Genomic DNA, 55,977 nt, shown 5'->3' with positions numbered 1-55,977 from the left:
GAGGGCCCTCGCGATCGAGGCGTCCCCATATTCGGGCAAGAATGATAGCTCTGTTCATTTGGGACGACTGGGCGATCTTGTCGGTGATGTATCCAACTCCGTGCGGCCGTGCGACGGGAGTGGATCGCTACGTCGATGGCGCGGCCAGCCAAGCGCCCGGACGCCTCCAGCCGCCGGTCGAATGGCCACCTGCGGGTTTGCCATCGGCAAGCTTTTTCGGCGTGATTGGGTCGGTTCGAGCCTGTCCGCTTTTCCGATCAACTTTCTCCGATGCGGACAGGCCGCTTACGGCCACTTTCGGTCATTCGGGGTAGATCAGACCTCCTGCAAGCGGACCTTCCAAAGGTCCGCAACGGGTCATGAGCAGAGCCTAGATGTTTGGTCCCGCCGTGTGGTGATACGTCCTGATCGCCATCCGCGCCATAACAGACGTACGGCCGACCTACGGCTATCGGCGAGTGACGGCGATCCTGAACCGGAGGCGGCGTGCCACCGGCGAGCCTGCCCTGAACCACAAGCGGGTGTTCGGCCTGATGAAGCGAGACAGCCTGCTCCTCCAGCGCCACACGAGTGGGCGACCCGTGCACGCCCACAAGGGCCGTGTGATCGCCACGGCCTCAAACCAGCGCTGGTCCTCGGATGGGCTGGAGATCGGCTGCTGGAAGCAATGGGGTGAGCTTGGCGTTCGTTAAAATGCCCAAGCGTGACTATGCCCGCGTGCAACCCCGCCCCGACGCCAATACCGTTCTGGATCGGCTTGGCGCTCGGATCACCGACTACAACGAAAACCATCCCCACCGTGGGCTCGGCATGCGCTCGCCGCTTGAGTTCATTCGTGCTCAGACCCCGTTTCATAACGGGCTAAACAGTTTATCGGTTGGGTGAGCGGCGAGCATGGCGGGCGTTGGGAGAGTGTCTGACGCTCACCCAGGAACCTTGATGTGGACGCCCGCCGCCCGCGCGGAGCTCGCGCGCGAGAGCTTGCCCTATGCAACCTGCCTGAGCGATGCCGAGTGGACGGTGCTCGCGCCGCTGCTCCCTGCACCGTCCAACACCGGCCGCCCCTGGCGCTGGCCCGTGCGCGCGATCCTCGACGGCATCCTATACGTGCTGCGCACTGGCTGCGCGTGGCGGCACCTGCCGCTGGACTTCCCGCCTTGGAGCACGGTGCATCGCTGGTTCTTGCGCCTGTCGCAGGCAGGCGTGTTCGAGCGCCTCGCTCACGCCCTCACGATGGCCGATCGGGAGCGGGTCGGACGCGAGGCCAGCCCGACCGGCTGTGTCGTGGATGCGCAAGCCGCGCGCTCGGGTGGCGTGGGGATGGCAGGCGAGCGCGGCTATGATCCAGCCCGGCGGGCCGTCGGGCGCAAACGCCACGCGCTGACCGACACAGACGGCCGCCTGCTCGTGGCTGGGATCTCCACCGCCGACCTTCACGACAGCCACGGCGGCATCGCTCTGTTGCGAGCCTCGCGCGGGCTATTCCCCTTCTTGGCCCACTGCTTCGCTGACCGCGCCTACAGAGGTGAGCGCGTCGGCACGGCCACGACCATCGTGGTCGAGATCGTCGCGGCGGAAGCCGGGCAGAAGGGCTTTGCCGTTCAGCCCAGGCGATGGGTGATCGAGCGGACATTCAGTTGGATCAGCCGCTGCCGCAGGCTCGCGCGCGACCACGAAGCGACCCCGTCCTCCGCTCTCGCCTTCCTCGTGCTCGCCGCGGCCATGATCCTCGTCAGGCGGCTCGCCAGAGCCTTATGAAACGGGGTCTTACGCGTGAGAACCGCATTCTGAAGGCCAAGCGACAGGCTTCCGAGGGGCATCCGGTCCGTCGCACGAGTGCCGAGAAGCGGGCCGCGGTGGAGGCGGTGTTGCGCCAGCCGGGATCTGAGACGTTCTCGTTGCGGCAGATCGCCGAGGCGGCCGGGGTGAGCCACGAGACCGCCCGTAAAGTTCGGACTGCCGTGGGGGCTGTCAAAAATTGACGAAGACGCGGTTCGAGAAAATTGATCCGCTGGATACCCTGGCGGCGGATAAGCCCTCCCTGTCGCTCGACATGCACGAGGAAACCAATCCGGTGATTCGGGAAAAGATCATCCGGCACTGCGTGCCCGAGTACCCGTTCCTGGGCGAGTTGCTGCGAATCTGACGACTCCGATTCAGGAGCGCGTCGGAAGGTGATGGCCGCAACGGGTGGGAAACAGTCCTCGCTGGCGCGGCCGAAAGAAGACCTCGCTTCGCCGTGACCAACGGCAGAGCATGGATCGTCGACCGCGCCCTTCGTTCTTACTGCTGCGCCTCGTGGGCCTTGCGAGCCATCTCGTTGAGGGTCGTCACGGCTTCGTCGAAGCGGCGTTCCACCTCGGCTCGACGCTGGAAGCGGACCCGCTGCACCAGGATCTCACGCGGGGTAGGCTGCTCTTGGAAAAGCGACATCACCTCGTCGATGAAGTCGGCCAGTGGCAGGTATCCCTGGCGTGTCGCCTGTCCCGGGGTGAGGTCGGTCTGCACTGCCGGCGGCACCAGCTCGATGACCTCGACCTTGCCCTTAAGCACCTCGCGCAGCGCGACCGTGTAGCTGTGCAGGGCGGCCTTGGTCGCCGAGTAGGTCGGGGCCGACACGAGAGGCACGAAGGCTAGACCGGAGGTGACGTTCACCAAGGCAGCATCGGGCTGCCGGCCGAGATGGTTGATCAGGCCGTCGGTCAGCCGGATGGGGCCGAGCAGGTTGGTGATGACCGTCGCCTCCGCGTCCGAGAGGTCGCGAGGCTGGTCCAGCGCCTCGGAACGCATGATTCCGGCGTTGTTGATGACCACGTTGAGGGCCGGGTGCTCGGCCGTCACGCGTCGTGCGAAGTCGGCCACGCCCTCGGCGCTGTCGGCATCGAACACGATGGCATGCATGTTCGGACGTCCGGCAATCGTCTGCTGCAGCGCCTCCGTCCGCCTGCCGGCGACGATGACGGCGTTGCCGAGGTCGTGGAAGCGTTGGGCGAGGGCTTGGCCGATGCCGGAGCCGCCGCCGGTGATGAGGATGGTGTTCCCTGACGTCTTCATGTGAGCGACCTGCGTTGTTGTCGCCCATGAAGTTATGGCTCATGCTCTCCGAACCGAAGTAGGCACCGAAAAGATTTATACGCACCAAACGGAGAGTGTCGGATGCGTAGGGCAGAGGCCGATCCACGGATCGAAGCGCGTCGGAAGGAACAGGTCCCGACCGAGACCGACCCGGCCATCGAGGCGTTGGTCCAAGACATTATCGGCAAGGTGGCCGACAAGTGGACCATGCTGATCCTCGAAGCCCTTCACGAGCGTGGCACGCTGCGTTTCACCCAACTCGGCAAGGCGGTCGGCCGCATTAGCCAGAAGATGCTGACCCAGACAGTTCGCCAGATGGAACAGGACGGCTTGGTGCGTCGGACGGTGCACCCGGTGATCCCGCCCCACGTGGACTACGCGCTCACGCCGCTCGGTGAGAGCCTGGGTGCCGCATTCTGCGGTGTGTGGATCTGGGCGGAGACGCACCATGCCGAGATCAAGCGGGCACGCGAGGCTTTCGCGTCGCGAGTGTGACGACGACCCGTCCAGGCGTAACTCGGTCTTACTAAGAGGCTGACCGCAGCTCCCCGGGTCTAGTTAGGGCGCCTGCAAGCGAACCTTCCGAAGGTCTGTGAAGGAGCAAAACCGGACGATGGCCCGCGGTCGAACCTGGTAATCAGGATTCGCGGCGCTTACAAAACCCTCCCGACTCGATGCGGTACGGCAGTTGGGACGGTCTCCGAGCGATATGATTACGACGCAAAAAAGCCCGGCTCAGAAGCCGGGCATGCAAGTTTCGCGAAGCACGAGAGGCTGAAAACACCGGGGTCCGAGACCCCGGCGCTCATTGCGTAAAGCGGATCAGAAGTCGCGCTGGACGCGGAAGCGGACCTGCGACACCGAGTCCTGCGTCGCGGTGCGGACCGCGAAGGTGCCGGCGTTGATTCCGGCGACGTTGGCATAGGCAGTCGGGCTCTTGTCGAGGTCGATCGCCCGGCCGTTCTTCAGGCCGATCTGTGTATAGAAGCCCTCGACGCCGATATCGAGATCCTTCACCGGCGACCAAATCAAGCTCGCACCGGCCACGAACTGGTAGGTGTCGCGCAGCGCCTGGCTAAGCTGATAGAATCGGGTACCCGGTGTGCCGACGGCGTTGGAGCCGAAGGGGTTGCTGCCGGCAATTCCGCTCACGAGATTGTAGATCGCGCCCTGTGCCAGACGGGCGCCCTGCGAGAAGCTCTGCTCGCCGTAGGAGCCGAAGAAGGCCGAGCGCCATTCCGGCGACCAGTAGTGCAGGTACGACGCGACTGCGGTGAAGCTGGTCGAGGTCTGCAGCTGACCAGTGAACGGGTTGACCGTTGCATCCGAGAAGTACTGGGCGAACTTCTGACCCTGGATGGTGGTCGTGCTCTGCGTATAGGAACCGGTGTACGAGGAGTATCCGGTGTAGAGCTGCGCGCCTTCGCCATAGGCGCCCTGCAGGTAGAAGGCATCGCCCGGCGCGATGAACGGCGTGTTGACCTTCAGGCCGCCCTGAACAGCCCAGCCCTGGACGTTGCTGGTGTGTGCCGGGGCGACAATCGGACCCGTGCCGGTGCTGGCAGCCGTCGAAACGTTACCGACGTTCAGCTCATGGGTGGCGGCGGAGAGCTGGGCCGAACCCCAAGCCTGGTCGAGGCGCAGGGCGCCGACGAAGTCGGGCAGACGCGAGCGCTCAATGCTGTCGATGTTGGCGTAACGGCCGGGACCGACGAAGATCGGGGTCGGCTGGTTGGTCACGCCGAAGTTCTGCACGCTGCCGGTGCTGACGGTGGCGGCGATATTGAACGGCGAGAAGATCGGCGTGCGACGGAAGACCGGGTCTTCGATCGAGATCGTGGCGGACAGGCCATTGCCCACAGTCGCCGTGTAGGCGAGCAGGTTGGTGGAGGCGTTGTCCGAACCCGCAGTGGCGCCGGCGATCTCGAAGTCGTGAGCGTAGAAGTCAAAGAACGACGAAGCGCGACCGGCGGTCAGACCCGCGAACTGGATGAACGCTTTGTCGACGTTCGAGAACTGCTGATCGCGGCCGAAGCTGTCGGTGCCGATGCCCGGGTAGGCCTGGCCGATACGCTGCTGGGTGCCGGAGGTGCCGACGCCGGAATAGCCGGTGCGGGCGCCGGCATCGAGGCGCACGAAGGCGCGCAGGGTGCCGTAGGCGGTCTGGGTGCGGGCATCGAGGTTGATACGCATCCGGCCCTGATAGCCGGACGTGTCGCCGGCAGCGCCGGCTTGGCGCGTATAGCTGGTCTGGTAACCACCTTCGAACCGGGCGCGGCCCGAGATGCGCAGGCAGGTGTCAGTGCCGGGGATGTAAAAGAATCCTGCGCCGTAGGCGGAGCAGACGCGAACGTACTCGATCGGCACTGCCTTCTTGACTGGCAGGTCGGCTGCGTGTGCGGCTCCGATCGCGGCGAACGCGGCGGCGGAACCGAGCAGAGAGCTCTTCAAGAGCTTCATAGACATCTCCAAAGCTTCGAGACCCATTGGTACGACTTCGTCCGGTTGATCCGGATCACGTCGCATAGTGCTTTCGGCCTGCATCTGACGGCAGGCTCCTGCGGGCTCTCGCTTGGCGATGCCCCCGTGCAGGTTCACCATGTGGCATCACGTTTCTGCGGGCAACGACGATTCGCCTCTCCGGCCGTGGTTCCTGTGTGATGTTGCTAGCTCGCAACATTCCAGGAAGGCTTTAGCCGGCAACAGCTTGTTCAACGAGCACGCATGCTATCGTAGCGACCAGATATGCTGCAGCTGCGAGCAGTGGTGGCGGCCGGATGATGATAGGCGGCACCGACGTGCAGGTCCTCCTTGGTGTCTGCCGAACGCGTCACCCTCATCGCGCTCAGAACCGAGCTCGGATCCCGACAGGCAGAAAATGAAATTCGCGGATAGGCGACTATGACTGAGGAATATGAAAATCATTCAATTATTGAGAAAAAACAAGTTGTTATCAGACAATACGGCCTATTGGATCCATTGGACTGGGATTCAGATTGCGATGATGAAATTGATCGATCGACCAAACTATGGAATAGTTTAGTCGATATTCATGAAGAGTTTACTCAAAAATATTACGACCTTATCTTAAAGGACGAGAGGCTTAAAACAGCGAAAGCTAACTATGAAAAACTTCAGGAAGAGCGAGCGTCGGTTGTTGCCGTATCAGCGGCCAAGAAGCAGCTTGCGGTAACGCAGAAAGAAGTCTCGAAAAGGATGGCCTCCGAGCTTCGCGATTTAGAGCTGGCTCGCCGAGAGGCGGTGAAAGTTGCCAGACAGAACAGCGGCCTATGGTGGGGGAACTACAACCCGCTCGTTCGAGCCTTCGAGAACGCTCGCAGTGCAGCAGTTCGTGGCGGACACACCATGCGCCGCCGTGCACCCGGCGGGAACAGTCGCATCACCAACACACTGCAAGGGGGCGCCGATGTCGAGCACCTGTTCGATGGCAGCCTGAGTCAGGTGATGATCCGCCCGCCATCGGGACGGGCGTGGTCGGCAGAAAGCCGAGGCGAACGACGGCGGCTCCAACGGACGCGCCTCACGGCGACCGTGTTCGTACAATCCGGCGAGCGCCGCATCGTCACGTGGCCGATGGTGATGCATAGGCCGATCCCCGACGATTGCCGGGTGAAGGAGGTGATCATCACGCGGCGTCGCGTCGGCGAGCGGTGGAAATGGGCAACGAGCTTTATCTGTACGCGCACCGCAGAGCCGGCCGCACCGGTTCCAGTTGGTGCCAAGGCGATCGCCGTGGATATCGGCTGGCGGCGCGTGCCAGAGGGACTTCGCGTTGCGACCGTAGCGTCGGCGGACGGCCTGCCTCGTTTCATCGTTCTCCAGCGGGATCTCATCGATTCGTTCGCCTTCGCCGATGAACTCAGGGAGCGCGTTCGAACAAGCGCGCGGGTCGGACTCGAACTACTGCAAGCAACCGACGCAACCCTGTTTGATCAGCCCTACCAGGATTTGCTGATCGCACTTCAGCAACGACAGGAAGGCCGATTCGCTGCGTTGAAAGAATTCAGCAGGGGGTCATTTTTTACGGCGCAATCCCGGGACGTGCTTGGCGCAGAGATCACTGCGTGGCGAATGGGATATACGAAGCTTGCGACCTGGCTTAGCAATCACCAGAGGAAGGTGGTGGCGCGTCGGATTCATCAGTATCAGAATGCCGCCATCGAGATCCTCGAAGGGGCCTCGACCATCATCATCAACGACGTCAAGTTCGGTGAGATCGCTCGTCGCAGCCCGCCCAGTGATGATGGCGGCTTCTTCCCAAAGCGCGTCAATTATTATCGGGTGGTGGCGGCACCTTCGGAATTTGTCCGCTGCCTTAAATTACAAGCGGCCAAACGCGGCATCCCGTTTGCCAAGACGGAAGCTCAGTCCCCGGTCGGCTGCCCCGAATGTGGATCGACCTCTCGTCGAAGCCGTGCTGATGCCATGCCACAAATCTGCGAAGCCTGCGGCACAAGTTTCGATCAAGACGTCGCAACATGCCGATCTTTGCTGATGCAAGACGGACGTCAATCTTTATCGAAGATGCGCTGAGTGATCCGCTCAGTACATGTTCGATTATGGAATATAGAAGTTTTTGCTACGAAGCGGCAAAACACGCGTGGCTCATGTGTGCCGAAGTGTGGCGAAGCCGTCAAGGCATTGGTGATTCCAGCTCTGCGCTTTCGACGTAGATGGCCTCAACGTCCTGCCTTAGCTGTTGTCCGGAAGCAGTGGCGGCGTAGAAGCTCCAAGGGGGTGCAGTGGCCGATCAGGCGGGGGCCTGAGACGTGGGAAGCGGGCTTTCCGCCATGGTCTTGGCGGTGTTGATGGCGTCGATCAGCAGGGCGGCAAGCTCCTGATACGTCAGTTCGTGGAACACCGTGTTCTTACGACATTTGATGCTCGTGTTGGTGAGCCAGATCGGGGCGAGGGGGAATGGCCCCGGTTCCCGCTTTGATGCAGCCGTGGTGATGTCCTCGTGAAAATGCCGGATACGGTTTGCCAGTTTTGCGAGCCGGGCGTGATCCGAATCATCCTGCGGCGTGAACATCGGCGGGTGCTGTGGGAATAGGTCGCTGAGTGCCGAAAGGCGGGATTGCGCAGCGCTAAGCTGAATTAGGCAATTCTCGAATCGTGCGACGGCAATTGCATGGGTGCTGGTCATGGTTCGGCTCGGAAGCCCCGAGACGTAACCAGCGTCGCAAGGCATGCCTCCCGATATTCGATGATCGCAGGCCCGACATGTCGGATGAAGCTTGCGATCAGAATCATGCTCGCCTTCACGCGCGTATCGTCCGGTGCATTGATTGAGCGGTTGAGGATGAACGACAGGATGTAGTCGTCCATGACCGGCACGTCGGGTGCCGAGAATGCCGTCAGTTCGGACAGGTGCGGCGCAAAGAACGTGTCGAGCGCATAATCGGACCACCGACCCATATCGCCACCAATCGAGATGCTACGGCTTTCCGTCGCCATGGCGAATATACTCCCCCCCGCGAAGCGCTGCGCGTCTCTGCCATCGATTGACGGCAGCACCGTGATTCGACAGGGTCACAGGACCGGGTCACAAACCGGCGGTCGACGGTGATACGGGCTCAATGAAATCAATAGGTTAGGGCGGTTACGGGCGATTCCGTCCCTGGGCACCATCATACCGCTAAGCGGTCGATGATGCGGGTCTGATTTTTCAACGATGACGCAAGGCACTGCAGGCGCGACGGATGGTCGGGCCTGTCCGCGTCGGTTTCGATCTGGCCGCTGATAACGGCACTCGCCGGAAGGCCGCCTGTCGGGGATGATGCGAGCCCACGCCATCCAATGGCGCAGCCGCGAGCCTCGGCGATCGTTCGTCGAAAATCCCGCTCACCGGTGCAGGCAAATTTTTTGGTATACCAACCGAGTGGCATCCCAGGACAAGCTTCGCTACCCTGCCGGCGACGCGGCCTGAGCCGGCCTGTGGAAAGCCCGAACCCGTACGCCATACGGGTACGCCGCAGGATAAGACGAAGACGTACCTTGGGAGTGGAAGCATGCCGCGCAACGTCCTGATCCTGGGAGCCTCGTACGGCTCCCTGCTGGCGACGAAGCTCCTGATGGCCGGGCACAACGTGACCCTGGTCTGCCGCCGGAAGACCGCCGACCTGATCAACCAGGAGGGGACCGAAGTCCGCATCAAGCTGCGGGACGAGCCGAACCACCGCTCGATCCTGTCGCGCGACCTGCCCGGCACCCTGGATGCCGCCCCGCCGGAGGATATCGACCCGTCGCGCTACGATCTGGTCGGCCTCGCCATGCAGGAGCCGCAGTACAACAACCACACGATCCGGGTGCTGATGATCAAGATCGCGGCGGCCAAGCTGCCGTGCCTGTCGATCATGAACATGCCGCCGCTCTCGTATCTCAAGCGGATCCCGGCTTTGGCCGCGATGGACCTCGAGGACGCCTACACCAATGCCGGCGTCTGGGATCGGTTCGAGCCGGGTCTCGTCTCCCTCTGCTCCCCCGACCCGCAGGCCTTCCGTCCGCCGGACGAGGGCGCCAACGTGCTCCACGTCGGCCTGCCGACCAACTTCAAGGCGGCGACCTTCGCGGACGAGGCGCATAACCGCCTGCTGCGCGAGCTGGAGGCGGATATCGACGCCGTGCGCCTCGATGGGCACGACGTGCCGGTGAAGCTCAAGGTGTTCGACTCGCTGTTCGTCCCGCTGGCGAAATGGTCGATGCTGCTCACCGGCAATTACCGCTGCATCACACCGCAGGAGCCGCAATCGATCCGCGACGCCGTGCATGGCGATCTCGCCAAGTCCCGCGCCATCTACGAGCATGTGGATGGCATCGCCCGGCGCCTGGGCGCCGATCCGCAGGATCAGGTGCCCTTCGAGAAATACGCCAAAGCCGCCGAGAGCCTGCTCAAGCCGTCCTCGGCGGCGCGGGCGGTGGCGAACGGCACGCCGTTCATCGAGCGCGTCGACCTGCTGGTGAAGCTGATCTCCCACCAACTCGGTTCGCCTGATGCCGAGATCGACCGCACGGTGGCGATCGTCGACCGCAAGCTCGACGAGCGGGTCATCGAGGGCTGATCGGTCGCCGCGCGGAGTGCCGATCGTGTCCCGCGCCGTCCACCCGGGAATAGTTTGCCGGATACGGTTGTGGCCGGCCCCCGGCACGGGTAGATGCGCCCGCTCGGATGCGGGAGCCAGGGCACATGGATGGGCGATGACGTGGCCGCTCTCCTCCTGGCCCTGGCCACCGAGAATGCGGAGCTGCGCGCGCAACTGGCGGCCGCCCAGGACATGCTGATGGAAACGGCGATCGATGCCGGCCATTTGCACGCCCGGATCGAGGCGGTCCAGGCCGAGCGCGATTCCTGGCGGGCGGAAGCCGAACGGCTGGGCCGGCCCAGCGCCGGTGCCGGTTCACGCTGACGGCAGCAGCATTTTCCGGGATCGTAGCGGCCTGTTTGACCGATGCGTTATCAGGGGCTGCCGTCCGGCGGCGGCCTCGACGGTCAGGCGCTCGATCCCGCCTCGGCAATCCCGAACGGCGCTCAGGTCAGTTACAGGCACGCAAAAGTTGCGATAACATGTATTTTTACTTCTTGAAGTTGTGCAGCCATGCGCTAAACCGGCTCTGATTCCGGTTCGGAACCAGACCCCCGCGATGCCAAAACCCAAGCTTCTCGAATACCGGACTTGCGCGGCGGCGTTCCAGGGAGCGCTGGACGCGCTGGACGTGATCGGTACTTGGTCGTGGGATGCCGCCTCGGACCGCATCCAGGCCGATCTGTTCGTGGCGCTGCTCTTCAACGTTGATCCGGAGGAGGCCGAGGCGGGCCTGCCGCTCGACGCCTTCATCGCCGGCATCCATCCGGAGGATCGGGACCGGGTGCAGGCGCATGTCCGCAGGGGCGGCCGCGACGGCGGGCTCTATGTCATCGAATATCGGGTCTGCTCGGCCGATGGCGTCACCCGCTGGGTTCTGGGCCGGGGCCGCTTCCAGCACGATTACCGAGGGCGGCCGATCAGCGGGCGCGGGATCATCGTGGACATCACCGACGTGCGGATGGGCGAGACCTCAGCCGGCGCCGTCGAGCTGGCTGAGCTTCAAGAGGCCGAGCCGCCGCTGGAGCGCGCGGCTGATCACGCCATGGCGGCCCATCGGGCGATCTGCGAGCTGGACGATCCGGTCCACAAGGCGCGGGTCGACGCACTGCTGCTCGATGTCGGACGCAAGCTCGCCGAGCAGGAACGGCGCAGGCGCCGCTCGCAGATGAACTGAGGCCGGTCCAGGCGGGCGTCAGGCCGGGTCCCGGTCAGTCAGGTGTAAATAGGTCGGGTCGAATTCGGCCGCCGCCTTGAGGCCTTCCCAGTCGTTGACCATCAGGCGCCGGCTGCGCAGCGTGATCAACCCGGCTTCCTTCAGGTCGCGGATCGTCCGGTTGACGTGGACCGGCGTGATCCCGAGGGCATCCGCCAGTTCGGGCTGCGTCATTGGCAGGTCGCAGGACCGATCGGGGGCGAGACCGACGGCGCCCAGCCGCGTGATCAGTTCGCAGAACAGGTGGGCCATGCGGGCATAGGCATCCCGCCGGCCGGTGTTGAGCATCCACTCGCGAACCAGGGCGGCGTCGATCAGCGTCGCGCGCCAGAGGGCATCGCCCAGTCGCGGGTAGGCCCGCAGGAGCGCCCGCACCGCATCATGGTGGACGAAGCCGACCCGGCAGGGGCCGACGGTGCCGATGCTGATGTCGAGGACCTTGAGGTGCAGGCTCTGGATGTCGGGTATGTCGCCGGCGACGTGGTACGCCATGACCTGACGCCTGCCGCCGAGCGTCGATTTGTAGGTACAGGCGATCCCGTCGAACACGGCGAAGCAGCGCGCGGGACGATCTCCCTCGCGCACGATGTCCTGATAGGCCTCGAACTGGGTGATCTGCAGCGGCAAGGCCAGTAGCGCCGCCCGTTCGCCATCCGAGAGGGTGAAGAGGGCTATGCTTTCGATCTTGCGGATGAACGGATGCTTGTCGGTCTGAGAAAGAGATTCCGTCATCGCGCCTCCGGCGGCCAGCGGGCACGCCCGGTCATCCTGCCATCGGCGCTCAAGGCCCGCGCCGATCCCGCGACCTCATAGCAGCCACACTTCACCTCTGCCATGGCGGAATGACTTTTATATACCGATCGAAAATATATATTCACACACAATTTGACGCGATCGAATTAAAGCTCGCTGCGATTATGTTGTCGATGTGAGTGAATGTATAGTGGTGCAACATCCGTCAAGTCTCGATAAAGTATTTTTTGGGGAGAGCCGGCCCGAGCGCACGAAAGCCGCGGATTTTCATCCGGCCCGGCGGTTTGCGCCGCCTGCCGGACCGGCCAGAGGCCCGTCGGCACAGGGCCAAGGCGCCGGCGGGGGCTGGAAATCTTCGGCCCGTCCGCGCACACACGCGGCACGGCGCGGTCGCCGTGCAGCCTGACGGAACGATCCGATGAACACGGCAGATCTCGCCCCGCACGCCCATCAGGTCTTGCGTGAGGCGACCCTGCCCGAATTGCCGAACCATTACCGCGGCAAGGTCCGGGACAATTACGACCTGCCGGATGGCCGGCGCATCCTGATCACCTCCGACCGGATCAGCGCCTTCGACCGGGCGCTCGCCGCGATCCCGTTCAAAGGTCAGGTGCTCACGCAGACCGCGCGCTACTGGTTCGAGCGCACCGCCGATCTCTGCCCGAACCACGTCCTGGCCTATCCGGACCCGAACGTGGTGGTCGGCCGCCGCCTCGAGATTCTGCCCGTGGAGGTGGTGGTGCGCGGCTACCTCGCGGGTACCACCTCGACCTCGGTGCTGACGCGCTACCGGGCCGGCGAGCGGGAAATGTACGGGCATCGCTTTCCGGACGGGATGCGGCCGAACGAGCGCCTGACGCAGGCGATCATCACACCGACCACCAAGGCGTTCGACGGCGGCCACGATGAGCCTCTGACGGAAACCGAGATCCTGGAGCGCAACCTGCTCAGTCCGGAACAGTGGCGGACCGTTTCAGAGGCGGCTTTGGCGCTGTTCGCCCGCGGCCAGGACCTGGCGGCCGAGCGTGGGCTGATCCTGGCGGACACGAAATACGAGTTCGGCACGGATGCGGAAGGCCGTATCGTGCTCGCCGACGAGATCCACACCCCGGACAGCAGCCGCTACTGGTTCGCGCAGAGCTACCCCGAGCGTTTCGAAGCGGGCTCGGCTCCGGAGAGCTTCGACAAGGATTTCGTCCGCAACTGGGTCGTGGCCCGCTGCGATCCCTACAAGGACGCGATCCCCGAGATTCCGGCGGACGTCGTGCTGGAGACCGCCGCGGTCTACATCCGCGCCTACGAGACGATCACCGGCGCGCACTTCACGCTGCCCGATCCGGGCGAGGCGCCGCTCGATCGCGTCCGGCGCAACATCGCCGCCTACCTGGCGGCCGAGCCGATCCGCTGAGGGCGGGACGGCGCTCGGGCGCCGTCCCCTCCCATCCCGTCAGGCGGCCGCCTTGATCGGGGCCGGGGCGGGCGCATCCATGGCCCGCAGGTAGACGTCGAGCAGCGTCTCGTGCTCGTCGCGCTCGTCCTTGTCCTGCTTGCGGATCTTCAGGATCTCCTTGAGGATCTTGACGTCCAGGCCCTCACCCTTGGCCTCGGCGAAGACCTCCTTCTTCGCCTCCATCAGATCCTTGATCTCCTCCTCCAGCCGTTCCACGCGCTCGATGATCGAGCGGATGCGGTCGCCCGCGACGCCCACGGTGTCGGTCATGTCGGTCATGCAAAGCCTCGTCGTATGACGGGCCGTACCTTCGTGGCAGAGGGTAAGCAGGGGGTTAAGGCCGGGATGCGCCGGCGCCGATCCGCGTCTCGATCCACCCGACGATCGCGTCGGCCACCTGATCGCTGTTCGATTCGAGCATCATCATGTGGCCGTTGCCGTGGATGCCGTGCTCGGCCAGCGCCAGCCGGTCGGGCTTGGCGCCCGCCTGGGTGAGGAAGGCCGCCGTGCAATCGTCCATGGTCGCCCGGAACGAGGCTTCCGCGGTCACGATCACGGCCGGCACCTTGGCGAGGTTCGGCAGGGCACGGGCGGGCTCCGCCTGTAGCCAGCAGCGGATCCGGTCCGGAGCAGCCGCGCGCTCGGCCTGGACCACGGTCAGGTCGGTCGGGCTGCTGACCCGCGGCTCGAAATGCAGCGGCACCCGGGTGATCCCGTAGGGACGAGCCCGGGCGTCGCCGACCCGCTCGTACCAGTCGGCGCCGCCCTTGAAGCGGATGTCGAAGAAGGTCGGCCCGTTCGGCTCGACGGCGACATGCGCCTTCACAAGATCCGGCCGCTGGTCCGAGACCGCCCAGCCGAACACGCCGGCCTGCGAGTGGGTCAGCACGATCGCCGGTCCAATCTTTTCGAGAAGTGCGATCAGCGCCGGATCGACCAGCTCCTCGCTCTTCAGGGCGCTCGCGATGTAGGGCACCTGCGAGCGGTAGAATTGGTCGAAGGCGGCATTGCCGCGGACGCCCGGCCCGCCGGGCCACTGGGTATGGAGCTTCGCCTGCGGGTAGAGTTCGGACCGCTCCTGCCCGGTGAACACCGTCTCCAGATCCTCGGCGGGCAGGCGCGCGTAGGGTCCGTATGTCTCCGCGTCGCCGCCCGAACGGCCCCGCCCGACCTGATCGACCACGTAGACCGCAAACCCCTCGGCGGCGAAGCGGTCGGCCCAGCCGGGCCGCCCGTCAGGCGTGCCCAGGAAATTGGTTCCGGTCTGCGCCGTGCCGTGAACCATCACGACCGGATAGGGTTGTGTGACCCGCGCTGGGGCGCGGTATTCCACGAACATCTGCCCGAGGGCGGTGGTCCGGCCGTTCGCCGTCTCGTAGTGGCCGCCGACGAAGAAGTAGCCGGCAAGCTGCGTCGGCTTGAACGGCCCGACCTCTTCGGCTCGGGCGAAGCCCGCCCCGAGGCAGAACAGCGTCAGCGCGCCGGCAGCGGCGGTCTTGAGCATGATATCCTCCCGCGGACGTCTGGCGCGTCCAACTGGGAGTATATCGGCGACACAATGCCAGGCGGTCCACCCGAACCCCCGGTCTGCGGGTTTCAGGCATGGGCGAAGCGGCGCTTTTTCCCGAGCGCCTCCTCCACGGTGCCTGCGCCGTCGAGGTAGCCGTGCACCTTGGGGTTCGGCATGATCAGCGAGCCGACGAAGGCCACCGCCATCAGCACGGTCACGTACCAGAAGAACGTGCTCTCCATGCCGTTGTCCTTGAACCACAGGGCGACGAACTCGGCGGTGCCGCCGAACATGGCATTGGCCAGAGCGTAGGACAGGCCCACCCCCAGCGCGCGCACGTTGGTGGGGAACAGCTCGGCTTTCACGATGCCGCTGATGCCGGTGTAGAACGACACCACGGCGAGACCGAGGGTAATCAGCGCGAAGGCCAGGTAGGGATCCTTGTTGGTCCCCAGAGCGGTCATCAGCGGTACCACCATCAGCGTGCCGAGGCCGCTATAGAGCAGCATGTTAGCCTTGCGCCCGATCTTGTCGGACAGCGCACCGAACAGCGGCTGGATCGCCATGTAGACGAACAGCACCACGGTCATCACCTGCGACGCCGACGTCTTCGGCATGCCAGCGGTGTTGACCAGATACTTCTGCATGTAGGTCGTGAACGTGTAGAAGCTCAAGGATCCGCCGGCCGTGTAAGCAAGGACGACGCAGAACGCCCGCCAGTGCTTGAACAGCTCGGCGAAGGTGCCGGCAGTCTCCTTGTCGCCGGCTTCCTTGGTCTCGGCGAGCGAGCGTCGCAGGTAGAGCGCGACCACCGCCAGTCCGGCGCCTATGAAGAACGGGATGCGCCAGCCCCAGGCCGACAGCTCAGGGGCGGTCATCACGGTCTGGAGCAGCACCAGGACGAGCGAGGCGAGCAGCTGGCCGCCGATCAGCGTGACGTACTGGAACGAGGCGAAGAATCCCCGCTTCCCCTTGATCGCCACCTCGCTCATGTAGGTGGCCGAGGTGCCGTACTCGCCGCCCACCGACAGGCCCTGGAGCATGCGCGCGAGCAGCAACAGCACGGGCGCCAGCGTGCCGACATGCTCGTAGGTTGGCAGGATGCCGATCAGGAGCGAGCCGAAGCACATCATCAGCACCGACACGACCATCGAGGTCCGGCGCCCGACCCGGTCGGCGATACGCCCGAACAACCAGCCGCCCACGGGGCGCATGAAGAAGCCCACCGCGAAGATGCCGGCGGTCTGGAGGAGCTGGCTGGTGGAATCGCCCTTCGGGAAGAAGGCGGGCGCGAAGTAGAGCGCAAAAAACGCGTAGCAGTAGAAATCGTACCACTCGACCAGGTTGCCCGAGGACGAGCCGACGATCGCCCAGATGCGACGGCGGCGGTCCGCCGCGTCGTCGGCGGCGCTCGGCGCGATACCGATCGTATCGTCCCTCAAGGCGGACATGGCGTCTCCGTCTCACGGCTCATCGGCCGGTAACAGCCGGCCTATTCTTCGATAAGCGCGACGTTACAGGCGACGATCGTGATCGCAAGTCCGTGATCGGACTTTGACCGGGACAGCGGCTGCCTGTGTCACTTCTCACCGGCCTCTATCGGCAGGGCGGGACGGAACGGTTTCGCGCGGGACCCCGTTGCGGCCCGGCACGGGTGCCGAGGGCGCCTCAACCACAACGGGACGAAATGCCATGACGCGGATCTTCAGGGACACGGTGGCGGCCGCCATTCTCATCGTCGGCGCGGCAACGGCCTTTGCGCAGGGCGGCCCGGGTGGCGGCGGTGGTCCGGCCGCCGGCGGCGGTGGCGCGGGCGGCGGTGCCGGCCCGGCGGCGGGCGGCGGAGCGGGACCGGGCGGGGCAGGCGGCGGCGGAATGCGCGGCGGTGCCGAGGGCGGCGGGATGCGTGGTGGCGGCGCCGAGCCCGGCGGTCCGGCCTCGCGCGGTGCCGAGGGTCCCGGCCGGCCCGGACCGGCCGGCGGTACTCCCGGCGAGCGCAACGGTGCTGCCGACAGGAACGGGCCGAGTGGCAATCCCGGCGCAGCTGAGCGGGGCGGCCGCGACGGCGGCCCGGCCGAGCAGCGCGGTGGACGCGACGAGACCGGTCCGGGCCAGCGCGGCGACCGCGGCGGACGTGACGAGTCCGGCCCCGGCCAGCGCGGCGATCGCGGCGCGCCGGGTGATCGCGGCGATCGGGGTGGTCGCGACGGTGCCCGGGGCGACCGGGGCGGCGGGTCGGCCCGCGGCGCGGTCAACCGGCTCGACACCCGCCAGCGCACCGAGTTCCGCGGCTCGATCACCCGGCTCGGCGTCTCGCCGCTCCGCGACGTCGCGTTCGGGCTCGCAGTCGGCTCCGCGATTCCGCGCTCCGTCAGCCTGCACCGGCTGCCGCCCGCGATCGTCGAGATCGTGCCGGAATACGAGGGCTACGATTTCATCCTGGTGCGCGACGACATCGTGATCATCGATCCCGACACCTACGAGATCGTGGACGTAATCCCGGCCTGATCCTCAAGCGGAAAGCCGCGCCGCCACGACAGGCGGCGCGGCGGTTAGGGAGTCCACCGCGACGGTCAAGACAATCCCATGATCCTTCCGTCGCCAGGTGGATCGCGGCAAGACGAGCGCGCGCGTCGAAGCGTGGAAGGATTTGTCAGACAGCGGATGCATTGTGAAGTTTTTTCTGCGACAACTGACGGTCGATCGATCATCAAGTGCAGGCGATGTGCGGGTCAGTGAGCAGCGGTGGGAACCATTGCATTCTACTTGACGCACAATGCGCTGAACAGTCGATCAATCGTGAGTTGTTCAGAGGCAGCGTATGTCGGGACCAGATTTCAAAGCGGCTGAACTGGTGCGTGTGTCGCGTCCGCGACTCGGTGTTTCCGGTCGCGCCATGCTCATGATCCTTGTTGTCGTGTGCGCCGGCTTCGGGGGGAGTTCCGCCTACCTCTACGCCACACAATCCTCTGCACTGCGGGACAATCTCCACGCCACCATGTCGAGCCTGAGTGCCGCATCGGCGCGGAGTGTCGGCAACTGGTTGCGCGGCAAGCTCGAACTGACGCAGCTCATGGCCCAGCAGATCGCAGCCGTCGGAGCAGGGCCGAAGGCGGACGACGTGCTCGGTCTGCCGCTGGCGCGCGAGGTCTTCTTCAGCGCCTATCTCGGCCGTCCGGACGGCTTCTACACGGAGATGCCCAAGACGGAGCTGCCCGCCGGTTACGATCCGCGTGAGCGTCCCTGGTACAAGGATGCGCTTGCGGCGGGACAGGCGGTTTTGACCGAGCCCTACACCTCGGCCGGAACGGATATCGTCACCATCACCGCGACGGGTCCGATCTTCGGCGAGAACCGGGCGATCCTCGGTGTGATCGGCGGCGATTTTGACAGCGCCGCCCTGACTCGGATGATCGCGGAGGTCGCAACCGGTGACAAAAGCTACGCCTACCTGGTCTCGGGCACCGGAACCGTGCTGGTCCACCCGCGGGCGGAGCTGATCGGCAAGCCGCTGTCGGACCTGTTGTCCGGGCCGCTCCCGAAGATCGGCGGCACCCTGGCCGAGACCCGCGAGGGCGACCGGGCGACCTTCACGGTGTTCGCCCGCGTCCCGAACCTGCCGGCCTCGCTCGACTGGTACGTGGCGCTCTCGGTCGACAGCGCCACGGCGCTGGCCCCGACCGCCGCTCTGGCGCGGGACTTGGCGGTGGCCACGCTTCTCGTGCTGCTTGTCCTCGCGATCGTGATCGGCCGGCTGATGACCATCACCGTGTCGCGTCCGCTGAACCGGCTGGTCGGCGCCCTGCAGCGCATGAGCCAGGGCGCGATCGATGCCGAGATCGCGGAGGCGTGGCGCAACGACGAGATCGGCATGGTCGGCCGCGCCGTGGAGGGCATCAAGGCGCTGGTCGCGCGGAAGGCAGCGGAGCAGGCCGAGGCGAAGCGCCAGGCCGACGAGGCCGCTGCAGCCGAGCGCAAGCACGCCATGATTGCGCTGGCGGATGGGTTCGAGCGGGCCGTGGGCGCGATCGTCGGCATGGTCGCGTCCTCGGCGACACAACTCCAAGGGACCGCCCAGACACTGACGGCGACCGCGACCCAGGCCGCGGCGCAATCCACCAGCGTCGCGGCGGCGGCCGAGGAGGCCGCCTCCAATGTCCGCACCGTCGCGGCGGCCGCGGAACAGCTGGGCAGCAGCGTGCAGGAGATCGCCGGGCAGGTCGGAGGCTCCGCGAGCCTCGCCCGAGCCGCGGTTGGCGAGGCGGACCAGACCGGCCGGCTCGTGCAGGAACTCGCCCAGGCGGTGTCCAAGATCGGCGACGCGGTCGGGTTGATCTCCAGCATCGCGGCGCAGACCAACCTTTTGGCCCTGAACGCGACGATCGAGGCGGCCCGGGCGGGTGAGGCGGGCCGCGGCTTTGCCGTCGTTGCCTCCGAAGTGAAGGAACTCGCCGCGCAGACCGCCAGGGCAACGGAAGAGATCACCGGCCTGATCGGCCGGATCCAGGGCTCGACCGACCACGCCGCGCAGGCGATCGGCGGGATCGTGACCCGCATCCGCGACATCAACGATGTGACCGGTGCGGTTGCGGCGGCGGTGGAGGAGCAGGGTGCGGCGACCCAGGAGATCGTCCGCAACGTCAGTCAGGCGGCGACCGGGACCGATCAGGTGACCGCTAACATCACCGGCGTCGCCGAATCCGCCGAGCAAACCGGCCACGCGGCCCATCAGGTCCTGGACGCGGCCTCCACGCTGTCGCAGCAATCGGCGCAGCTCAACACGGAGGTCGCCCGGTTTCTGAACACGGTCCGGGCCGCCTGAACGGTGTCGATCCCGGTTCGGTCTACGGTCCAGGCATCATTGTTTGAGTGTCGGCGGCTATCCGACGAAGGAAGGCTGCCGAATTCTTTGCGTGGCCATGGCGAACGACCGAAGTCAAAATTCCTCGTTCGCTGCGGTCAAAATGTAAATCCTGTGGTGAGTCATGTTTATTTGTCCTCGTCGCGATAAGAAATGGTTCGATATTCTATGTCGAGATCGAAGAGTAGATAGATCAATGCGCATAATGTCCGAAGCCTGCGGGTGCTGATATTGGACAAGGCGTGCATCGACGCCATCGTTGCTGGACGTCGGATCGGGAAAGCGCGACCGTTGCGGCGGTAAGAGTCGTCTTTTCCTGATTCGAGGAGAGCTGCGTGTCAGACTTTGGCGAGGCGTCCGAGCCGGCGGCCGTGCAGCATCCGCGCCTCGGCGTCGCCGGTCGCGCGACGCTCCTGATCCTCGGGATCGTCTGCGCCGTCTTCGTCGCCTGCTCCGCGTATATCTATCACGCCCAAGCCGCCGCCCTGCGAGGCAACGTGGCGCTCACTATGACGAACCTGAGCGCCTCGGCGGCGCAGAGTGTCGGCAACTGGCTGCGCGGCAAGCTCGATCTGACGCAGCTGATCGCGCAGGAGATCGTCGCCGTGGGGGCCGGCCCGGAGGCGGATCGCGTTCTCGGCGCCCCCATCGCGCGCGACGCCTTCCTTCTGAGTTCCTTCGGCCGCACGGACGGGTTCTACACCAAGATGCCGAAGGGCGAGATCGCGCCCGGATACGATCCGCGTCAGCGCCCCTGGTACAAGGGCGCGGAGGCCGCGAAGGGCGCGTTCTTGACCGAGCCGTATGTTGCGGCAAGCACCCGGAAGCTCACGATCACCTCCGCGGCTCCGGTGGTGGACGAGACCGGGACGTTCCTCGGCGCGGTCGGGAGCGATTTCGATTCCGGCGTGCTCGCCCAAATGATCAGCAGCGTGGCCACCGGCGGGAACGGCTATGCCTACTTGGTGTCCGGTTCCGGCAAGGTGCTGATCCATCCGCGCACGGAGCTGATCGGCAAGCCGCTGGCGGACCTGCTGGCCGGGCCGCTGCCGAAGATCGGCGAGCACGTCGCCGAGACCCGGGAGGGCGACCGCGCGACGCTGACAGTCTTCGCACGGATCCCCAACCTGCCGGCCTCGCTTGACTGGTACATCGCGCTCTCGGTCGACAGCGCCGCAGCCTACGCGCCGGTCGAGAGTCTGGCCCTCATGCTGGCGGTGGCCACGCTGATCGCATTGCTGGTGCTCGGCATCGTGGTCGGCCGGCTGATGACGATTACGGTGTCACGTCCGTTGAACCGCCTGGTCGGGGCGCTGCAGCGCATGAGCCGGGGCGCGATCGATGCCGAGATCGCCGAGGCCCGGCGCAGCGACGAGATCGGCATGGTCGGCCGGGCGGTGGAGAGCATCAAGGCCCTGGTCGCCCGGAAGGCCCGCGACGAGGCCGAGGCGCGGCGCCTGGCCGACGCGGCCGCCGCGGCCGAGCGCAAGCGCACGATGATCGCCCTGGCCGACGGCTTCGAGCGGGCGGTGGGCAGCATCGTCGGCATGGTGTCGTCGTCGGCGACCGAACTCGAGGCCACGGCGCAGACGCTGACGGCGAGTGCGACCCAGGCGGCGGCGCAATCGACCAGCGTTGCGGCAGCGGCCGAAGAGGCCTCCACCAACGTCCGGACCGTGGCCGCAGCCGCTCAGCAACTCGGCAGCAGCGTGCGGGAGATCGCCGGGCAGGTCGAGGGCTCGGCGAGCCTTGCCCAGGCGGCCGTCGGCGAGGCGGACCAGACCGGCCAACTGGTGCAGGAGCTGGCCCAGGCCGTGTCCAGGATCGGCGACACGGTAGGGCTGATCTCCAGCATCGCGTCCCAGACCAACCTTCTCGCCTTGAACGCGACGATCGAGGCGGCCCGCGCGGGCGAGGCGGGGCGCGGCTTCGCCGTCGTCGCTTCCGAGGTGAAGGAACTCGCCGCACAGACCGCCAAAGCCACGGAAGAGATTACCGGTCTGATCGGCCGGATCCAGGGCTCGACCGACCAGGCCGCCCAGGCGATCGGCGGGATCGTGACGCGGATCCGCGACATCAACCACGTGACCGGCGCGGTGGCGGCGGCGGTGGAACAGCAGGGCGCGGCGACCCAGGAAATCGTGCGCAATGTCGGCCAGGCGGCCGGCGGGACGGACGAGGTCACCACCAACATCACCGGGGTCGCCGGCGCGGCCGAGCAGACCGGAGCGGCGGCCCATCAGGTCCTGGCCGCGGCCTCCGAACTGTCGCGGCAATCGGCGCAGCTCACCCAGGAAGTCGCCGGGTTCCTGCACACCGTCCGGGCCGCCTGAGCCGGGATCGTCAGCGCCCGCCGTCGAGCAGCTTCGAGACCACGCGGGCGGTGTAGTCGACCATCGGCACGATGCGGGCGTAGTTCAGCCGCGTCGGGCCGATCACCCCGACCACGCCGACGATCTTCTGCGATCCGTCCCGGAACGGCGCGGCGATCAGCGAGGAGCCCGAGAGTGAGAACAGCTTGTTCTCCGAGCCGATGAAGATCCGCACGCCCTCGCCGCCCTCGGCGCGGGCCAGAAGATCGATCACGTCCTTCTGGGTCTCCAGGTCGTTGAACAGCAGGCGGATGCGTTCGAGATCCTCGACGGCGCGCAGGTCTTCGAGCAGGTTCGCCTGCCCGCGCACGATCAGCTGACGGGCCTCGCTCGGGCCGACCGGGGTCGCCAGGCCGGCATCGACCAGGCGCTCGGTCAGCGCGTCGAGTTCCCGCTTCATCGCGGTGCGTCCGGCCTCGATCTCGGCCCGCAGGGTCCCGAGGGTGCGGCCCTGCAGCCGGGCGTTGAGGAAGTTCGTCGCCTCCTGCAGCGCACCGGCGGGCAGGCCCGGCGGCAGGTCGACCAGACGGTTCTCCACCGAGCCGTCATCCGAGACCAGCACCACCAGGGCGCGGGCCGGATCGAGCCGAACGAACTCGATATGTTTCAGGTGCACGTTCGCCTTCGTGGTCAGCACCACGCCGGCTCCTCGGGAGATGCCCGACAGCATGGTCGAGGCCGCGGCCAGGGCCGAATCGAAGGTGTGCCCGGAGGCGGCGGCGCGCATCTCCGCCTCGATCCGGGCCTGTTCCTCCTGGCCGACATCGCCGAGTTCGAGCATGGCGTCGACGAAGAAACGCAGGCCGAGTTCGGTCGGCAGGCGGCCGGCCGAGGTGTGGGGTGCGAAGATCAGGCCGGAATGCTCCAGATCCGCCATCACGTTGCGGATCGAGGCCGGCGACAGCGCCATCGGCAGGATGCGCGCCAGATTGCGCGATCCCACCGGCTCGCCGGTGGTGAGATAACTCTCCACGATCTGCCGGAAGATCTCGCGGGCGCGCTCGTTGAGGGCGGCGAGAGCCTGCATCGAGGGGTCTTGCGGGAAGTGGGTGTTCGGGTCGGTCACGCGGTCATCCTGTCGTCCGATCATGTCCGCCCGGTGTCCGGGGATCAATCCGTCCGGCGATGCTTGCCCGCGCCGGCCCAGCGGCCTAAGAGCCCGGCCCTCACTCTCTCACCAGAAAGGGCCCGCCATGAGGCCTTCGAAGCGCGCCGCCGACGAGCTGCGGCCCGTGACCCTGGAGCGCGCGGTCTCGCGCTATGCCGAGGGCTCGTGCCTGGTCAGCTTCGGCAACACCCGCGTGCTCTGCACCGCCTCCCTCGAGGAGCGCGGGCCGCCCTGGCTGCGCGGCTCCGGCAAAGGCTGGGTCACAGCGGAGTATGCCATGCTGCCGCGGGCGACGCACGACCGGACCCGGCGTGAGATCAATTCCGGCAAGCCCTCCGGCCGGACCCAGGAGATCCAGCGCCTGATCGGTCGCTCGCTCCGGGCGGTGACGAATCTCCCCGCCATCGGCGAGCGGCAGGTGACGGTCGATTGCGACGTGATCCAGGCCGACGGCGGCACCCGCACCGCCGCGATCACGGGCGCCTGGGTCGCCCTCCACGATTGCTTCGCCTGGATGCGCACCCGCTCGATCATCTCGGTAGACCCGCTGCGCGATCACGTCGCGGCGGTCTCCTGCGGCCTGTACAAGGGCAATCTGGTGCTCGACCTCGATTACGCCGAGGATTCGGCGGCCGAGACCGACGCCAACTTCGTGCTGACCGGCAAGGGCGGCATCGTCGAGGTGCAGGGTACCGCCGAGACGGAGCCCTTTACCGAAGCGCAGCTGCTGGAATTGCTGCGTCTCGCCCGGGCCGGCACCGACCGGCTGGTGGCGCTCCAGAAGGAGGCGATCGCGTGAGCGTAGAGCCGAGCGGCCACCGCAAGCTCAGCGGCAAGGTGGTCATCGCAACCCACAACGCGGGCAAGCTCGCGGAAATGCGCGAGCTTTTGGCGCCGTTCGGGATCGAGGCGGTCTCGGCCGGCGAGCTCGGGCTGCCCGAGCCCGACGAGACCGGCACGATGTTCTCCGAGAACGCCGCCATCAAGGCGCATGCCGCCGCGAAGGCGACCGGGCTTCCAGCCTTCGCGGATGATTCCGGCCTCTGCGTCGATGCCCTCGACGGCGCCCCGGGGATCTTCTCCGCCCGTTGGGCCGGGCCGGCCAAGGACTTTTCCGGCGCGATGGCGCGGATCTTTTCGGAGCTGGAGCAGCGTCGGGCGAGCGACCGGACGGCGCATTTCGTCTCCGCCCTCGTACTCGCCTGGCCGGACGGCCACACCGAGCTGTTCGAGGGCCGCGTGTTCGGCACCCTCGTTCCGCCGCGCGGCGATGCCGGCTTCGGCTACGACCCGATCTTCCAGCCGGACGGCCATGCCCGGACCTTCGGCGAGATGAGCGCCGAGGAGAAGCACGGGGTCGATTGGCAGAAAGGGGAGGGGCTGTCGCACCGGGCCCGGGCCTTCGTGCTCCTGAGCCGCGCCTGCCTGGCGCCGGAATCCTGATTGCCAAACCGGGCCGGCACGCTCACATCCCGAAGATCATGACTTCGACCGGCCCGGACCATCCGACCCGCGACGCGGGCTTCGGGATCTACCTGCACTGGCCCTTCTGCGCCGCGAAGTGCCCGTATTGCGACTTCAACAGCCACGTCCGGCATGGGGGCGTGGACCAGCCGCGCTACCTCGACGCCTTCCGGGCCGAGATCGCCCACAACGCCGCCCGCACGCCGGGCCGCACCGTCACCAGCATCTTTCTCGGCGGCGGCACGCCCTCGCTGATGGATCCCGCAACGGTGGCGGGCCTGCTCGACGCGGTTGCCGGCCATTGGGCGATCGCGCCCGACGTCGAGATCACCCTGGAGGCCAACCCGTCGAGCGTCGAAGCCGGCCGCTTCCGCGGCTACCGGGCCGCCGGGGTCAATCGCGTTTCGCTGGGCGTGCAGGCTTTCGACGACGCCTCGTTGAAAAAGCTCGGCCGGCTGCACAATGCCGAGGAGGCGCTTGCCGCGATCGGCATCGCGCAAGGTGTGTTCGACCGAACCTCGTTCGACCTGATCTACGCCCGTCCCGACCAGACGCCGGACCTCTGGCGCGCCGAATTGACCCAGGCGCTGGCGTGGGCTGCCGAGCATCTGTCGCTTTACCAGCTCACCATCGAGCCCGGGACGCCGTTTCACGGGCTGGCTGCCGCCGGCAAGCTGGTGACGCCGGACGACGAGACCGGCCGTGTCTTCTACGACGTGACCCAGGAGGTCTGCGGACGGGCGGGCCTGCCGTCCTACGAGATCTCCAACCACGCGCGGCCCGGCGCCGAATCCCGGCACAACCTGCTCTATTGGCGCTACGGTGAATATGCCGGCATCGGCCCCGGAGCGCATGGCCGGCTGGTCGCACCGGATGGACGGCTCGGTACCGTCACCGAGCGCGCCCCGGAGGCGTGGCTCGCCCGGGTCGAGCGTGACGGCCACGGCATTGCCGAGACTGAGGTGATCTCGGGCGCCGATCAGGCCGACGAATTCCTGGTGATGGGCCTGCGGCTCGCCGAGGGGATCGATCCCGGGCGCTACGCCGCCCTGAAGGGCCGGCCGCTCAACGGCAACCGCATCGGCATGCTGGTCGGCGACGGCTTGCTGCACCGCTTGCCCGGCGGGCGGATCGCCGCGACGCCGCGCGGGGCGCCGGTGCTCAACGCCCTGATCGCCGAGCTGGCCGCCTGATCAGGTGCCAGGCTTCGAGAGGACGCGCGGCGCCGGGCTGACCACGGTCGCGGCGTTGTTGCGGATCTCGTAGACGGCGAGCGCCCGCTCGCTCAGGCCCTCCGGCCGAAATCGAAACGTGCCGTCGGTGCCGGCGAAGCCCGACGCGTTGGTGAGCGTTGTCTCGGCGAAGCGCTGCGAGCCGTATTGCCGCGTCAGCGCCGCCGACAGCATCACCGCGTCGTAGGCCAGCGAGGCGACCCGCGGCGGCGCCGCGCCGAACCGGGCCTGATACCGGCCGCTGAAACTGGAGAAGCCGTTCCGGTCGGGCGAGGCGAACCGTCCACCCTGGAGCGCCGGCAGCGCGAACAGGGCCGGCTCGCTCCACAGGGCAGTGCCGATCGGCCGGATCCGGGCGGGGTTGTAGCCGGCCTTGGTCAGGGCCGCGGCGACCGCGGGCATGGCCTCGGCGGTCTCCGGGATGAACAGCGCGTCGGCCGTGGCGCCGGCCCCGGTGATGACCCGGGCCAGCCGCTCGACCGCCGGTCCCGGTGCCCCAGGCGCATAGCGCTCCACCGCCGCCACCCGGGCGCCCTTGCGGGCCACCGCCTCGCGGAACTCGGCCTCGACGGCGTTGCCGTAGGCGGTCTCCGGGATCAGAGCCGCGAAGGAGCGCTTTCCGTCCGCGACGGATTCGTCGACGATCCGGTCGACCTCCGGCTGCGGCAGGAAGCTCAGGAGATAGACGCCCCGGGCCGCCACCGAGGCGTCCGTCGAGAAGCCGATCACAGGCTTGCCCGCGGCCTTGGCCGGCACGGCGGCGGCCTGGACGTTGGCGGCGAAGACGGGGCCGAGCACGATGTCGGCGCCTTGCTTGAGGGCGTCCTGGGTCGCGTCCCGGGCCCCGTCCGGGCTGCCACGGTCGTCCTCGACCAGGACCGTCAGGTCCGGCTGCTGCGCCTCGTCGTAGGCGAGCTGCGCCGCGTTGCGCATCGCGCTGCCGACCGCCACGCCGGTGCCGGTGAGTGGCAGGACCAGCGCGACTTTCACGGCGCCGGAGCCGATGCGGTTGCCGCCCGAAGCGGCCGGGGTCAGAGGCGTGCCGGGCGTTGCGGCAGATGGGGCGGGTGCGCCGCCCAGCGGCACTTCGGCCGGTGGCGACAGCTCGGCTCGGGGCGGGGACGCGCGCCGGGCGGCGCGTCCATCCCCGAATCCGCCGACACAGCCGCCAAGCGCGAGGGCGCTGAGGGCGGCGGTCAGGGCGGCGACACGCATGAGACGGTTCCGCCGACACTTCGGACGCGCCATGGCGCGGTCTCCTTCGGGCAGGTCCGGACAACCTGACCGGGTAGTTTTCAAATGTAAACGCGCCGGTGCCGACTTGCCCCCGGGTCTCGACGAGCGGCCGCGACGCGAGGCGAGGAGTGTGGCAAGATCGCCCGCGATGACACGCCGATTCGATGCCCCGGGGTCCCCGATCTCAAGCAAGCTCACGTCCACCTCACCCGCCCAAAAGACTGGCGCGGACCGCCCGCGGAACACCACCTTCACGGCGTTCGGGCTCGCCAGCGAGACGGAGCCGCTAGCGCCGGGGCTGCACATCGTGGCGACGCCGATCGGCAACCTGCGCGACATCACCATCCGGGCGCTCGCGACGCTGGCGGCGGCCGATGCCGTGCTGGCCGAGGATACCCGCGTGACCCGGACGCTGCTGGCGCATTACGGCATCACCACGCCCCTGCTCGCTTATCACGAGCACTCGAACGAGGCCGTGCGCGACCGGATGGTAGCGCGGCTCCAGGCCGGCGAGGCCTTGGCCCTGGTCTCCGATGCCGGCACGCCGCTGGTTTCGGACCCCGGCTACAAGCTGGTCCAGGCTGCGATCGAGGCCGGGATCGCGATCACGCCGGTCCCGGGGCCATCCGCGGTGATGACCGCGCTCGTCGCCGCCGGCCTGCCGACCGACCGGTTCTTCTTCGAGGGGTTCCTGCCCCAGAAGGCCGGGGCAAGGCGCAACCGGCTCGAGGCGCTGATCCAGGTGCCGGGCACGTTGGTGCTGTTCGAGTCGCCCCATCGCCTCCCGGAAATGCTGGCCGACGCCGCCGCGGTGCTGGGCGCCGACCGTCCGGCCGCCGTGACCCGGGAACTGACCAAGTTCTACGAGACGATCCGCCGGGACACGCTGGGCTCCTTAAGCGAGCGGTTCGGCCAGGAGGGCGCCCCCAAAGGCGAGATCGTCGTCATCATCGGCGCCGCCACGAGCCCCGACCGTCCGGTCGAGGGGGATGCGGCCCTCGACACGCTGATCCGCACCGCGCTGGAGCGGCACTCGATCAAGGATGCGGCGAGCCTTGTCGCGGACGAGACCGGGCAGCCGCGCCGCGCCATCTATGCCCGGGCCCTGGTGCTGGCCCGGGACAACCAGGGTTGAACGGAACCGTGCCGGACCAAGCCTTGCGCCGCCGCGCCGCCCATCTGCGCGGCCATCGGGCCGAGCGGCTGGCGATGGCGGCCCTTCTCTTGAAGGGCTACTGGCCGATCGGGCGCCGTGTGAGCTTCGCCGGCGGCGAGATCGACCTGATCGTCCGCCGGCCCCGCACTATCGTGTTCGTCGAAGTGAAGGCGCGATCCAGGCTGGACGAGGCCCGCGTGGCGATCGACGCGGCCAAGCGGCGGCGCTTCTCCCGTGCCGTGAGGGCCTGGGTCGGCCGCAATCCCTGGTGCGCAGGCATGACCCTGCGAGCCGACGCCGTGTTCATCGGCCCCGGCGAATGGCCGGCGCATCTGCCGGACGTCTTCACCATCGAAGGATTATAGGAGCGGGTCAGCCCCGGGCGGCGCGGATCGCGCCGATCAGCGTGCGCTTGAGGTCGGCCTGGCTGAACGGCTTCTGGACCACCGGCCGGTCGCGGAACGGCTCGCGGATGCCGGCGCCGCCGTATCCCGTCGAGAAGACGAGCGGCAGGTCGCGCTGCACGATCGCCTCGGCCACCGGGTAGATCGGTTCCCCGGCGACGTTCACGTCGAGGATCGCGATCTCGAACGTCTCCTGCGAGGCCATTTCGAGGGCGGTCGACAGACGTGCTGCCGGGCCGACAACGGCACAGCCGAAATCGAGCAGCATGTCCTCGAGCAGCATCGAGATCGCCGCTTCATCTTCGACGACGAGCACGCGGACGCCGTTCAGGATGTCATCGTTGGGGTCAGCAGTCACGCCGGGCCGTCTTCCCTTCGATCGCCCCCGTCGCCGGGGACCTTGCCGTGCACATGGTTCGCCTCGCGCGGCGCTGGGAAGCGCCGAGGCGGCGTCGCCAGGCGGTCCGCGAGACCACCCGTGGCGTCGCCTGGAATACCGGACGTGTCAAGCGTTCCCTCGCCGTTCCCGAAGCCAACACCGCGCCGATGTTAACCGGCGATACATTTTTGTCGGCTTTCGGACGGGGATGGCGCGCGACCTCGCCTCAGTCGTCCTTGAACGACACTTTCGCCCCGCGGGTCACGTGCGCCGCGAGGTCGCGAGCGTTCCAGTTGGTGAGCCGGATGCAGCCATGGGACTCGGTCTTGCCGACTTTTTCCGGCTCGGGCGTCCCATGGATGCCGTAGCTCGGGATCGCCAGATCGATCCAGACCAGCCCGACCGGGTTGTTCGGCCCCGGCTTGATCGAGAACTTCTGCTTGGTCTTTACGCCCTTGAACGCGTATTTCGGGTTGTAGGTGTAGTCCGGATCGAAGGCGACGCCCTTCACCTTGGTCTCGCCACTCGGCGCCGGCTTCTCGGTGCTGCCGATCGAGGCCGGGTAATAGCCGAGCAGCTTGCCGTCGGATCCGAAGGCCCGGACGTCGCGGCTGGTCTTGTCCACCTCGATCCGCTCGACCTTGGGTTCCTGAGGCAGGTCCTTGCCCTTGGGCTTGTCCGTGCCCATCGGATCGACGGCCGCCACGGTGATCGATGTGCCGGCCTTGTCGAGGGGCTTGCCCGGATTGAGCGCGCTGACGAGGTCGCGGCTCATGTGGAAGCGCTCGGCCAGCATCTCCCGCGGGTTGGTGTAGCCCAGAGCCTTGAGGTCGGCCTGAGCCTCCATCTTGGGCGGAATTTTTTCGACATAGGGGCCGGAGGCATCGGCCTCGGTGAGCGCGTAGTCGGAGACCGCCGGCTTATCGCTCGTGGCCTGGAGCTTGTCCCAAAGTTCGGGGGTCAGGTCCTGGGTGGCGGGCAGACCCTGGGCCACCGCGAAGGCCGAGAGCGCGCGCTGGTAGTTCTCGCCCCTCAGGCCGTCGATAGCGCCGGGGAAGAACCGCGCCCGGTCGAGCAGCACCTGCGCCTTCACGATGAGCGCGTCGGACTTGTCGTCGGATTTCTTGGCGCTCCCGGCCTTCTTGCCGGACTTCTTGGTCTCGGCCTTCTTCTGGTCCGGCTTGTCGGCCTCCGGCGCCTTGAAGGTTGCGGCGTTGATAGCCTCGGCCGTCAGAGCCGGCGCCTTGTCGGACTCCGCCAGCGCGCCTGACGTCGCGAGTCCTAACGCCAGCAGAGCCGCGCAAACCGGCCGCGTGGATCCCTGCATCATCGCCGTCGAACGCTCCAGGAGCAGGCGTGCTCCGGTCGCACAAGTATCGAGCCGGCTTGAACGTTCCGCCGCCACGGCAACGCTACTCACAGAGGCGGTGGCCGGCGTTGCGCTCCCGGTCGTCCAAGTGAAAATGGTTGGCATGGGCCGCGTTGGTGCCGGGGCCGAGCACCGTGCGGAAGAACCCGCAGGCCTTGCCGCGGACCGACGCCAAGAATTCCGCGTCCTCGGACCCAGACGGCATCGCCTTGACCGGGATGCTGGCGCGACCGGCGAACGAAAAACCCATCACGTCGATAGCGGCCGCGAAGGCGTGGTCGCTGAGCTTGGCATCGACATCGTGGTTCTGGCCCCGGCAGACATAGGTTCCGCCAAGTTCAAGCCCGGTGAGCGGATGCTTGAGCGTCCGGTCGGCGGCGACCTGAACCTCGGTGGCCCAGCGCGCGAAGGATTCCGCGACCTGACACGTGAGGGTCGCGCCTCCGGGGAGGGCGATTCCGTCGGCAAGCTTAGTGATCTTCAGCGGCAGTGGCGCCGTGCATTGGCCTTCGGCGATGGCCGGCAGCGGCTCGAACTCGACGCCGAGGCGCTTCAGACGGGTCCGACAGGCGGTATCGTCCGGGGGGGCGACCTTGAGGGCCACCGCCGCCTCACCGGACAGTTCCGGCGGTCGCTCAGGCGGCGTCGGGGGCGGCGTCGGGATCTCGGGTTTTTGCGCTTCCGCGGCGTTGTCCTTAGCCGGCGGCGTCAGCTCCGCGGGCCGGACCGGCGGTGTCGGCATCGCGGATTCGGAGGGCGGTGCGGGCTTCTGCTCCGCCGGCTGGGCCGGCTTCAGCTCGCTCGGCCGCTCCGGCGGAAGCGGCGGCGGCACGGGGACAGCCGGAGGAACCTCGGCAGCCGAGCCGGGGGCGGATGCCAGCGCCCAGAGTCCGAGGGCGAGGGCGCGTGGGGCCAAAAAAATCGTCGGTCGGCGGAGCGGCATGGAACCTCGAAGCGCGGACGCGGGCCGTGTGGAAACGAACGGAACCGCATTCGGATCGCACCGGCCCGGTTGACGGGGCTGCCGAACGGGCCTCTGTCTTCCATCAAGCGGCCGCGGATCCCTTCCAGCGGCCCGGATGACGGGCCAACTCACCCGTCGGACCGACACACGATCGAGGACCGAATGCCGGATGTCGCCGATGCCGGGCTACCGAGCCTGCCGCAGGACAACCCCTTCCGCGACGCGCAGTGGAGCACGCCCTACGGCCTGCCGCCGTTCGAGCGCATCCAGCCGGAGCATTACCTGCCGGCCTTCGACGCGGCGCTTTCGGCCCACAATGGCGAGATCCAGGGGATCGCGTCCGACACGTCGCCCGCGACCTTCGCCAACACCGTCGCCGCGATGGAGCGGGCCGGCCAGGCGCTCGAACGGGTGGCCGGCGTCTTTTACAACCTGACCGGCAGCCATACGAACCCGGAGCTGCAGGCGATCGAGCGGGCGATCGGCCCGAAGCTCTCCCGGCACGGCAGCGCCATCTACCTGAACCCGCAGCTCTGGGCGCGCATCTCGGCGGTCGATGCCGAGGCGGAGGGCCTCGGATCCGAGGAGCGCCGGGTGCTCGACCGTTACCGCATCCGTTTCCGCCGGGCCGGCGCCGATCTCGGCCCGGACGACAAGGGGCGTATCGCCGAGATCGCCGCCCGGATGTCGGAGCTCGGCACCCAGTTCAGCCAGAACCTGCTGGCCGACGAGAGCAGCTTCACCCTGCCGCTGACCGGCGAGGACGATCTCGCCGGTCTGCCGCCGTTCCTGCGCGCCGCCGCCGAGAGCGCCGCTCGTGAGCGCGGGCTGGAAGGCCATGTCATCACCCTGTCGCGCTCGCTGATCGAGCCATTCCTGGTGTTCTCGACCCGGCGCGACTTGCGCGAGAAGGCCTACGCGGCCTGGACCCGGCGCGGCGAGAACGGTGGCGCCACCGACAACCGGGCGATCATTGTGGAGATGGTCGGGCTGCGCGCCGAGCACGCGCGGCTCCTTGGCTTTGACAGCTTCGCGCATTTCAAGCTCGACGACACGATGGCGGCGAGCCCCGACGCCGCCATGGAGCTGCTGCGCGACGTCTGGACACCGGCCCGGGCGCGGGCGGGCGAGGAGCGCGAGCGGCTCCAGGCGCTGGTCCAGCAGGATGGCCACAATTTCGCGCTCCAGGCGCATGATTGGCGCCACTACACCGAGAAGCTGCGGCGGGCCGAGCACGACCTCGACGAGAGCGAGGTCAAGGCGTACCTGCCCCTCGACCGGATGATCCAGGCAGCGTTCGACACGGCTTCGCGCCTGTTCGGCCTGACCTTCGAGGAACTGTCCGACGTGCCGCGCTACCATCCGGACGTGCGCGTCTGGCGGGTCGGCAACCCGGACGGGTCTGAGGTCGGCCTGTTCCTGGGCGATTACTTCGCCCGGTCCTCGAAGCGCTCCGGCGCCTGGATGAGCGCGTTCCGCTCGCAGGAGCGCCTGAACGGCACGGTCACGCCGGTCATCGTCAACGTGATGAACTTCGCCAAGGCCCCCGCCGGCGAGAGCGCGCTCCTGTCCTTCGACGACGCCCGCACCCTGTTCCACGAGTTCGGCCACGCCCTGCACGGGCTCCTGTCGGACGTGACCTACCCGCTACTCTCCGGGACCTCGGTGTCGCGCGACTTCGTCGAGTTGCCGTCGCAGCTCTACGAGCATTGGCTGGAGCAGCCGGAGGTTCTGCAGGCTCATGCCCGCCACCACCGCACTGGCGAGCCGATGCCCGATGCGCTGCTGCGCAAGCTGCTCGCGGCGCGGACCTTTAACCAGGGCTTCGCCACGGTGGAATACACCGCCTCGGCGATCGTCGACATGACCCTGCACCTCTCGGCGGGCGGTGAATCCGGCCTCGACGTGCCGGCCTTCGAGGCCGATGCCCTGCAGCGGATCGGCATGCCGGCCGAGATCAGCATGCGCCACCGGACGCCGCACTTCGCCCACATCTTCTCGGGGGACGGCTACGCGGCCGGCTACTACAGCTATCTCTGGTCCGAGGTGCTGGACGCCGACGCCTTCGACGCCTTCCGGGAGGCCGGCGACATCTTCGACCCTGAGACGGCCAAGCGCCTGCGCACCTTCGTGTACGGCGCCGGCAATTTACGCGACCCGCGGGACGCCTACACGGCCTTCCGCGGCCGCATGCCGAGCATCGCGCCGCTGCTGAAGAAGCGGGGGCTCGCGGCCTGACCCGAGGGTGGCCGGTAAGGGTTTCGTAAACAAACGTCCTTAACGAACGCTTGCAGAGATACCTTGCAGGTGGAGTTGGGGGCGATGACGACGATGGAAGCCAAGCCGGCCCTCTCTCCCGACGAACTGCTCAAGGCCGTCGTGGCGGGCAAGGCGGAATCGAAGCCGGAGCCCGTCCCTGCGCCGGCGGCGCCGCGCTTCGCCATCCCGGCGTTGGCCGGGATCGACCTGCGGCGCTACGCGATTCCGGGTGCCGCCCTCGCGGTCGGGCTCGTGCTCGGGGCCGGCGTCGCCGCCCGTTCCGGGTCCGGCGGCGTGCCGAGCGATGCCGTCGTGGCGCTGAGCGCCACCGTGGATGCCGGACGGACCGAGACCGCCCGGCTCGGCGCCGACATCGCCCAGCTCCATCAGGTGCTCGCCGACCTGCGCGCCGCCACCGACACCGCCCGCAAGGAAGCCGGGACCCGAAGCAGTGCGCTGGGCGAACGCCTCACGCAGCTCGACAAGAGCTTGAACGCCAAGACGGCCGCCTTGGGCGAGCGTTTCGAACAGGTCGAGCGCGAGCAGAGCGGACGGATCGCCAATCTCGCCGCGCAGCTTGAACGCCGTACAGCCGCCGCGCCGGTAGCCAAGGCCGAGCCGACGCAGACCGGGAGCCTGGCGGAGACACGGACCCTCGACGCGAAGGTCACGGACGCGAAGATCCCCGATGCGAAGGCTGGGGAAGCGAAAGCCGCAGATGCGAAGCCGAAGCCCGCCGCACCCGAGAAGCCGCCGGTGATCGAGGGCTGGGCGGTCCGCGACGTTTATGACGGCGCTGCGATCCTGGAGAACCGCCGCCGTCGCATCGTCGAGGTCGGGCCGGGCGACACGCTGCCGGGCGTCGGACGGGTCGACAGCGTCGAACGCCGCGGCCGGGAATGGGTGGTGGTGACCCGGCAGGGCCTGATCACGCCGCAGCCCTGGTAAAGCGACTCAGCGCCCGTGGAACGCGGCCGAGGCGAGTTCGTCGCTCTGGGTCGGAAAGCGCGGCTCGAGGGTCAGCGGGTCGGCCAGCGCCGCGGCGCGTTCGGCGCGTTGGCGGCCATGACGCAGGGCGCGGGTCTGTGCCGCGCGGGTCGGGTGCAGGATCGCGGCGAGGAGCGCCTGGCCCTCGAACGCGCTGTCCAGGTTCGTGGCTTCGAAGACGGGCATGGCCGGCCTGCTTGAGTGCGCCCCGGTCATCCGCCGATGGCGGTGATCCGGCTCGCATCCCGAATAACGGGGATCGCGTGGACGGGTTCCGCTAAGCTTTCGCGGCGAAACCACTTTTTTACGATCGTTCAGGAACGGCCCGAAAACAGTGCGGCGGCACACATCGCGCCGGCCCGAACCCCGTCCCGAAAGGTGACTTGCAGCTTTCGGGACCGGGGTCTCGTCAGACGAACTGGTTGAGCCCCGGGATCGACCCGATGATCGGGCCCATCGCGTCCTCGCCGACCTTCTCGCGGCCGAAGGCGAACAGCTCCTGTCCAAGGGGCTGCATCTGACCCATGGGCACGCCGGCCGCCATCAGCTTCTGGCCGAGCGCCATGACGCCGCCGCCGCCCATCATGCCGCCCAGCATGCCCATGAGGCCGCCGCCGCCGCTCTCGCCGGCATTCGCGTCGGCCACCAGCGTCTCGGAGCCGGGCAAAGCGGCCAGGAGCTGGCCGACCTCGGCCGCAGGCCCCTCCTTCTGCAGGAAGGCCAGGATGTGGCCGATCGCCGTCTGTGCGGTCGCGGCGTCGAGCCCGGTGCGGGCGGTGACGCGGGCGAGCAATTCTTCCATGGTTCTGATCTCTTTGACGCTGATCTCTTCGGAACGTTTCCAGACGTCCTTCGACTCTGAGGCGCCGGAAATCAAGCGCGGGTCCCGACTTCGTGGGGAAACCGCGCCGCGGGCGGTGTTATCGGCGCCGGACCTGTAATCCTCGGGTCGGGCCTTGCGACTCGCTGCGCGCCATGGCCTCGTAGGCGGCGAAGCAGGACGGGACTAAGGTCCCGTCCGGGCCGTACCGCCGTGGCGATTCTTGCGACTATCGCGGGGCCTCCGGCGGATCGACCGCACGCGCATTGGGAGACACGGGTGAGCGATCTCAAGACTCTCCGCGGCCTGTCCGGCTTGAGCCCGGAGCCCGCGAGCCTGAAGAAGGCCGCGCTGATCCTCATCGATATCCAGAACACCTATCGTGACGGGGTTCTGCGCCTGTCCGGCGTCGAGCCGGCGGTGGCGCAGGCGAAAATCCTGCTGCGGCGGGCGCGAGAGGCGGAGACGCCGGTGATCCATATCCGGCACAATGCCGGGCCGGGCTCGCCCTTCGATATCACGGCGGCGAGCGGGCAGATCTCCGAGGAGGTCGCGCCGCAGGACGGCGAGGCGGTGATCACCAAGGCCTTCCCCAGCGCCTTCGTGGGCACGGATCTGGAAGAGCGGCTTAAGCGCGCCGGGGTGACCGACCTGATCCTGGCCGGCTTCATGACCCATATGTGCGTCAACTCGACGGCCCGCTCGGCCTTCAACCTCGGCTTCCAGCCCACCGTGATCGCCTCCGCCACCGCCACGCGCGATCTCCCGGGTCCCGACGGCACGGTGGTGCCGGCGGCGCATCTCCAGGCGGCCAGCCTCGCGGCGCTCGGTGACCTGTTCGCCGTGATCGCCGGCGATGTCGACGCGGTCCGCGCCTAGAACTGCGCCCCCGACGGCCGGCCCGCCACGTCGGACATGCGTGCATTGCACCATGTGGCTGCCGGCAGCGGAACATCACCGGCGGCCATGCGGTTCGGATCCGAAAATGCGGAGTGCCGGACCATGCGCATCGAGAACGTCGCCGATCTGATCGCCGAGACCCTCCAAGAGGCGGGCGTCGCGCGCATCTACGGGGTGGTGGGCGACAGCCTGAACGGGATCACCGAGGCCCTGCGCGCCCGCGGGACAATCGACTGGATCCACACCCGCCACGAGGAGGCGGCGGCCTTCGCGGCGAGCGCGGAGGCGCAGGTCACCGGCAAGCTCGCGGTCTGCGCAGGCTCCTGCGGCCCCGGCAACCTCCACCTGATCAACGGCCTCTACGACGCGCATCGCAGCCGGACCCCGGTCCTGGCGATCGCCGCCCAGATCCCCTCGGCCGAGATCGGCTCCGGGTATTTCCAGGAGACGCGGCCGACCGAGCTGTTCCGCGAGTGCAGTCATTACTGCGAATTGGTCTCCGACCCGTCGCAGATGCCGTTCGTGCTGGAGAACGCGATCCGCGCCGCCGTGGGGGAGGGGGGCGTCGCCGTCATCGTCATCCCGGGTGACGTGGCGCTTCGCGATGCCCCGAAGCGTGCGCTCACGCCCCATGCCGGACTGATCCCGGCGAAGCCCGTCGTCCGACCGGCCGATTCAGAGCTCGACGCCCTCGCGGCGCTGCTCAATGCCGGCAAGCGCGTGACGCTGCTGTGCGGGCGCGGCTGCGCCGGTGCCCATTCCGAGCTGCTCCAGCTGGCCGAGGCGCTGAAGAGCCCGATCGTGCACGCCCTCGGCGGCAAGGAATATGTCGAGTTCGACAACCCCTACGATGTCGGCATGACCGGGCTGATCGGCTACGCGTCCGGCTACGCCGCCATGATGGCCTGCGACACCCTGCTGATGCTGGGCACGGGCTTTCCCTACAAGCAGTTCTACCCGCAGGACGCCAAGATCGCCCAGGTCGACCTGCGCCCCTCCGAGCTGGGACGCCGCTGTCGCATCGAGCACGGCCTCGTCGGCGATGTCGGCGCGACGATCCGGGCGCTGCTGCCGCGCCTGAAGCCGAAGGCCGATCGGTCGTTCCTCGATGCCAGCCTGAAGCATTACGCCAAGGCCCGGGCCGGCCTCGACGAACTCGCCACCGGCAAGCCCGGCGGCCCGCTCCACCCGCAGTATCTCGCGAAGACGATCAGCGAGGCGGCCGCGGACGACGCGATCTTCACCGCCGATGTCGGCACGCCGACGATCTGGGCGGCACGCTACCTGGCGATGAACGGCAAGCGGCGCCTGCTCGGCTCCTGGGTCCACGGCTCCATGGCCAACGCCCTGTCGCACGGCATCGGCGCGCAGGCCGCGGAGCCGAACCGACAGGTGATTGCGCTCTGCGGCGATGGCGGCTTCGCCATGCTGATGGGCGACTTCCTGACGCTCCGCCAGCACCGCCTGCCGCTGAAGGTCGTGGTGTTCAACAACGGCACCCTCGGCTTCGTCGAGCTGGAGATGAAGGCGGCGGGCTATCTCGAGACCGGCGTCGCCCTCGACAACCCGGACTTCGCCGCGATGTCGCGGGCGGCCGGCATCTTCGCCCTGCGGGTCGAGGACCCAGCCGAGCTGCCCGGCGCCATGCGCGAGTTCCTGGCCTTCGACGGCCCCTCTCTGCTGGATGTCCGCACCGCCCGGAACGAGCTGTCGATGCCGCCCAAGATCGACGGCCAGCAGGTGAAGGGCTTCAGCCTCTACGTCCTGCGGGCCGTGATGGATGGGCGCGGTGACGCAGTTCTCGACCTCGCCAAAACCAACCTCATCCGGTAGACCTCACCGGGTAATCTAGATCCGTTCCAGTGCAATGGCGCGGGCGATCCAGGGAGGTTCCGGACCATGCGGGTCGGCCTGTTCGTGCCGTGCTACGTCGACGCCTTCGAGCCGGAAGTCGGGATCGCCACGCTGGAATTGCTGGAGCGGGTCGGCTGCACGGTGGAATACCCGTTCGACCAGACCTGCTGCGGCCAGCCCATGGCCAATACCGGCTGCCACGCCGAGGCCGCCGCCACCGAAGCGCTGTTCGTCAAGAATTTTTCCGGCTTCGACTACGTGGTGGCGCCCTCGGGCTCCTGTGTGCACCAAGTGCGTGAGCACCTGACCGCGATTCCGCAGACGGATGAGGTCAAGAAGGTCCGCGCCAGCACCTACGAGCTGGTCGAGTTCCTGCACGACGTGCTCAAGATCGAGGCGCTGCCCTGGGCCGAGTTCCCGCACAAGGTCGCCTATCACGGCAATTGCAACGCGCTGCGGGGCATCCACCACGCCCGGCCGTCCGAGATCGTGAAGCCGTACTTCTCAAAGCCCCTCGACCTGCTGCGCCTGGTGAAGGGCGTCGAGCTGGTGGACCTTGCCCGGCCGGACGAGTGCTGCGGCTTCGGCGGCACCTTCTCGGTGTTCGAGCCCGCGGTCTCGGCCAAGATGGGCTACGACAAGGTCGCCGATCAGAACCGGGCGGGGGCGCAATACGTGGTCTCGGCGGATTCCTCGTGCCTGATGCACCAGAAGGGCTGCGCCGAGCGCCTCGGGCTGCCGCTCAGGTACATCCACATCGCGCAAGTGCTGAACGGAGCCGCTGCATGAGCGTCGAGGATTTGAACCCGCGCGCCCGCGACGGCGTCATCCACCCCGAGGTCCGCGCTGCCGACGACGAGAGCGAGCGCGGCCAGGACGGCGGCCGCCTCCAGCACGCCGAGGCCGCCACCAAGCCGATCCGCGCCCCGCAGACCCGCGAGCCGCAGCCCCGGGGCGCGAAGATCCGCGGCGACCGCCCGATCGACCAGGCCGAGGCCGCCGAGCGGTTTCTCGCCGCGCCGCTGCACCAGGCCGCCCATGACGAGCGCCTGTGGGACCTGCGCAAGAAGCGCGACGTCTCGGCCCACGGCATTCCCGAATGGGAGGAGCTGCGCGAGCTGGCCTCCGCCATCAAGGCGCACACGCTCACGCATCTCGACCGGTATCTCGAGCAGTTCGAAGCCGCCGCGAAGGCCAACGGCGTGCAGGTCCACTGGGCCGCTGACGGCGCCGACCACAACCGCATCGTCCTGGAGATCCTGCGCAGCCGCGGCGCCAAGACCCTGGTGAAGTCGAAGTCGATGCTCACCGAGGAGTGCGGCTTTCGCCATCACATGGCGGCGAACGGCATCGAGATCATCGAGACCGATCTCGGCGAGCGCATCCAGCAGCTCGACAACGAGGAGCCGAGCCATATCGTGGCGCCGGCCGTCCACAAGACCCGCATGGACGTGGCCGAAGTCTTCGCCAAGACGCTCGGCACCGACCCGGACAACGACGACGCGCACTACCTCGCCGAGAGCCAGCGCGAGACGACCCGGCCCTACATCCTGAAGGCCGATGCCGGCATGACCGGCTGCAACTTCGCCATCGCGGAGACCGGCACGGTCGTCACCTGCACCAACGAGGGCAATGCCGACCTGTCCGGCAATGTCCCGCCGCTGCAGATCCATTCGATCGGCATCGAGAAGATCATCCCGAAGGTCGAGCACCTCGGGGTGTTCATCCGGCTGCTGTCGCGCTCGGCTCTGGGCTCGCCGATCACCCAGTACACCTCGCATTTCCGCAAACCGCGGACTGGCACAGACATGCACATCGTGCTGGTCGATAACGGCCGCTCGGCCCGGCTCGGCCTGGAGGAGTTCTGGACCTCGCTGAAATGCATCCGCTGCGGCGCCTGCATGAACACCTGCCCGGTCTACCGGCGCTCAGGTGGCCTCTCCTACGGAGCGACCTATTCGGGCCCGATCGGGCTGATCATCGACCCGACCTTCAACAAGCGGAAATACTCGACCCTGCCGTTCTCCTCGACGATGAACGGCTCGTGCACCAACGTCTGCCCGGTGAAGATCAACATCCACGAGCAGATCTTTGCCTGGCGCAAGGTGCTGGTCGAGGAGCATCACATCCCGGCGCTCAAGCAGGGGATGATGAAGGCCGCGGGCGCGGTCCTGTCCAGGCCGGCCGCCTACCGGGCGGCGATCGGCGCCGCGGATTCGGCGCTGAAAGTCCTGCCGCGCTTCGCGGTCTACAACCCGCTCAACACCTGGGGGAAGAAGCGCGAGATGCCGGACGCGCCGCGTCAGACCTTCCATGCTTGGTACAAGCAGAACCGGATGCAGAAGCCGGCAAAGGACGCCGCCCGATGAGCGCCCGCGAGGGTATCCTGGCGGCGCTGAAGGCCAACCGCCCGGCGGGCGATTACCCGTTGCCGGTTGTGCCGACCTTCATGCCGCTCGTTGGCGACGATCTGGTCGAGGAGTTCGGCGAGCGGCTGAAAAAGATGGGCGGCCGGATCGCCGACGGCCGCACCGGCGAGCCGCTGGCGGGTGTGCGCGAGCGGCTGGAGGAATCCAAGGTGATCGCCTCCGCGGTCCCGGAGATCGACGGCAACCGCGACTTGCGGGCGGTGCGCTATCCGCAGGAGGTCGAGGATGTCGATGTCGCGGTGGTGCGCGCGGTGTTCGGCATCGCCGAGACCGGCTCGGTGCTGTTCACCGAAGGCGAACTGATCGTGAACGCGGTGGCCTATCTCGCCCAGCACCTGATCGTGCTGCTCGATCCCGCCGACATCCTGCCCAACGTGCAGGCGGCCTATAAGCGACCCGAGTTCGGCCGCTCCGCCTACGCGGTGCTGCATACGGGGCCTTCAGCCACCGCCGATATCGAGGGCGTGCTGATCCACGGGGCGCAGGGCGTGCGCTCGCTCACCGTGCTGCTGCTGCCGCGCTGACCGGGAGCTCGCGATCGGGCGCGCCGCTTGCTTGGGCGGAGATCATCTCGTCGCCCGGCAAGGAGATCCGATGCGTTATACCCTCGGTTGCAGCCTGTCCTACAATATTCTCTCGGACACGACCTTCATCTTCAACCTGGAGGTCGCAAAGCTGAGGAGCGTCGAGATCCTCAGCGAGAGCCTGGTGCTCACGCCGAACCTCAAGCGCGACCTCTACACCACCCCCGACCTGCTGAACCGCTATCTCGGCGTCAACGTGCCGATGGGCCAGTTCGCGCTCGAGTATAATGCGGAGGTGGATCTGACCGTCCACCGGGCCGATCCGGCGACGATCAACGAGACCCCGATCGGGACGCTGCCCCTCGACATCCTGCCGTTCCTGCTGCCGAGCCGGTTCGTTTCCTCCGACCGGCTGACCCCCTTCGCGCAGGCCGAGTTCGGCGCGCTGCCCAAGGGCCACAGCCGCGTCAACGAGATCTGCAACTGGATCCACGACCACATCACCTACCAGCCCGGCACCAGCGACGGCGAGACCACGGCGGACGAGTCGCTGCTGAAGCGGGCCGGCGTCTGCCGCGACTTCGCGCATATCGGCACGGCGTTCTGCCGGGCGCTCGGGATCCCGGCCCGGTTCGTGAGCTGCTACGCCCACGGCCTCGTGCCGAGCGACTTCCACGCGGTGTTCGAGGCCTATCTCGACGGGCGCTGGTGGCTGTTCGACGCCACCCGGCAAGCCGATCTCGACGGGCTGGTCCGGATCGGCGTCGGGCGTGACGCTGCCGAGATCGCGTTCTCGACGCCGTTCGGCAACATGCAGCCGGTCAACCAGCAGGTCCGGATCCAGCGCACGGACGGGCAGGGCAGCCCGATGCCCCGCACGGTCGACGCGATCTCCACGGAGGTGCCCGCGCCGAATGCCGGCGCCGCCTGACCGGACAGCCTCACCGGATCACGCTATCCTGTGATCCTCGGAAGCAGGGACGGGGTGAAACCGCATGGCCTACCGCCACGTCGTCGGCCCACGCACCCACGTCTTCGCCGACCTCGCCACGCTGATGGCCAAGGCGACCCCGGTCCGCTCCGGCGACCGGCTCGCCGGCATCGCGGCTGAATCCGCCGAGGAGAACGCGGCGGCACGCTGGTGCCTCGCCGAGGTTCCGTTGTCCGAGATCCTGGCGCGGCCGCTGATCCCGTATGAGGTCGACGACGTCACCCGGCTGATCCTCGACACGCACGACGCCGCCGCCTTCAAAGAAATAAGCCACCTGACGGTCGGCGATTTCCGCGAGTTCCTGCTGACCGCCACCCCGGATGTGCTCACCCGGATCGCCCCCGGCGTCACGCCGGAGATCGCGGCGGCGGTCTCAAAAATCATGCGCAACCAGGACCTGATCTCGGTGGCGCGCAAGGTCCGCGTGGTCACCCGCTTCCGCAACACGATCGGGCTGGCCGGTACTCTGGCGGTGCGGTTGCAGCCGAACCACCCCACCGACGATCCGAAGGGGATCACCGCGGCGATCCTCGACGGGCTCATCCTCGGCTGCGGTGACGCGGTGATCGGCATCAACCCGGCCTCGGATTCGGTCCAGGCGCTCGGCGACCTGCTGCACCTCCTCGACGGGCTGATCCGGAAGCATGCTATTCCCACGCAGGCCTGCGTGCTGACCCACGTCACCACCACGCTCGCCGCCATGGAGCGCGGCCTGCCGGTCGACCTCGTGTTCCAGTCGGTCGCCGGTACCGAGAAGGCCAATGCCGGCTTCGGGGTGACGCTCGCCTTGCTCAAGGAGGCCCACGAGGCGGCCCTGGCGCTCAAGCGCGGCCCGCTCGGCGACAACTGCATGTATTTCGAGACCGGCCAGGGCTCGGCGCTCTCGGCGGATGCTCATCACGGCATCGACCAGCAGACCCTGGAAGCGCGAGCCTACGCGGTGGCCCGGCCGTTCAGGCCGCTCTTGGTCAACACCGTCGTGGGCTTCATCGGGCCCGAATACCTCTACGACGGCAAGGAGATCATCCGGGCCGGGCTGGAGGACCATTTCTGCGGCAAGCTGATGGGCGTGCCGCTGGGCGTCGACGTCTGCTACACCAACCACGCCGAGGCCGATCAGGACGACATGGACACGCTGCTGACGCTGCTCGGCGCGGCCGGCTGCACCTACATCATGGGCGTCCCGGGCGCCGACGACGTGATGCTCAATTACCAATCCACGTCGTTCCACGATTCCCTCTACCTGCGCGAGGTTTTGGGCCTGAAGCGGGCTCCGGAATTCGAGGCCTGGCTGTACGGCATCGGCCTGACCGACGCGGCCGGCGCCCTGCTGCCGGGATCGGGCGCGCCACTCCTGACCGCCGCGCCGGACCTCGCCGCGTGAGCGACCCCCGGGAGATCTGGGCGCGGCTCGCCGGGCTGACGCCGGCCCGGATCGGCCTCGGCCGCGCCGGCAGCGGCCTGCCGACCCGGGAGGTGCTGCGCTTCGGCCTCGACCACGCCCAAGCCCGGGACGCCGTGCACGCGCCCATCGATGCGGAGGCGCTGGCGGGCGCCATCGCCGATCTCGGCTTCGCCACGATCCCGGTCGCCTCGAAGGCTCCCGACCGGGCCACCTACCTGCGCCGGCCCGATCTGGGACGCCGCCTCAACCCGGAAGACCTCGCCAAGCTCCAGGCTGCGGCGGAGCCCGCCGACCTCGCCCTGGTGGTGGCCGACGGGCTCTCGGCCCGGGCCGTGCAGGAGAACGCCGCGCCGCTGCTGAAAGCGTTCAAGCCCCTCGCGGAGAAGGCCAGTTGGTGCCTCGCCCCCGTGGTGATCGCCAGCCAAGCCCGCGTGGCGCTCGGCGACACGATCGGCGAGGCCCTGAAGGCCCGGGCAGTGGCGGTGCTGATCGGCGAGCGGCCGGGCCTGTCCTCCCCGGACAGCCTCGGCATCTACCTGACGCTGAATCCGAAAATCGGCAGGTCGGATGCGGAGCGCAACTGCATCTCGAACGTGCGGGCGGCTGGCCTCACTCACGACAAGGCGGCGTTCAAGCTGCGCTGGCTGCTCGCTCGCGCGCTCACCCTGGGCTTGAGCGGCGTGACGCTGAAGGACGAGAGCGACCGTGCCTTGGAATCGGGCGCTGCGTCCCCTGCCTTGTCGGATTCCACCACCGGCTGAACGGACGCGCCTGTTCCGTGCTCTGCGTTGATCGGGGTGTCGGGGCAATCACGCGGATAGCAGTTTAAGGCTCATGCCTGTGATCCGGAGATTGTCATCGGCATCCGATCGACCAACCCCGTCATCTCGGGGCCGCGAAGCGGAGCCAGGGATCCAGAAACACAAATAACTCAGGACCTTGCACCATCGGCGGCTCTCGATGCCGGGCTCGCCTGCGGCGTCCCAGAATCACCGCGGAGCATTCTGAGCGGCACGGCTCCGGCGATGCGGCTCGCCTGTGAGCTTCAGAAGCGGTGTCGATTAAGCTTAATCCGGCGGGTTAAGCGGCCGAAGGATTATCCTTAACCTAATCTCGTGCCGGCAATTGACCCCAAGCGTGGCTGTGGCGGGGTCGCAACACCGTAAAACGATCCCGGGTCTGCCCCGAGACCTGCCCGCAAACGCCGCGATCCCGCCATAGTCCGAGCCCACCTCAACAACCGCGGTAAACGGCAAGTTCGACAACGATTTACCGTTTCGAAACGAGGATTTCCCGAGCACGCGGACGGCCCTCCCGGCGCATCGCGAACGGCGACGCGCTGCGGTCTCCTGCACCCTCGGGACTGGCGGCGCGAAGGCTTGGTTCGGGTTGATGGACACGCGTTTGAACGACAAGTCGAAGCTGCCCAGCCGTCACGTCACGGAGGGTCCGGACCGCGCCCCGCATCGCTCGTATCTCTACGCGATGGGCCTGACCCGGGAGCAGATCCACCAGCCGCTGGTGGGTGTCGCGTCCTGCTGGAACGAGGCCGCGCCCTGCAACATCTCGCTGATGCGCCAGGCCCAGGCGGTGAAGAAGGGCGTCGCCGCCGCCCACGGCACCCCGCGCGAATTCTGCACCATCACGGTCACTGACGGCATCGCCATGGGCCATGGCGGCATGCGCGCCTCGCTGCCGTCCCGGGAGGTCATCGCCGACTCGGTCGAGCTGACCATGCGCGGCCACGCCTACGACGCCCTGGTGGGCCTGGCCGGCTGCGACAAGTCGCTGCCCGGCATGATGATGGCGATGGTGCGCCTCAACGTGCCGTCGATCTTCATCTACGGCGGCTCGATCCTGCCGGGTTCGTTCCGTGGCAAGCCGGTCACCGTCCAGGACCTGTTCGAGGCGGTGGGCAAGGTCGCGGTCGGCGACATGAGCCTCGAGGATCTCGACGAGCTGGAGCAGGTCGCCTGCCCGTCGGCCGGGGCCTGCGGCGCGCAGTTCACCGCCAACACCATGGCGACCGTCTCCGAGGCGATCGGCCTGGCGCTGCCCTACTCGGCCGGCGCCCCGGCGCCTTACGAGATCCGGGACAAGTTCTGCGCCACCGCCGGGGAGAAGGTGATGGAACTGCTCGCCAAGCAGATCCGCCCGCGCGACATCGTCACCCGCAAGGCGCTCGAGAACGCCGCCACCGTCGTGGCTGCATCCGGCGGCTCGACCAACGCGGCCCTGCACCTGCCGGCGATCGCCCATGAATGCGGCATCGAATTCACGCTGTTCGACGTCGCCGAGATCTTCCGGCGCACGCCGTACATCGCGGATCTTAAGCCCGGCGGCCGCTACGTCGCCAAGGACATGTTCGAGGTCGGCGGCATCCCGCTGCTGATGAAGACCCTGCTCGACCACGGCTTCATGCACGGCGATTGCCTGACGGTCACCGGCCGCACCATCGCCGAGAACATGGACCGGGTGACCTGGAACCCGGACCAGGACGTGGTCTATCCGGCCAACCGCCCGATCACCCTGACCGGCGGCGTCGTCGGTCTCAAAGGCAACCTCGCCCCGGAGGGCGCGATCGTGAAGGTCGCCGGCATGGCGGCCGAGAAGCAGGTCTTCACCGGCCCGGCCCGGGTGTTCGACGGCGAGGAGGCTTGCTTCGAGGCGGTGCAGTCGCGCACCTACAAGGAAGGCGACGTGCTGGTCATCCGCTACGAGGGTCCGCGCGGCGGGCCCGGCATGCGCGAGATGCTGTCCACCACCGCGGCCCTCTACGGCCAGGGCATGGGCGACAAGGTCGCGCTGATCACGGACGGGCGCTTCTCCGGCGCGACCCGCGGCTTCTGCGTCGGCCATGTCGGCCCCGAGGCGGCGGTGGGCGGCCCGATCGGCCTGATCCGGGACGGCGACATCATCACCCTGGACGCGATCCAGGGCACGCTCAGCGTCGCCCTGTCGGACGAGGAGTTCGCCGAGCGCCGCAAGGCCTGGGCGCCCCGGACCAACACCGCGACCTCCGGGTACCTGTGGAAATACGCGCAGGGCGTCGGCCCGGCGCTGTATGGCGCCGTGACCCATCCGGGCGGCGCCAAGGAGACGGAGAGCTATGCGGACGTCTAGGACTGACCTCAGCCGGCGCAGGGCGCCGGCCGGGGCCGATCCCGGTCGGTCCCGCTTCCTCGGCAAGATCGCAGCCGCGGCCGGTGTCCTGGTCCTGCTCGCCCTCCCGGTGGAAGCGCCGCGGGCCCTCGACGCCAGTGTCCGCACGCCCGTCCAGGTGCCGGTGGCGGACAAGAGCTACCGCTCGGCCAAGGATGCGCTGCGCGCCGGCGTGCGCGAGTACAATGCCGGCGACAAGCAGGGCGCCGCCCGCGCCCTCGAATACGCCGCGGGGCAGGGTCATGCGCTGGCCCTGTGGAAGCTCGGCCGGATGTACGCCGAGGGCGACGGCGTGCCCCATGACGACCTGAAGGCGTTCGAGTTCTTCTCCCGGATCGCCGATGCCAGCACCGACGACGGCCCGGATCCGCAGAACTCGGCGGTGACCGGCAGCGCGTTCACGGCGCTCGGCACCTACTTCCTAGAGGGGATCAAGGGCAGCTACGTGCGGCCCAATCCCGAGCGCGCCTACGACATGTTCAACTACGCGGCGTCGTATTACGGCGAGCCGAACGCGCAGTACAACCTCGCCCGGCTCTACCTCGACGGCACCGGCGTCGAGGCCGATCCCCGGCAGGCGGCGCGCTGGTTCAACCTAGCGGCCGAGAAGGGCCATCACCCGGCGCAGGCGCTGCTCGGCGATTTGCTCTTGAACGGGCTGGGCGGCGTGCCGGTCCAGCGCGTGAAGGGCCTGATGTGGCTGTCGCTGGCCCGCGAGGGCGCGGAGGGCCGCAAGGACGACTGGATCGTGGCGCTCTACGACAAGAACTGGGCGGCCGCCAACGAGGACGACCGGGCCGAGGCCCAGAGCCAGCTCCAGACCGTCGGCTCGATCCGGCGGCGGCACTGAAGCATGATGCGGAAACGTGGATTCCGGTTTTCCGAAGTCATTCTGCGATTAGAAAGACCGAGAACCGGCCGCTGTTTCGTGGAAACAGCGGCCGGTTCTGGCGCCGCCGGTCGGGATCAGCCCTTCTTGGCGTCCTGGGCGACCTTGAACGACGGACGCGCCAGGGTCTCGGCGACGTAGGCCGAAAGCTTCGGCCAGCGGTCGGCATCGATCTGCGCGTCGGCCAGGTGGAAGTTGTAGAAGCCCGTGGCGATCGAGATGTCGGCGATGCTGAATGCGTCGCCCACGAGATACGGACCGGAAATCTGCCGCTCCAGACAGTCGAACAGCGGCGGCAGATCCTCGTTGAGCGCCTTCGTGACCGCGGCCTCGTCGGTGGGCTTACCCATCATGTTGGGCTTCATGACCCGCTCGACGAACGGCACGACCAGCTTACCGAACAGCTCGGTGTCGCCGAACTTGTCGAACCAGACCGCGCGGCCGAGCGCCTGCGGGTCGGACGGGACCAGGGCCGGGGTCGGGTGCTTGCGCTCCAGGTACCAGAGGATCGCCGAGGAATCCGCGAGCTTGAATCCGCCATCCTCGATGGCCGGAATCTTACCCAACGGGCTGGCCGCCTGGAAGTCCTGGTCGGGCGCGTGGAACATCACCGGCCTGTGCTCATAGGGCACGTTCTTCTCGGTGAGCGAAACCAGAACCTTGCGGACGTAGGGCGAATAGCCGGTACCGTAGACGATCATTGGAACTCCATCGGGGACGGGACCGCCGGATGTCGATCCGCCGGTCCATGGCGATGGAGATAGGGCCGCTTGCCGATCTGCCGACCGCGTAATGGTCACCGGTCCGTGATCATGCCCCCGTCGCCTCACCAGGCCGGGGCGGCGATCGCGGTGACGAAGGACGGCCGGTCGAGGGTCAGTGCCACCCAGCCGGCGAGCTTGGGCCAGCGCGCGGGATCGACCTGAACCTTGGCGAGGCGGAGATTGTGGAACGGCGCCGCCACCGCGATGTCGGCGATCCCGAAGGCATCGCCAACGAGGAACGGACCGGTGATCTGCGAGTCCAGGTAGTCGAACAGCGGCTGCAGATGCTGGTCGAGCGCCTGCTGCGCCAATGCCTCGTAGCCCGGCACCTTGAAGATCCGAGGCTTCAGGAAGCGCTCCGTGAACACCACCGAAAGTCTCCGATCGAGCTCGACCTCGCCAAACTTGTCGAACCAGCGGGCGCGGGCGGCACCCTGCGCATCGGCCGGGATCAGAGCCGGCTGCGGATGCAGCCGCTCAAGATAGTCGAGGATCGCGCTGGAATCGGCCAGCCGGAAGCCGTCATCGTCGATTGCCGGAACCTTGCCCATGGGGCTCGCCGCCCGAAACGCGGCATCCTCCGCCTGAGGCGCCACCGGTCGATGCTGGTACCGGATGCCCTTCTCGGCCAGAGCCACGAGGACCTTCCGCACGAAGGGCGAGATGCTGGTGCCGTAGACGATCATGATCGATTTCCCCGAAAGCTCGGCGGCCTCCTAGACCTGTTGCCGATCGCGTTGCAATCGGGGGCGTGTTTAAGCCTTTGATCGCGCATGGTTGCTTGCGCAGCACCGAGATTGACTTCGGCGGCACGCGCTTCGGCAATCGCTTACAGGGACGATGCCGATTTCAGCTTCTCGAAGCGCTTGAGCAGACGATCCCGCTTCAGTCGCGACAGGCGATCGATCCAGAAGACGCCGTCGAGCTGATCGATCTCATGCTGGACCACCGCGGCCAAAAACCCTTCCGCCTCCTCCTCGTGGGTCGATCCGTCGAGGTCGCGATAGCCGAACCGGATGCGGGCGGGCCGGGTGATGCGCTCCCGGACGCCCGGCATGCTGACGCTACCCTCGTCGTGGGTCTCCGTGTCGGGGGAGGCCCAAAGGATTTCTGGGTTCACGTAGAGGCGCAGATCCTCGTCCGGCGACAGCCGGATCACCATGACGCGCTCGGAGATGCCGATATGCGGTGCCGTCAGGCCGATGGCGCTCGCAGCCCGGAGCGTGTCCGACACATCGTCGGCAACCGCTTTCAGATCGGGCGCGAACGCATCGGTCTGGGCTGCCGGAAGCGACAGCCGGGGATCAGGGAACAGGACGAGGGGGCGGGCCGGCATGATTGATCAGTCCAGTTGCGACGCTGCGTGCATTCCGGAACCACCTCGGAAATGACTGGAACGTACACCGACCGCCCCATGGTGAGCACGAAGGCCCTGACAGGGCGCCGTGGTTCACGCCCGGCGCCGCGCTCTACCCCGCCGTCAGCTCCACCGTCACCGGCACGTGGTCGGACGGCTTGTCCAAGCCGCGCAGGTGCTTCTGCACGGCGGCCGAGACCAGCCGGTCGGCGGCCTGGGGGGACAGCAGCAGATGGTCGATGCGGATGCCGGCATTCCGTTGCCAGCAGCCGGCTTGGTAGTCCCAGAACGTGTAGAGCCCGTCGCGCGGGTCGCAGGCACGCAGGCCGTCGGTGTAGCCCTCGGCCAGGAGCGCGCGGAACGCCGCCCGGGTGCCGGGCAGGAACAGGGCGTCGGCGCGCCACGATTCCGGGTCGGCCGCATCGGCGGGTTCCGGGATTACGTTGTAATCACCCGCCAGCACCACGGCCTTCTCGTCCTCCATGAGCGCGCGGGCGTGGAGCCGCAGCCGTTCCATGAAGGACAGCTTGTAAGGGTATTTCGGGCTGTCGACCGGGTTGCCGTTCGGCAGGTAGATCGAGGCCACCCGCACCGGCTTGGTGTCGGCGCCGGAGATCAGCGCCTCGATATAGCGGGACTGCTCGTCGGATTCGTCGCCCGGCAGGCCGCGCCGGATCTCGGTCATTTCGAGCGGCGCCCGCACCAGCAGGGCCACGCCGTTATAGGCCTTCTGGCCCAGCGTCTCGACCGCGTATCCGGCGCCCTCGACCTCGGCGCGCGGGAACGCCTCGTCCTGGCACTTCAATTCCTGCAGGCAGACCACGTCGGGCTTCGCCTCGTCGAGGAAGCCCAGCAGGTGCGGCAGCCGCTGCTTGATCGAGTTGACGTTCCAGGTGGTAATCCGCATCGCCTCGCTTCCGCTCGCCGTCCGGCCGTCATCCGCGCTTCGCGCCGCGCTGACAAGGCCATGGCGGCGCAAGATCGGGGCGGTATGGGCGCCAGGATGACGATGGGGTGGTTCGAGCCGGTCATGGCCTATTGCGAGCGGACCGGGCCGGGGGTCTGGGCCGAGCCGGTCAACGCGGCATCCAACTTGGCCTTCCTGCTGGCCGCCGCCGCCTCGGCGCGCCGGGCCCGCGCGGTTGAGCCGCCGGATCGCGCCTGCCTGGGTCTGGCCGGGCTGATCGCCGTCGTCGGGATCGGCTCGTTCCTGTTCCACACCCTGGCGGTGACCTGGGCGATGTATGCCGACATCATCCCGATCACGCTGTTCATCGTCGCCTACCTGGCCCTGGCGCTGCACCGGTTCCTGAATCTGCCGCGCCTGCGGGTCGAGGCGGCGACCGCCGGTTTCGTCCTGTTCAGCTTCACGCTGGTGCCGACCCTCGACGGCTTGAGCGGGTCCGACATCTCCGCCCTCACCAACGGCTCGATCGATTACCTGCCCGCCGCACTCGCCCTGTTCACCGTGGCGGCGCTCGATCGTCCCGAGACGCGCTTCGTCGGCACAGGGCGGCGGCTCACCGAGATCGGCGTGCTGTTCCTCGTCTCCCTCACCGCCCGCACCCTCGACCGCAGCGTCTGCGCGGTGCTGCCCATGGGCACGCACGCACTCTGGCATGGTCTGAACGCCCTGGTGCTCTACGCCCTCGTGGCCACCGCGATCCGGCACCGCGCCGTCCTGGGCTGAGCGGGCCTGCGGTTTTCTTGCGGGCCGGACGGAATTCTTGCAGAGATGCGGCGCATCGGAGGCCCGGTTTCCTGAGGGCGCCCGGCACGGAAGGAATCATGACAGTGAGCTACCGCATCGGCGTCGCCGGGCTCGGCACCGTCGGCGCGTCCGTCGTCCGGATGATCGCCCGCCGCCGTGACACCCTGCTGGCCTCCGGTCTCGACATCCGCGTCGCCGCCGTGTCGTCCCGCGACCGGACGCGCGACCGCGGGCTCGACCTCGCCGGCGTCACTTGGTTCGACGACCCCGTGGCGCTGGCGCGCTCCGGCGAGATCGATTGCGTGGTCGAGCTGATCGGCGGCGCCGACGGTCCGGCCAAGGCCGTGGTCGAGGCGGCGCTCCAGGCCGGCAAGACCGTGGTGACCGCCAACAAGGCCCTGCTCGCCCATCACGGCGCAGCGCTGGCGGCGATGGCCGAGGACAGCGGCGTCGCGCTCGCCTACGAGGCGGCAGTGGCCGGCGGCATCCCGGTGATCAAGACCCTGCGCGAGGGCCTGCCCGGCAACGCCGTCGCCCGGGTCTACGGAATCCTCAACGGCACCTGCAACTACATCCTCAGCCGCATGGAGCGCGAGGGCCTGACCTTCGAGGCCTGCCTCAAGGATGCGCAGGCCCTGGGCTATGCCGAGGCGGACCCGACCTTCGACGTCGAGGGTTTTGACACCGCTCACAAGCTCGCGATCCTGACGAGCCTCGCCTACGGCACCGCCATCGACGTCGACGGCGTGTCGGTGGAAGGCATCTCCCGGGTGCAGCCCCTCGACCTGCGCATGGCCGACGAGCTCGGCTACCGGATCAAGCTGCTCGGCGTCGCCCAGGCCTCGGAGGCCGGGATCGAGCAGCGCGTCCACCCGACCATGGTGCCGAAATCCTCTGCCATCGCCCAGGTGATGGGCGTGACCAACGCGGTCACGATCGATGCGGACGCGGTCGGTGAATTGACGCTGATCGGCCCAGGCGCCGGCGGCGAGGCGACGGCCTCCGCGGTGGTCGCCGACATCGCCGACGTCGCCCGCGGGATCGTGCGCCCGACCTTCGGGGTGCCGGCCGCCGCCATGCGCGCCAGCGAGCGCGTCGAGATGCAGCGCCACGAGGGCGGCTATTACATCCGCCTCACCGTGCACGATCGCCCCGGCGTGGCCGCTGGCGTCGCCCAGCGGATGGCCGAGCGCGAGATTTCTCTGGAAAGCATCCTGCAGCGCCGCACAGAAAGCGCCGGGACCGATCCCCGCGGCCGCTCCGGCCGGCCGGTGCCGCTGGTGCTGATCACCTACGCGGCCACCGAGGGCAACATCCGCGCCGCCCTCGACGCCATCGGCGCCGATGGTTTGCTGGCCGAACCGCCGCAAGTCATCCGCATCGAGCGTGAATAAGAGTGCAATCTCAGCAGGCAGTGCCTAAATCCTGATGCACAATAGGTGATATGTGTGCGTCTGGCGTCGGCTGACCCTATGTCCGCCGACGACGAGCACGCCGGGATCCGACCCAAAGATCGGGCCCGGGCACAGGCAGGAAACGATGGCCGTGGCCCCCAAGTCCGAAACGCGTGGCGTCCCGCGCACGCTCGCCCTTGAACTCGCCCGCGTCACCGAGCGCGCCGCCATCGCGGCGGCCCGATTGCGCGGCAAGGGCGATGAGAAGGCCGCCGACCAGGCGGCTGTCGACGCGATGCGGGCGGAGCTGAACAGCCTGCCGATCCGCGGCACCGTGGTGATCGGCGAGGGCGAGCGCGACCAGGCGCCGATGCTGTTCATCGGCGAGACCCTCGGGCAGGGGGAGGGGCCCGAGGTCGACATCGCGGTCGATCCCCTGGAGGGCACGACCCTCTGCGCCAAGGACATGCCCGGCGCCATCGCGGTGATGGCCATGGCCGAGCGCGGCTCGCTGCTCGCCGCCCCGGACGTCTACATGCAGAAGATCGCCATCGGCCCGGGCTACAAGCCGGGCCTGGTCGATCTCGACGCGAGCCCCGCCGACAACATCGCGGCGCTCGCCCGGGCCAAGGGCGTCGAGCCCGACCAGATCACGGCGCTGATCCTGGACCGCCCCCGGCACGCTGCCCTGATCGCGGAAGTCCGCGCCGCCGGCGCCGCGGTCCGGCTGATCTCGGACGGCGACATCGCCGGGATCATCTTCACGGCGAGCCCCGGCGAGACCGGCATCGACATCTATCTCGGCACCGGAGCCGCCCCGGAGGGCGTGCTGGCCGCCGCGGCCATGCGGTGCATCGGCGGGCAGATGCAGGGGCGGCTGATCCTCGACACGCCGGAGCGTCGCCGCCGGGCCGCCGAGATGGGCATCGACGACCTCAACCGGAAATACGATCTGGTCGATCTCGCCAGCGGCGACGTGATCGTGGCTGCCACCGGCGTCACCGATGGCGCGCTGCTCCGCGGTGTTCGCTTCCGGCCGGACCGGATCCAGACCGAGACGGTGGTCTACCGCTCGGAAGCCGGCACGGTCCGGCGCATTCTGGGGGAGCACCGCCGCGTTTTGGCCTGACGGCGCCCCCAGATCCCAAAAGGAATCAGTTCAGGACGACGACCTTGGAGCCGACATTGACCCGGCTGAACAGGTCGATTGCGTCCTGGTTGATCATCCGGATGCAGCCCGAGGACACGCTCTTGCCGATCGAGAACGGCTCAAGGGTGCCGTGGATGCGGAACAGCGTGTCCTTGTTGCCCTGCCAGAGATACATGGCGCGGGCGCCCAGCGGGTTGCGCAGGCCGCCTTCGACGCCGAGGCCGCTCTGGAGCTTGTCGACCTCGCTGGCGAGCTTCGGGCTGCGGGCGATCATCTCCTTGGGCGGGTACCAATCCGGCCAGGCCTGCTTGGAATTGACCGTCGCGGTTCCTGACCACGAGAAGCCCTGCTTGCCGACGCCGACGCCGTAGCGGCGGGCGCGGCCGCCCTGCTCGACCAGGGTGAGCTGGTGGGCACGCGGGTCGACGATGATCGTGCCCGGCTCGTAGGGGCCGTTATAGGCGATCTCCTGCCGAAGGAAGGCCGGGCTCATCTTTTTGTAGTTGAAGGCCTGGACTGGAAACACGTCGTCCTGAACCGGCCCATAGGCCTTGGCGTAGTCGATCGGCCCCTCGTCGGGGGTGCGGAGCACGGCTTTCGCCTTGGCCGCCTCGATCGGCGAGAGACCCTCGGCCGGCGGCGAACCGGCGGCGCGCCGAGGCGGCGCGGTTGGGTCATCGTACTCCGGCGCGTAGACCGGGGCCGCCTGCGGCGCCGGAGCAACCTGGGGCGCCGGAGCAGCTTGCGGCGCGGCGCGGACCACCGGGGGCCGTCCGGTATAGGGCAGGTAGCGGTCGCCGCGGCGCACGTAGAACGCGCCGTTCTGGTCCTGATAGAGCTGGCCGTCATCCCCGAACCCGTCGATGCCGGACTCGGCGACCGGGCCGCGGCCTTGGGCGTGGGCTGTCGAAGCGAGCGCGAGGACGGTGAAGCCGGCCAGGAACAGGCGGCGGATCGGGGCGGACATGGCGCGGTTTTCCCTGGATGGCGCGGCGTCACCGGAAGCGTGCGGCGGCGCGCGATCGAGCAGGCCGGCACGAATACAAGGCCAAGCTCATTCCAGGCCTTAGCAAAGATCGCGCGGCATCGCCAAGTTGCACGAGTCCTCACCGGGCGAAGTCTGATGTCTCGACGGGTATTTCTCCGCTCTTGTGTTGCGTCCGTGCCTCAACCGATCGCGCGCCCATTCACCCTGCCGCGTGATCGGACGGGATGGCTCGGGGTCCGGGCCCGATCGGCCTTGCACCGGTAGGCAACCTCCGGTTGATACCCGCCACCGGCATCTCCGCCGGCGAGGGTTTTCGGTCGTGCACGCGCGTGTTCTGGTGAGCGCTACAATTTTGACCGCAGCCCTGCTTCTCGGCCCGAGCGCGCAGGCGCGCCGCGCCGCGACGGCCGAGCCGCCCAAGGTCTCCGAACCCACAGGGACATGGACGTCGGGAACCCAGCCGGAGCGCGATTGCGGCCGCGCCCGCCGCAAGTTCTGGCTGCCCCAGGAAGGCTGGATCGTCCGCACGGTGGTGTCGTGCCGGTGAGAGGGACGGTTCCGGGCAGCGCCCGATTCCCGAGCAGTGCTGCCCGGATCAAGGGCAATCCGGCTGCCAGGCCAGATCAGGTTTGAGGGCAGGCCGCGCTGTCTCTCGAAGCCGAGAGCGCTTCATGAGACTGACGTGGCGGCGCTTCGCTGCGGCGCCTCAAGATGAGGCGAGAGGATGGGATATGCGCGGCG

General features: G+C 67.9%; 53 protein-coding genes. 33 read left to right on the top strand and 20 right to left on the bottom strand.

Annotation, left to right across the window (positions count from 1 at the left end; translation table 11 throughout):
* The first annotated feature begins 404 nt into the window (after positions 1-404).
* The 3 genes from MKL09_RS32325 to MKL09_RS10955 all read left to right on the top strand — a co-directional run bounded on the left by MKL09_RS32325 (position 405) and on the right by MKL09_RS10955 (position 2,146).
* Positions 405-692: an IS3 family transposase gene (locus tag MKL09_RS32325; RefSeq protein ID WP_409566919.1), complete on the top strand. Its 288-nt coding sequence runs from the start codon at positions 405-407 to the stop codon at positions 690-692.
* 247 nt (positions 693-939) lie between these two features.
* A complete protein-coding gene (locus tag MKL09_RS10960; RefSeq protein ID WP_244020117.1) occupies positions 940-1,758 on the top strand; it encodes an IS5 family transposase in 819 nt (272 codons plus the stop codon).
* 220 nt (positions 1,759-1,978) lie between these two features.
* Complete coding sequence (locus MKL09_RS10955) at positions 1,979-2,146, top strand: hypothetical protein (RefSeq protein WP_244020116.1); 168 nt, start codon at positions 1,979-1,981, stop codon at positions 2,144-2,146.
* 137 nt (positions 2,147-2,283) lie between these two features.
* Here the strand turns inward: MKL09_RS10955 and MKL09_RS10950 are convergent, their stop codons facing one another.
* The gene (locus MKL09_RS10950) at positions 2,284-3,054 is read right to left on the bottom strand and encodes an SDR family oxidoreductase (RefSeq protein ID WP_244020115.1); all 771 of its coding nucleotides are present in this window, start codon (positions 3,052-3,054) and stop codon (positions 2,284-2,286) included.
* A 102-nt stretch (positions 3,055-3,156) separates the two neighbouring features.
* Here MKL09_RS10950 and MKL09_RS10945 point away from each other — a divergent pair, with 102 nt between their 5' ends.
* Positions 3,157-3,570: a winged helix-turn-helix transcriptional regulator gene (locus MKL09_RS10945; protein WP_244020114.1), complete on the top strand. Its 414-nt coding sequence runs from the start codon at positions 3,157-3,159 to the stop codon at positions 3,568-3,570.
* Positions 3,571-3,897: 327 nt separating this feature from the next.
* Here the strand turns inward: MKL09_RS10945 and MKL09_RS10940 are convergent, their stop codons facing one another.
* Entirely contained in the window at positions 3,898-5,535 is a 1,638-nt protein-coding gene (locus MKL09_RS10940; RefSeq protein ID WP_244020113.1) for a porin, read from the bottom strand.
* 441 nt (positions 5,536-5,976) lie between these two features.
* Between MKL09_RS10940 and MKL09_RS10935 the strand changes: the two genes are divergently transcribed.
* The gene (locus tag MKL09_RS10935) at positions 5,977-7,629 is read left to right on the top strand and encodes a transposase (protein WP_244020111.1); all 1,653 of its coding nucleotides are present in this window, start codon (positions 5,977-5,979) and stop codon (positions 7,627-7,629) included.
* A gap of 217 nt (positions 7,630-7,846) precedes the next feature.
* Here MKL09_RS10935 and MKL09_RS10930 read toward each other — a convergent pair whose 3' ends face one another.
* On the bottom strand, positions 7,847-8,242 hold the full coding sequence (locus MKL09_RS10930; protein WP_244020109.1) for a hypothetical protein: 396 nt from the start codon (positions 8,240-8,242) through the stop codon (positions 7,847-7,849).
* A complete protein-coding gene (locus MKL09_RS10925; protein ID WP_244020108.1) occupies positions 8,239-8,553 on the bottom strand; it encodes a hypothetical protein in 315 nt (104 codons plus the stop codon). Before MKL09_RS10925 ends, MKL09_RS10930 begins: the two co-directional genes overlap by 4 nt.
* Positions 8,554-9,107: 554 nt before the next feature.
* Here MKL09_RS10925 and MKL09_RS10920 point away from each other — a divergent pair.
* From MKL09_RS10920 to MKL09_RS10910, 3 genes are all read left to right on the top strand, one after another.
* A complete protein-coding gene (locus MKL09_RS10920; RefSeq protein WP_244020107.1) occupies positions 9,108-10,157 on the top strand; it encodes a ketopantoate reductase family protein in 1,050 nt (349 codons plus the stop codon).
* A 129-nt stretch (positions 10,158-10,286) separates the two neighbouring features.
* A complete protein-coding gene (locus MKL09_RS10915) occupies positions 10,287-10,502 on the top strand; it encodes a hypothetical protein (protein ID WP_244020106.1) in 216 nt (71 codons plus the stop codon).
* Between the two features lie 235 nt (positions 10,503-10,737).
* Complete coding sequence (locus tag MKL09_RS10910; protein ID WP_244020105.1) at positions 10,738-11,355, top strand: PAS domain-containing protein; 618 nt, start codon at positions 10,738-10,740, stop codon at positions 11,353-11,355.
* Positions 11,356-11,373: 18 nt separating this feature from the next.
* Here MKL09_RS10910 and MKL09_RS10905 read toward each other — a convergent pair whose 3' ends face one another.
* On the bottom strand, positions 11,374-12,126 hold the full coding sequence (locus tag MKL09_RS10905) for a Crp/Fnr family transcriptional regulator (protein WP_244020104.1): 753 nt from the start codon (positions 12,124-12,126) through the stop codon (positions 11,374-11,376).
* Positions 12,127-12,565: 439 nt separating this feature from the next.
* Here MKL09_RS10905 and MKL09_RS10900 point away from each other — a divergent pair, with 439 nt between their 5' ends.
* Complete coding sequence (locus MKL09_RS10900; protein ID WP_244020103.1) at positions 12,566-13,555, top strand: phosphoribosylaminoimidazolesuccinocarboxamide synthase; 990 nt, start codon at positions 12,566-12,568, stop codon at positions 13,553-13,555.
* Between the two features lie 39 nt (positions 13,556-13,594).
* Here the strand turns inward: MKL09_RS10900 and MKL09_RS10895 are convergent, their stop codons facing one another.
* The 3 genes from MKL09_RS10895 to MKL09_RS10885 all read right to left on the bottom strand — a co-directional run bounded on the left by MKL09_RS10895 (position 13,595) and on the right by MKL09_RS10885 (position 16,558).
* Positions 13,595-13,876: a DUF2312 domain-containing protein gene (locus tag MKL09_RS10895; protein WP_058193308.1), complete on the bottom strand. Its 282-nt coding sequence runs from the start codon at positions 13,874-13,876 to the stop codon at positions 13,595-13,597.
* 55 nt (positions 13,877-13,931) lie between these two features.
* Entirely contained in the window at positions 13,932-15,101 is a 1,170-nt protein-coding gene (locus tag MKL09_RS10890; RefSeq protein ID WP_244020101.1) for an alpha/beta hydrolase, read from the bottom strand.
* 92 nt (positions 15,102-15,193) lie between these two features.
* On the bottom strand, positions 15,194-16,558 hold the full coding sequence (locus MKL09_RS10885; RefSeq protein WP_244020099.1) for an MFS family transporter: 1,365 nt from the start codon (positions 16,556-16,558) through the stop codon (positions 15,194-15,196).
* A 241-nt stretch (positions 16,559-16,799) separates the two neighbouring features.
* Between MKL09_RS10885 and MKL09_RS10880 the strand changes: the two genes are divergently transcribed.
* From MKL09_RS10880 to MKL09_RS10870, 3 genes are all read left to right on the top strand, one after another.
* Positions 16,800-17,615 carry a DUF1236 domain-containing protein gene (locus MKL09_RS10880; protein ID WP_244020097.1) on the top strand — a complete coding sequence of 272 codons (816 nt, stop codon included), beginning with the start codon at positions 16,800-16,802 and terminating at the stop codon, positions 17,613-17,615.
* Between the two features lie 388 nt (positions 17,616-18,003).
* Positions 18,004-19,929 carry a methyl-accepting chemotaxis protein gene (locus tag MKL09_RS10875; RefSeq protein WP_244020095.1) on the top strand — a complete coding sequence of 642 codons (1,926 nt, stop codon included), beginning with the start codon at positions 18,004-18,006 and terminating at the stop codon, positions 19,927-19,929.
* A 374-nt stretch (positions 19,930-20,303) separates the two neighbouring features.
* A complete protein-coding gene (locus MKL09_RS10870; RefSeq protein WP_244020093.1) occupies positions 20,304-22,301 on the top strand; it encodes a methyl-accepting chemotaxis protein in 1,998 nt (665 codons plus the stop codon).
* A gap of 10 nt (positions 22,302-22,311) precedes the next feature.
* Here MKL09_RS10870 and hrcA read toward each other — a convergent pair whose 3' ends face one another.
* Positions 22,312-23,367 (bottom strand): heat-inducible transcriptional repressor HrcA, encoded by a 1,056-nt coding sequence (gene hrcA / locus MKL09_RS10865; RefSeq protein ID WP_244020149.1) that lies wholly within the window; start codon positions 23,365-23,367, stop codon positions 22,312-22,314.
* A gap of 166 nt (positions 23,368-23,533) precedes the next feature.
* Here hrcA and rph point away from each other — a divergent pair, with 166 nt between their 5' ends.
* The 3 genes from rph to hemW are packed head-to-tail and all read left to right on the top strand — an operon-like array spanning position 23,534 to position 26,105.
* Positions 23,534-24,247 (top strand): ribonuclease PH, encoded by a 714-nt coding sequence (gene rph, locus MKL09_RS10860; RefSeq protein ID WP_244020091.1) that lies wholly within the window; start codon positions 23,534-23,536, stop codon positions 24,245-24,247.
* On the top strand, positions 24,244-24,891 hold the full coding sequence (gene rdgB, locus MKL09_RS10855; RefSeq protein WP_244020089.1) for an RdgB/HAM1 family non-canonical purine NTP pyrophosphatase: 648 nt from the start codon (positions 24,244-24,246) through the stop codon (positions 24,889-24,891). The genes rph and rdgB overlap by 4 nt, the downstream gene beginning before the upstream one ends.
* 38 nt (positions 24,892-24,929) lie before the next feature.
* A complete protein-coding gene (gene hemW / locus MKL09_RS10850; RefSeq protein ID WP_244020086.1) occupies positions 24,930-26,105 on the top strand; it encodes a radical SAM family heme chaperone HemW in 1,176 nt (391 codons plus the stop codon).
* Here the strand turns inward: hemW and MKL09_RS10845 are convergent, their stop codons facing one another.
* Complete coding sequence (locus tag MKL09_RS10845; RefSeq protein ID WP_244020084.1) at positions 26,106-27,392, bottom strand: penicillin-binding protein activator; 1,287 nt, start codon at positions 27,390-27,392, stop codon at positions 26,106-26,108.
* 136 nt (positions 27,393-27,528) lie between these two features.
* Here MKL09_RS10845 and rsmI point away from each other — a divergent pair, with 136 nt between their 5' ends.
* Positions 27,529-28,515 (top strand): 16S rRNA (cytidine(1402)-2'-O)-methyltransferase, encoded by a 987-nt coding sequence (gene rsmI, locus MKL09_RS10840; protein WP_244020082.1) that lies wholly within the window; start codon positions 27,529-27,531, stop codon positions 28,513-28,515.
* Positions 28,512-28,901, top strand: coding sequence for a YraN family protein (locus MKL09_RS10835; RefSeq protein WP_244020081.1), 390 nt, complete (start codon positions 28,512-28,514; stop codon positions 28,899-28,901). Before rsmI ends, MKL09_RS10835 begins: the two co-directional genes overlap by 4 nt.
* Before the next feature lie 7 nt (positions 28,902-28,908).
* Here the strand turns inward: MKL09_RS10835 and MKL09_RS10830 are convergent, their stop codons facing one another.
* The 3 genes from MKL09_RS10830 to MKL09_RS10820 all read right to left on the bottom strand — a co-directional run bounded on the left by MKL09_RS10830 (position 28,909) and on the right by MKL09_RS10820 (position 31,631).
* Positions 28,909-29,298 carry a response regulator gene (locus tag MKL09_RS10830; RefSeq protein WP_244020080.1) on the bottom strand — a complete coding sequence of 130 codons (390 nt, stop codon included), beginning with the start codon at positions 29,296-29,298 and terminating at the stop codon, positions 28,909-28,911.
* A 247-nt stretch (positions 29,299-29,545) separates the two neighbouring features.
* Entirely contained in the window at positions 29,546-30,649 is a 1,104-nt protein-coding gene (locus MKL09_RS10825) for a L,D-transpeptidase (RefSeq protein ID WP_244020079.1), read from the bottom strand.
* Between the two features lie 82 nt (positions 30,650-30,731).
* Positions 30,732-31,631 (bottom strand): extensin family protein, encoded by a 900-nt coding sequence (locus MKL09_RS10820; protein ID WP_244020078.1) that lies wholly within the window; start codon positions 31,629-31,631, stop codon positions 30,732-30,734.
* A gap of 183 nt (positions 31,632-31,814) precedes the next feature.
* On the opposite strand from MKL09_RS10820, the gene MKL09_RS10815 reads away from it, so the two are divergent.
* Entirely contained in the window at positions 31,815-33,890 is a 2,076-nt protein-coding gene (locus MKL09_RS10815; RefSeq protein ID WP_244020076.1) for a M3 family metallopeptidase, read from the top strand.
* An 84-nt stretch (positions 33,891-33,974) separates the two neighbouring features.
* Positions 33,975-34,859, top strand: coding sequence for a hypothetical protein (locus MKL09_RS10810; protein WP_244020074.1), 885 nt, complete (start codon positions 33,975-33,977; stop codon positions 34,857-34,859).
* 6 nt (positions 34,860-34,865) lie between these two features.
* Here MKL09_RS10810 and MKL09_RS10805 read toward each other — a convergent pair whose 3' ends face one another.
* Positions 34,866-35,084 (bottom strand): hypothetical protein, encoded by a 219-nt coding sequence (locus MKL09_RS10805; protein WP_244020073.1) that lies wholly within the window; start codon positions 35,082-35,084, stop codon positions 34,866-34,868.
* A 223-nt stretch (positions 35,085-35,307) separates the two neighbouring features.
* Positions 35,308-35,700, bottom strand: coding sequence for a DUF2267 domain-containing protein (locus MKL09_RS10800; protein ID WP_244020072.1), 393 nt, complete (start codon positions 35,698-35,700; stop codon positions 35,308-35,310).
* A gap of 297 nt (positions 35,701-35,997) precedes the next feature.
* On the opposite strand from MKL09_RS10800, the gene MKL09_RS10795 reads away from it, so the two are divergent.
* The 10 genes from MKL09_RS10795 (at position 35,998) to MKL09_RS10750 (ending at position 47,833) form a co-directional block, all read left to right on the top strand.
* Positions 35,998-36,597, top strand: coding sequence for a cysteine hydrolase family protein (locus tag MKL09_RS10795; protein WP_244020071.1), 600 nt, complete (start codon positions 35,998-36,000; stop codon positions 36,595-36,597).
* A 123-nt stretch (positions 36,598-36,720) separates the two neighbouring features.
* On the top strand, positions 36,721-38,451 hold the full coding sequence (gene poxB, locus MKL09_RS10790) for a ubiquinone-dependent pyruvate dehydrogenase (protein WP_244020070.1): 1,731 nt from the start codon (positions 36,721-36,723) through the stop codon (positions 38,449-38,451).
* A gap of 66 nt (positions 38,452-38,517) precedes the next feature.
* Entirely contained in the window at positions 38,518-39,261 is a 744-nt protein-coding gene (locus MKL09_RS10785; RefSeq protein WP_092039367.1) for a (Fe-S)-binding protein, read from the top strand.
* On the top strand, positions 39,258-40,841 hold the full coding sequence (locus MKL09_RS10780) for a lactate utilization protein B (RefSeq protein ID WP_244020069.1): 1,584 nt from the start codon (positions 39,258-39,260) through the stop codon (positions 40,839-40,841). The genes MKL09_RS10785 and MKL09_RS10780 overlap by 4 nt, the downstream gene beginning before the upstream one ends.
* Positions 40,838-41,425, top strand: a complete 588-nt coding sequence (locus tag MKL09_RS10775; RefSeq protein WP_244020068.1) for a lactate utilization protein C — start codon at positions 40,838-40,840, stop codon at positions 41,423-41,425. Before MKL09_RS10780 ends, MKL09_RS10775 begins: the two co-directional genes overlap by 4 nt.
* Before the next feature lie 70 nt (positions 41,426-41,495).
* On the top strand, positions 41,496-42,356 hold the full coding sequence (locus MKL09_RS10770; protein WP_244020067.1) for a transglutaminase-like domain-containing protein: 861 nt from the start codon (positions 41,496-41,498) through the stop codon (positions 42,354-42,356).
* Positions 42,357-42,420: 64 nt separating this feature from the next.
* A complete protein-coding gene (locus MKL09_RS10765; protein WP_244020065.1) occupies positions 42,421-43,800 on the top strand; it encodes an ethanolamine ammonia-lyase subunit EutB in 1,380 nt (459 codons plus the stop codon).
* Positions 43,797-44,582 carry an ethanolamine ammonia-lyase subunit EutC gene (gene eutC / locus MKL09_RS10760; protein ID WP_244020063.1) on the top strand — a complete coding sequence of 262 codons (786 nt, stop codon included), beginning with the start codon at positions 43,797-43,799 and terminating at the stop codon, positions 44,580-44,582. The genes MKL09_RS10765 and eutC overlap by 4 nt, the downstream gene beginning before the upstream one ends.
* 631 nt (positions 44,583-45,213) lie before the next feature.
* Entirely contained in the window at positions 45,214-46,944 is a 1,731-nt protein-coding gene (ilvD, locus tag MKL09_RS10755; RefSeq protein WP_244020062.1) for a dihydroxy-acid dehydratase, read from the top strand.
* Positions 46,931-47,833: a tetratricopeptide repeat protein gene (locus MKL09_RS10750; protein ID WP_244020061.1), complete on the top strand. Its 903-nt coding sequence runs from the start codon at positions 46,931-46,933 to the stop codon at positions 47,831-47,833. Before ilvD ends, MKL09_RS10750 begins: the two co-directional genes overlap by 14 nt.
* 116 nt (positions 47,834-47,949) lie before the next feature.
* On the opposite strand, the gene MKL09_RS10745 is transcribed toward MKL09_RS10750, so the two are convergent.
* The 4 genes from MKL09_RS10745 to xth form a co-directional block, all read right to left on the bottom strand.
* The gene (locus tag MKL09_RS10745; RefSeq protein WP_244020060.1) at positions 47,950-48,573 is read right to left on the bottom strand and encodes a glutathione S-transferase family protein; all 624 of its coding nucleotides are present in this window, start codon (positions 48,571-48,573) and stop codon (positions 47,950-47,952) included.
* Between the two features lie 125 nt (positions 48,574-48,698).
* A complete protein-coding gene (locus MKL09_RS10740; protein WP_244020059.1) occupies positions 48,699-49,322 on the bottom strand; it encodes a glutathione S-transferase family protein in 624 nt (207 codons plus the stop codon).
* 143 nt (positions 49,323-49,465) lie between these two features.
* The gene (locus MKL09_RS10735) at positions 49,466-49,972 is read right to left on the bottom strand and encodes a peptide deformylase (protein ID WP_244020058.1); all 507 of its coding nucleotides are present in this window, start codon (positions 49,970-49,972) and stop codon (positions 49,466-49,468) included.
* 133 nt (positions 49,973-50,105) lie between these two features.
* The gene (gene xth, locus MKL09_RS10730; protein ID WP_244020057.1) at positions 50,106-50,900 is read right to left on the bottom strand and encodes an exodeoxyribonuclease III; all 795 of its coding nucleotides are present in this window, start codon (positions 50,898-50,900) and stop codon (positions 50,106-50,108) included.
* A 96-nt stretch (positions 50,901-50,996) separates the two neighbouring features.
* Here xth and MKL09_RS10725 point away from each other — a divergent pair, with 96 nt between their 5' ends.
* The 3 genes from MKL09_RS10725 (at position 50,997) to glpX (ending at position 54,227) form a co-directional block, all read left to right on the top strand.
* Entirely contained in the window at positions 50,997-51,683 is a 687-nt protein-coding gene (locus tag MKL09_RS10725; protein WP_244020148.1) for a ceramidase domain-containing protein, read from the top strand.
* Positions 51,684-51,781: 98 nt separating this feature from the next.
* Positions 51,782-53,098, top strand: coding sequence for a homoserine dehydrogenase (locus tag MKL09_RS10720; protein WP_244020056.1), 1,317 nt, complete (start codon positions 51,782-51,784; stop codon positions 53,096-53,098).
* 145 nt (positions 53,099-53,243) lie between these two features.
* Positions 53,244-54,227, top strand: a complete 984-nt coding sequence (glpX, locus tag MKL09_RS10715; protein ID WP_244020054.1) for a class II fructose-bisphosphatase — start codon at positions 53,244-53,246, stop codon at positions 54,225-54,227.
* Positions 54,228-54,252: 25 nt separating this feature from the next.
* Here the strand turns inward: glpX and MKL09_RS10710 are convergent, their stop codons facing one another.
* Complete coding sequence (locus MKL09_RS10710; protein WP_244020052.1) at positions 54,253-55,215, bottom strand: L,D-transpeptidase; 963 nt, start codon at positions 55,213-55,215, stop codon at positions 54,253-54,255.
* A 358-nt stretch (positions 55,216-55,573) separates the two neighbouring features.
* Between MKL09_RS10710 and MKL09_RS10705 the strand changes: the two genes are divergently transcribed.
* A complete protein-coding gene (locus MKL09_RS10705) occupies positions 55,574-55,783 on the top strand; it encodes a hypothetical protein (RefSeq protein WP_244020051.1) in 210 nt (69 codons plus the stop codon).
* Positions 55,784-55,977 lie beyond the last annotated feature (194 nt).

Origin of the sequence: Methylobacterium sp. J-048 (assembly GCF_022829515.1) — a bacterium.
In the GTDB taxonomy this organism is placed as follows: domain Bacteria; phylum Pseudomonadota; class Alphaproteobacteria; order Rhizobiales; family Beijerinckiaceae; genus Methylobacterium.
The sequence above is the reverse complement of the archived record's forward strand: the minus strand, read 5'-3'. Positions and strand labels throughout refer to the sequence as shown.

What these genes read in the sequence shown, in the direction of transcription:
- hrcA (WP_244020149.1), bottom strand. Translation starts at nt 23,367, where the DNA reads ATGCAGGCTCTCGCCGCCCTCAACGAGCGCGCCCGCGAGATCTTCCGG.
- MKL09_RS10930 (WP_244020109.1), bottom strand. Translation starts at nt 8,242, where the DNA reads ATGACCAGCACCCATGCAATTGCCGTCGCACGATTCGAGAATTGCCTA.
- MKL09_RS10820 (WP_244020078.1), bottom strand. Translation starts at nt 31,631, where the DNA reads ATGCCGCTCCGCCGACCGACGATTTTTTTGGCCCCACGCGCCCTCGCC.
- MKL09_RS10725 (WP_244020148.1), top strand. Translation starts at nt 50,997, where the DNA reads ATGACGATGGGGTGGTTCGAGCCGGTCATGGCCTATTGCGAGCGGACC.
- MKL09_RS10920 (WP_244020107.1), top strand. Translation starts at nt 9,108, where the DNA reads ATGCCGCGCAACGTCCTGATCCTGGGAGCCTCGTACGGCTCCCTGCTG.
- rsmI (WP_244020082.1), top strand. Translation starts at nt 27,529, where the DNA reads ATGACACGCCGATTCGATGCCCCGGGGTCCCCGATCTCAAGCAAGCTC.
- MKL09_RS10740 (WP_244020059.1), bottom strand. Translation starts at nt 49,322, where the DNA reads ATGATCGTCTACGGCACCAGCATCTCGCCCTTCGTGCGGAAGGTCCTC.
- MKL09_RS10900 (WP_244020103.1), top strand. Translation starts at nt 12,566, where the DNA reads ATGAACACGGCAGATCTCGCCCCGCACGCCCATCAGGTCTTGCGTGAG.
- MKL09_RS10890 (WP_244020101.1), bottom strand. Translation starts at nt 15,101, where the DNA reads ATGCTCAAGACCGCCGCTGCCGGCGCGCTGACGCTGTTCTGCCTCGGG.
- MKL09_RS10875 (WP_244020095.1), top strand. Translation starts at nt 18,004, where the DNA reads ATGCTCATGATCCTTGTTGTCGTGTGCGCCGGCTTCGGGGGGAGTTCC.
- MKL09_RS10880 (WP_244020097.1), top strand. Translation starts at nt 16,800, where the DNA reads ATGACGCGGATCTTCAGGGACACGGTGGCGGCCGCCATTCTCATCGTC.
- MKL09_RS10805 (WP_244020073.1), bottom strand. Translation starts at nt 35,084, where the DNA reads ATGCCCGTCTTCGAAGCCACGAACCTGGACAGCGCGTTCGAGGGCCAG.
- ilvD (WP_244020062.1), top strand. Translation starts at nt 45,214, where the DNA reads ATGGACACGCGTTTGAACGACAAGTCGAAGCTGCCCAGCCGTCACGTC.
- MKL09_RS10940 (WP_244020113.1), bottom strand. Translation starts at nt 5,535, where the DNA reads ATGAAGCTCTTGAAGAGCTCTCTGCTCGGTTCCGCCGCCGCGTTCGCC.
- MKL09_RS10950 (WP_244020115.1), bottom strand. Translation starts at nt 3,054, where the DNA reads ATGAAGACGTCAGGGAACACCATCCTCATCACCGGCGGCGGCTCCGGC.
- MKL09_RS10775 (WP_244020068.1), top strand. Translation starts at nt 40,838, where the DNA reads ATGAGCGCCCGCGAGGGTATCCTGGCGGCGCTGAAGGCCAACCGCCCG.
- hemW (WP_244020086.1), top strand. Translation starts at nt 24,930, where the DNA reads ATGACTTCGACCGGCCCGGACCATCCGACCCGCGACGCGGGCTTCGGG.
- MKL09_RS10785 (WP_092039367.1), top strand. Translation starts at nt 38,518, where the DNA reads ATGCGGGTCGGCCTGTTCGTGCCGTGCTACGTCGACGCCTTCGAGCCG.
- MKL09_RS10960 (WP_244020117.1), top strand. Translation starts at nt 940, where the DNA reads ATGTGGACGCCCGCCGCCCGCGCGGAGCTCGCGCGCGAGAGCTTGCCC.
- MKL09_RS10810 (WP_244020074.1), top strand. Translation starts at nt 33,975, where the DNA reads ATGACGACGATGGAAGCCAAGCCGGCCCTCTCTCCCGACGAACTGCTC.
- MKL09_RS10825 (WP_244020079.1), bottom strand. Translation starts at nt 30,649, where the DNA reads ATGATGCAGGGATCCACGCGGCCGGTTTGCGCGGCTCTGCTGGCGTTA.
- MKL09_RS10845 (WP_244020084.1), bottom strand. Translation starts at nt 27,392, where the DNA reads ATGGCGCGTCCGAAGTGTCGGCGGAACCGTCTCATGCGTGTCGCCGCC.
- MKL09_RS10710 (WP_244020052.1), bottom strand. Translation starts at nt 55,215, where the DNA reads ATGTCCGCCCCGATCCGCCGCCTGTTCCTGGCCGGCTTCACCGTCCTC.
- MKL09_RS10915 (WP_244020106.1), top strand. Translation starts at nt 10,287, where the DNA reads ATGGGCGATGACGTGGCCGCTCTCCTCCTGGCCCTGGCCACCGAGAAT.
- MKL09_RS10935 (WP_244020111.1), top strand. Translation starts at nt 5,977, where the DNA reads ATGACTGAGGAATATGAAAATCATTCAATTATTGAGAAAAAACAAGTT.
- xth (WP_244020057.1), bottom strand. Translation starts at nt 50,900, where the DNA reads ATGCGGATTACCACCTGGAACGTCAACTCGATCAAGCAGCGGCTGCCG.
- MKL09_RS10905 (WP_244020104.1), bottom strand. Translation starts at nt 12,126, where the DNA reads ATGACGGAATCTCTTTCTCAGACCGACAAGCATCCGTTCATCCGCAAG.
- MKL09_RS10770 (WP_244020067.1), top strand. Translation starts at nt 41,496, where the DNA reads ATGCGTTATACCCTCGGTTGCAGCCTGTCCTACAATATTCTCTCGGAC.
- MKL09_RS10815 (WP_244020076.1), top strand. Translation starts at nt 31,815, where the DNA reads ATGCCGGATGTCGCCGATGCCGGGCTACCGAGCCTGCCGCAGGACAAC.
- MKL09_RS10800 (WP_244020072.1), bottom strand. Translation starts at nt 35,700, where the DNA reads ATGGAAGAATTGCTCGCCCGCGTCACCGCCCGCACCGGGCTCGACGCC.
- MKL09_RS10910 (WP_244020105.1), top strand. Translation starts at nt 10,738, where the DNA reads ATGCCAAAACCCAAGCTTCTCGAATACCGGACTTGCGCGGCGGCGTTC.
- MKL09_RS10945 (WP_244020114.1), top strand. Translation starts at nt 3,157, where the DNA reads ATGCGTAGGGCAGAGGCCGATCCACGGATCGAAGCGCGTCGGAAGGAA.
- MKL09_RS10750 (WP_244020061.1), top strand. Translation starts at nt 46,931, where the DNA reads ATGCGGACGTCTAGGACTGACCTCAGCCGGCGCAGGGCGCCGGCCGGG.
- MKL09_RS10735 (WP_244020058.1), bottom strand. Translation starts at nt 49,972, where the DNA reads ATGCCGGCCCGCCCCCTCGTCCTGTTCCCTGATCCCCGGCTGTCGCTT.
- MKL09_RS10720 (WP_244020056.1), top strand. Translation starts at nt 51,782, where the DNA reads ATGACAGTGAGCTACCGCATCGGCGTCGCCGGGCTCGGCACCGTCGGC.
- MKL09_RS10780 (WP_244020069.1), top strand. Translation starts at nt 39,258, where the DNA reads ATGAGCGTCGAGGATTTGAACCCGCGCGCCCGCGACGGCGTCATCCAC.
- MKL09_RS10745 (WP_244020060.1), bottom strand. Translation starts at nt 48,573, where the DNA reads ATGATCGTCTACGGTACCGGCTATTCGCCCTACGTCCGCAAGGTTCTG.
- MKL09_RS10895 (WP_058193308.1), bottom strand. Translation starts at nt 13,876, where the DNA reads ATGACCGACATGACCGACACCGTGGGCGTCGCGGGCGACCGCATCCGC.
- glpX (WP_244020054.1), top strand. Translation starts at nt 53,244, where the DNA reads ATGGCCGTGGCCCCCAAGTCCGAAACGCGTGGCGTCCCGCGCACGCTC.
- poxB (WP_244020070.1), top strand. Translation starts at nt 36,721, where the DNA reads ATGCGCATCGAGAACGTCGCCGATCTGATCGCCGAGACCCTCCAAGAG.
- MKL09_RS10925 (WP_244020108.1), bottom strand. Translation starts at nt 8,553, where the DNA reads ATGGCGACGGAAAGCCGTAGCATCTCGATTGGTGGCGATATGGGTCGG.
- MKL09_RS10765 (WP_244020065.1), top strand. Translation starts at nt 42,421, where the DNA reads ATGGCCTACCGCCACGTCGTCGGCCCACGCACCCACGTCTTCGCCGAC.
- rph (WP_244020091.1), top strand. Translation starts at nt 23,534, where the DNA reads ATGAGGCCTTCGAAGCGCGCCGCCGACGAGCTGCGGCCCGTGACCCTG.
- MKL09_RS10885 (WP_244020099.1), bottom strand. Translation starts at nt 16,558, where the DNA reads ATGTCCGCCTTGAGGGACGATACGATCGGTATCGCGCCGAGCGCCGCC.